Origin of the sequence: Phenylobacterium sp. (genome assembly GCF_004799515.1) — a bacterium.
In the GTDB taxonomy this organism is placed as follows: Bacteria; Pseudomonadota; Alphaproteobacteria; order Caulobacterales; family Caulobacteraceae; genus Phenylobacterium.
The window spans coordinates 449650-500349 of sequence record NZ_SSMX01000026.1 but is presented as its reverse complement, the minus strand read 5'-3'; the positions used below and the strand labels follow the sequence as shown (position 1 = coordinate 500349).

The window sequence follows — 50700 nt, the reverse complement described above, 5'->3', positions numbered from 1 at the left end:
TGGCGCTGCATCACCGCGTCGCCGTTCTGCTGGGTCACCAGCACGATCGCCGGGGCGTCGCCCAGGCGATAGAGTTCGTGGGCCTCCAGGTTCTGGTCGACCAGCATGAAGTTGTCGACCCGCGCCGGTGTCGCCGCCGCCGTCGCCGACACGCCCGAGGCGTGGTTCAGCGCGCTCGTCGCCGTCTGGTCGCTGGTGCAGCCCACCAGGGCCGCGGTGCTGGCCAGAAGCGCCAGAATGCCGAATTTGCCGCCGTTCATCGGATAGCTCCCCAAAAAGACTTCGGCGCAACGCCGAATGGCCGCCTGGCGGGGCCACGCGACTTACGTCGTATATGCCCCAACCACGTTACACGATTGTTGCCGCGCTGGCCTGCGGCGACGTGTCATTGGTTGGTCGCCGCCGCCTCGGGATTCGGATGCGGCGCGGACTCAGGAAAGTTCTTCGGTGATCACCTTGAAGCCAGCCAGGACGTTGGGACCGAAGCTGGTGGTGATCGCGGCGTCCGTGGCGTCGCGGCCGCGGGCCATCAGGATGCGGCCGATCCGCGGCTTGTTGTGGCGCGCGTCCAGGATGTGCCAGCGGTCGCCCAGATAGACCTCGAACCAGGCGCTGAAGTCCATCTCGCCCACCACCGGCACACCGATGTCGCCCAGGTAGCCGGTGCAATAGCGCGCCGGGATGTTCATGCAGCGGCACAGGGTGATCGCCAGGTGGGCGTAGTCGCGGCAGACGCCCAGCCGCTCCTCGTGCGCCTCGAAGGCGGTCTTGGTCGGCCGGGCGTGCTCGTAGCCGAAGGTGATGCGCTCGTGGGCGTATTTGACGATCGCCTGGGCGCGGCCCCAGCCGGGCGGGATGTCGCCGAACAGCCGCCAGGCCAGGTCGCTCAGGTGTTCGGTCTCGCAGTAGCGGCTGGCCAGCAGGAAGACGATCACGTCGTTGGGCAGGTTCTCTACCGGATGCTGCACCGCCTCGGGGCTGACCGGATCCGGCGCGCCGCTGTCGCGCACCACGAAGTCCGCCGACAGCACTGTGCGCCCCGGCGGCAGGACGATGCGGCTGCAGAGGTTGCCGAAGCCGTCATGGTACTGGGTCACCGGCGCGTAGGGCTCGGTGCGCAGGACGTCAGGCGTCTCGAGATCCTGATAGCGCGAGGAGTGCACGTTCAGCAGGGCGAGCATGGGCGTCGGCTGCGGACACTCGTAGGTGATCTCGTAGCCAGCTCGGATGCGCATGGGGGTCCTTCGGGGTCAGCGTCCCTGCGCAACTCGCCGCAACGGCGCCGGTTGCGCCGCCGCTGCGTCTTCCACCGAAACCTCAACCTCGACGTCCATGCCGAGGTAGTCCCGAGGCAGGCCTGACCAGGTTCCGTGCAGCGGCGTGGCCTGGCGCGGATCCCGGGCGATGGCCACGCGCACCAGGTCGGCGTTGCCGACGATGCCGTTGGTGGGGTCGAACTCCACCCAGCCGCAGTCCGGCAGGAAGACCCGCGCCCAGGCGTGGGTGTGGCCGCCGCCGGTGCGCCCGGCCTTCAGAGAGGATGAATAGACGTAGCCGGACACGAACCGCGCCGCGAAGCCCAGGCTGCGCACCGCCTCGATCATCAGCATGGCGAAGTCGCGGCAGCTGCCGGTCCCGAGCTTCAGGGTCTCCAGCGGCGCCTGCGGCGCGCCGGTCAGGCGTGTGCCATAGGCGAACTCCGAATGGATCGCATGGGTCATGTCGCTCAAGAGCATGCGCAGCGGCGTGGAACCGCCGCGCCGCAGGAAGCGCCGCGCCCAGGCCTCCAGCTCACCGCCCGGATCGGCGTACTGCCGCTCCATCGACCGCGCCAGGTCCGGCAGGTCCTCAGGGCTGTAGGCGAAGGGCAGGCTCGCCGCGTAGAGGTCGCCGCCAGCGTCGAAGGCCGGCTGCGGCGTGTGCTCCAACACCATGCGGCTCTCCGCCGCCAGCCGGTCGGTGCGGCCGGCGAAGCGGGCGATCGCCACGCAGTTGCCGAACACGTCGTGCACGTTGCGCAGGCTCGACGGCTCCGGCGTGATCGACAGCTCCGCCGAGACCAGCCGCTGGTCATAGCTTTCCAGCGGCCGCAGCATCATCCGATGCTCGCCCAGCGCCACCGGATTGCGGTAGCGGTAGGCCGTCAGGTGGCGGATGGAGACCAGGGGCATTGCCGAACGGTGCGGGCGATTCCGTTAACGGGTCCACAGCGCTGCTTGCGCCCGATGAGCGCAGCGTCGCCATTGTGCTGAATCCAGGCGCCGTCTCGCCTTTCCTGCTTCTGGGCGACCATGCGGGCCGAGAAATCCCGCGGTCGCTGGCGGGCTTAGGACTTCCGAAACCGGCGCTCGACCGGCACATCGCCTGGGACATCGGGATCGCGGCCTACGGCGCCCTGCTGAGCCGGGCGCTGGACGCGGCGTTCATCCGCCAGCGCTTCTCGCGCCTGGTCATCGACTGCAACCGCGACCCGAGCCGCCCCGACGCCGTCCCCGAGGTCAGCGACGACGTCGAGATCCCGGGCAACCTGGCGCTCAGCGCCGACGCCCGCCACGCCCGCGTGGCCGAGGTGGCCCGCCCCTATCACGCCGCCATCGCCGCCGAGCTCGACCGGCGCGTCGCGCGCGGCCTGCCGACCACGCTGATCTCGCTGCATTCCTTCACGCCGCGCATGAACGGCCTCGATCGACCATGGCGGTTCGGCGTCCTGCACGCCGACGACAGTCCCTATTCGCGCGCCATCCTCGACCGCCTGCGCGCCGAGCTGGGCCAGGACCTGGTGGGCGACAACCAGCCCTACCGCATGGACGAGGTCGACTTCACCGTGCCCGTCCACGCCGGCCGCCGCGGCCTCGACTACCTGGAGCTGGAAGTCCGCCAGGACCTGCTGGCCGACGCCGCCGGCCAGGCCGAAATCGCCGCCCTCGTCGCCCGCCTGCTGCCCGCCGCGCTCGCCGACCTCTAGGGCCGTTTCTCTAGCCGGGGCCCGGCTTCGCGCGCAGGATGCCTGGACAAGAGCCCTGTCCGGAGGAAACCCCATGAGCGAGACCGCGCCCGCCCCATCTGCCGCAACCAAGACCGCGCCGCCCTCGGCGCGCTTCGGCTTCGTCAAGTTCGTGGTCCGCGACCTGGAGGCCATGCGCGGCTTCTACGAGCGCGCCTTCGGCCTCGCGGTCTCCCAGACCATCGACCTGCCCGACCTCACCGAGCTGGTCATGCGCCGCCCGGGCGAGGAGACCGGCTTCAGCCTGATCCTCTACTGGAACAAGGACGGCCGCGAGACGGCGGTCGGCACGGCGCACGGCCCGCTCGGCCTCTTCGTCCGCGACGTCGACGCCGCCTTCGCCCACGCCGTCAACCAGGGCGCCGCGCCGCATCGCGAACCCTGGGACAGCGGCGACATGCGCGTGGCCTTCGTCCTCGATCCGGAAGGCCGCGTGCTGGAGTTGATCTCGATGATCCGCCCCACCAAATGAGCCTCGCCACCGGCGGTTTTACGAGGAACCGGCCCCCCGCGCCGGCCGTTTGAGTGGCCTCAAACGAGGGTCCCCGCCATGTTCATCCTGCCGAAGCTGCCGTACGACTACGCCGATCTCGAGCCGACCGTCTCGGCCGACACCCTGCACTACCACCACGACAAGCATCACAAGGCCTATGTCGACAAGACCAACGAGCTGGCCCCGAAGGCCGGGCTCGAGGGCCGCACGCTTGAAGAAGTGGTGCGGGAAGCGTCGAGCAAGGGCGACAAGAAGCTGTTCAACAACGCGGCCCAGGCCTGGAACCACGCCTTTTTCTGGGAATGCATGGCGCCGGGCGGCAAGGCCTGCACCGGCCAGTTGAAGGCCGCCCTGGAAAAGACCTTCGGCTCGGTCGACGCCTTCAAGGACGCCTTCGCCGACGAGGGCGTGAACCACTTCGGCTCGGGCTGGGTCTGGCTGGTGACCGGTTCGGACGGGCTGAAGGTGATCTCCACCCACGACGCCGACGACACCCTCGTGAAGGACGGCCTCTTCCCCCTCCTGGTCTGCGACCTGTGGGAACACGCCTACTATCTGGACTACCAGAACGACCGGAAGGGCTTCCTGAAGGCCTGGCTGGACAAGGCGGCCAACTACTTCTTCGCCGAACAACAGATGTTCGCCGCCGACGGCAAGGGCGACGGCTTCCGGTACCCGGCCCCCGGCGCCGCGTCCGGCGAGGCGGCCAACGACACCCCGGCCCCGCAGCCGCAGGCCTAGACCCTAACGGCCTCCTCCTCCCCCGCGGGAGGAGGAGCGCCGGACACGGTCGCGCGGCTGTCACACGCCAAGGTCAAGGTTGTTCTCTTCCCTGGCCCTCCCGGACACGCCCGCCACGCCTCCATGCGCACCATCGCCGTCATCGCGCGCAAGGGAGGGTCGGGAAAGAGCACGGTGGCGCTGCACGTGGCCCTGGCGGCCCAGTTGCGCGGCCGCAAGGTGCTGGTGGCCGACACCGACGCCCAGCGCACCGCGACCCACGTCCTGAAAGGCCGCCGCGCCGCCGGTCCCGAGCTGGCGGAGACCTCCGGCGCCAAGCTCTTCGCCCTGCAGGTCCAGGCGGTGAAGGCCGGCGTCGACCTGATGGTGGTCGACACGCCGGCGGTGGTCGAGGAGGAGATCAGCTACGCCATCGTCGCCGCCGACCTCTGCCTCCTGGTCATCCGCCCGACCTTCGTGGACCTGGCCGCCGCGATCCAGACCGCCTCGATCGTGCGGCGGTTGCGCAAGCCCGCCCTGGTGGTGCTGAACCAGGCGCCGCCGGCCCGCACGGGCGTCGAGACCCCCTCGGTGAAGCGCGCCCTGGAGGCGCTCTTGCTCCTGCGCCTGCCGGTGATCCCGACCCTGCTTCGCGCCCGGCTGAGCTACCAGACCGCCTTCGAATCCGGCCGCTCGGCCGAGGAGCTGGACCCGCCGGGCGAGGCCGGCCGCGAGATGGGCGAGCTCTGGACCTTCGTCGAAGGCTTCCTGTTCGGCCGCCAGGCCGCCGAACGCGCCGGCTAAACTGCGACCACCTTGGCCAGATAGTCGTAGCTGATCTTGATCGCCTCCAGCCGGGGCTTCGCGAACGGCGGCTCCTGTTCGACGAAGAAGCCGCGGACGCCCTCGGCGTAAGCTGCGCCCAGCAGCTTCGGCCAGGGGATGATGCCCGAGCCGACCTCGGTGGGGTCCTGCTGGAAGGCGAAGTTGGGCTTGGTGGTCGCCTTGATGTCCTTCACGTGCATCTGGATGAAGCGGCCCTTGTAGGTCTTCAAGAGGGCGAAGGGATCGGCGCCCGCCGCCATCACCCAGCCCACGTCCATCTCGAAGGACACCAGCTTGGGATCGGTGTTCTTCAGCAGGATCTCCAACCCCGTCGTCCCACCTACCGGCGCGAACTCGGCGTTATGGTTGTGGTAGCCCATGGTCAGGCCCGCGGCGGTCAGCGCCTTGCCCTTGGCGTTCAGCAGGTCGGCCACCGCCTTCCAGTCGTCGGCGACCATCTGGGCGTGGATCCGGGCGAAGGTGTCGGCGATGGCCTCGCCCGGCCGCGGCTTGGCGTCGATCCGCTCCGGCATGGGCGCGCTCGGCAGGACGATGTGCTGGATGCCCAGCACCCGGGCGTCGGCGATCAGCCGGTCGAGGTCGCCGAGCGTCGGCTCCGGGCCCGAACCCTTGGCCTGCACGTGGCTGCTGGCGCACTTCAGCCCCGCCTTGTCAAGGGCGGCGCGCAGCTGCTGCGGCGTGCGGCCGAGATAGCCCGCCAGCTCCACGGTGCGGTAGCCGATGCGCCCGACCTCGCCCAGCTGGCCGTCCAGGTCGTCACGCAGCGCCGCGCCCAGGGTGTAGAGCTGCAGGCCGATGGGCAGGTCCATCGCCTGGAAGAACGGCGCCTTGCCCGCCCAGGCAAGCGCCGGGCCGGCCAGGGCGCCGGCGGTGAGGCCGCCCAGCGCCGTGAGCACGCCGCGACGCGATAGTAGGCTAGGCTGGCGATGCGAGACGTCGAGGCGGAGCGAATCTGACATGGTGGGCGTCGTGTCCCTGGGCGAATGCATGGTGGAAGTCAGCCTCGCAGGCTCCGGGCGCGCTGTCATCGGCTTTGCGGGCGACGCCTTCAACACCGCGGTCTACCTCAGCCGCCTGGGGGTCCCGGCCGCCTTCGCCACGGCGCTGGGCGATGGCGACCCGTTCAGCGCGGGCATCCTGGCGCTGATGGCCGACGAGGGCGTCTCGGCGGACCTCGTCACCCGCGTTCCCGGCCGCCTGCCCGGCCTCTACGCCATCGCCCGGGACGCGGCCGGCGAACGCAGCTTCTTCTACTGGCGCGACCAGGCGCCCGTGCGCCAGCTCTTCGAGATCGCCGACCTCGCGGCCCTGGCCGCTGCGGCCCGCGGGGCCGACCTCCTCTACCTGACCGGCGTCACCCTGGCGGTGATCGGCGAGGCGGGCCGCGCGGCGCTCTCGGCGATGCTGGGCGAGCTTCGGACGCCCCTCGCCTTCGACCCCAACTACCGCCCGCAGCTCTGGCCGTCGCCGCAGGCCGCCCGCGCCGCCATGGCGGCGGTCATCCCGCGCTGCAGCCTGGTCTCGGCCGGCGGCCCGGACGTCGAGGCCCTGTGGGACAGCCCGCTGGCCGATACCGCCGCCCGCTGGGCCGCCGGCGGCGCCCAGGTGATCGCCCGCCACGCCGACCACAGCCTGGAGATCCACGCCGGCGGCGAGGTCCTGGCCATCGCGGCCCCGCCGCCGATCGAGGCCGTCGACACCACCGGCGCCGGCGACGCCTTCAACGCCGCCTACCTCGCCGTCTGGCTCAAAGGAGAGTCCCCCGGCGCCTGCGCCGCCGCCGGCCAGGCGCTCGCCGCTCAGGTCGTCCGCTTCCCGGGCGCCATCGTCCCGAAGGACGCCATGCCCTCGCGCAGCAGGTCGAACGCATGATGGGTCGCCCGGACGGCGTCCGGGTAGCCGCCCTCGAAACCCTCCTCCCCGGCTGGTTGGGCTGAGCTTGAGGCCAAAGCGCGTGCTCAGCCGATCGTGCGGCGTGAACCTCCCCCTTCACTCGCGCTAAGATTTCAGGTGACACCTCTGCAACTTTATGATGCATTGACCCCGTCGCCTTTCGGGGGGTTCCGGAAGAGTTCGCGATAGCGTCGGCGACCATCAGTCCAATCGTGTGAAGTATCACCGCACAGCAAGTTTGCTGTCGCAGAGTCGGTGAGTACCCAAATTAAACTTATTAGCTCGCGAGGATTCCCTCGCGAGAGAGCCTCTGCGCGGGAGGATGATCGATTACTTCGATTGATATCATCCATGACTTGGCGCGCCGGCTTGGCGGAGGCGATGAGCGCGTCTGCATCGCCGTGCTGGATGGCCCTATCGACCGCGCGCATCCCTGTTTTTCCGGCGCCAATATCACTCAGCTCGACACCCTCGCCGCGGCGGTGACCGACGAACGCGCCCTCGCGCACGGCACGCATGTGGCCAGCATCATCTTCGGCCAGCCGGGAAGCGGCGTCGCCGGCCTCGCGCCCCGGTGCCGCGGACTGCTCGCGCCGATCTTTGGCGGCGGCGGCGAACGGCTGTCCTGCTCGCAGCTCGACCTGGCGCGGGCGATCCTGCTGGCGGTCGAGAACGGTGCCCACATCATCAACATCAGCGGCGGACAGCTGACGCCGTCCAGCGAGCCGGAGCCGGTGCTCGCCCAGGCGATCGCGGCGTGCGCGCGGCGCAACGTGCTGATCGTGGCGGCGGCGGGCAACGACGGCTGCGATTGCCTGCACGTGCCGGCGTGCGCGCCGACGGTGCTGGCGGTCGGGGCGATGGATGACGCGGGCGCGCCGCTTGGCCTCAGCAATTGGGGCGCGGCCTATCGCAGCCGAGGCCTCCTAGCACCCGGCCTGGACGTACCAGGGGCGGCGCCAGGCGGCGGAGTTGGGCGGCGCACAGGGACCAGCTTCGCCGCGCCGATCGTCTCAGGCCTCGCCGGCCTCTTCGCCAGCTGGCGGATCCGCCAGGGCGAGCCGCTGGACCTGCATCGAATCCGCGACGCGCTGATCGCCAGCGCTTCGCCCTGCGACACCGGGGACGGGAACATCCAAGACCGCTGCCTCAGAGGGCGGCTGAACATCCAGGGAGCCATCGACATGTTCGAACGGGAAGAAGCCATCGTGAGCGAAGCCCAATCACTCGCCGCCATCGATCCAATAGCGACCGCGTTCGCCGAGCCGCCTACGACCGAGGCGCGCGCCGTCCATGCCGACGCGCTGACCACCTCCGACGCCGCCCCGGCGACGCCCTTCGCTCTCGGCTCATCGGTTTCGGGACCCACCCTCGCGCAGATCCACCCGTTCGCCGGGGTCACGACCTCGGACTGCGGATGCGGCGGAGGCGTCGGCGCTAAATGCGGTTGCAACCAATCGGAGCCGGCGAAGCCCGCCCATGCCTACGCCCTCGGCCTGATCGGCTACGACTTCGGCTCCGAGGCCCGGCGTGATTCCTTCGCCCAGGCGATGGCGCCCGACGTCAACCAGCCGCTGATCCCGGCGCAGTTGCTCGCCTACCTGGCGGCCAATCCGCAAGAAGCGGCCTCACTGGTCTGGACATTGAACCTCGACGCCACGCCCGTCTACGCCATCCATCCGATGGGCCCCTTCGCCGCGGACGTCTACGCCCGGCTGCGGGAGTTCCTGGAGGGCCAGTTGCACCAGGGCGTCGAGCTGGTCTCGGTCCCCGGCGTCGTCTCGGGCAGCATGCGTCTGATGTCGGGCCAGGTCGTGCCCGTGCTCATCCCGGTGCTGCGTGGCATGTACAGCTGGGCGACGACGCCCCTGGTCAACGCCGTGCTGGGCGAGCGGCCCACCCGCGGCGCCGAAGGCCAGGAGAACTACGACCAGCAGGCGTCCGGCCTGACCGACTTCCTCAACCGCGTCTACTACGACCTGCGCAATCTCGGCATCACCGCCGAAGACCGGGCGCTGAACTATGCCGCGACCAACGCCTTCCAGATCGCCGAGGTCGTGCGCAGCGCGACGCGCGACGAACTCGATCTCGACCACGTCGCCGTGCACCGCAGTCCCGTCTGCCGCCCGGATTCCGAGTGCTACGACGTCGAGGTCTCGTTCTTCAATCCAAGCAACACCCAGGCGGCCAACCGGGTGTTCCGCTTCACCGTCGACGTCAGCGACGTCGTTCCGGTGAGCATCGGCGCAGTGCGCAACTGGACCCGCCGCGCCTAGCCCTCGGGTTACAACCTCCCTCTTCAAAAGGAGAACGCTCATGAGACTTCCGAACTACGCCCCGCCCGTCGCCCGGCGCGCCAGCGCCCACAAACTCTCCGCCGCCTTGCTCGCGTCGGGCTGCGACGTCTGGAAGAAGGTCGCTTGCGCCGGCGCCGTCGCCGGGTGCGTGGCGGTCTGTGCGGGCTCCGACGGCGTCGCGTGTGGAGCCTGCATCGCCGGCCTGGGCGACTGCCGGGACTGCCTCTGAGCTCACCTCCCGCCACCCGCCGAGCTGTCAGCCGCAGCGGGAGCGGTGTCGGCGAGCGTCTCCTCGGAGACATTTCCACCAGCCGACTGGTCGTCCCGCGCCAGTCATCGAGAGGATGAAGTGATGAAGCTTCCAAGCCAAGCCAGGCCGGTCGCCCGCAACCTGGCGCCCTCCGCCGCCGTGAACCAGCCGGGCGTCGGCCCGTCGGACTGTTGCGGTTCGGGGAAGTGCTGCGTCGGGGCCTGCCTGCCCTTTATCGGCTGCGCGGGCGCCTGCGTCCCGAACATCGGCCAGTGCTAGCCATCGCCGGCTGACGCGGCGCGGGCGGAGGGTCGCTCCTCCGCCCGTTGCCCGCCTCGCGCCCTGGTGCGGGCGGCCGCCTATTTCTTGATCGCGTTCGGTATGGTGGAGAACGTCGTGCTGTTTGGGATTGGGGACTTAAATATCAGGACGTTGTCGTTGAGCTTTGAGGCGGAAGTCGAGGTCGACGATGACCCTGCTGTCGCACCCTCGGCATCATGGATCAGGAAGACAAATTTCTGGAGGCACCCGGCCGCCAAGCCTCGGGCATCCATCCACAAATTCGGGTGGCCGTACTGGGATAGCGAAATGGCGTTGTCGCCGAAATCAGATTTATTGGTCGTCACCTTCAGGCATAAATCATGGAAATTGCCAACATCCATCTCTGCCCGCGTCGTCCATTTCATCTTCTTTTCTTTATAGTACGGATCCGGAATCTTCTTAACGGAGTCTATCTTATACGCGACTATCACATCTTCCAGGCTCGCTTGCGGATTCTCCATCTTAAATAGCTTCACATAGTCACCAAACGATATATTCACCGGACTGTCTATCATTGGGATATCGTTGGATTCTTCATATCCAGATCTAAGTCGCGACGCATAGTTGTACAGTTTTGTTAGTTTACGGAGATCGTCGCCATCGGTTATCACTTGTATAGTCCAATTCTGACTCCACTGATCAGCAAACGGCACGCTGAAATTTCTCGAAAAGACCTTTTGCACCTCGTTCGCAATCCCGACCGTGGTGGCTGCGGCCGTAGAAACCGCTTGTGATGGCGTCAACGCGCCGTTCGCGATCATTGAGGTCGTGGCAACGGTTGGCTGGTTGCTCGACGTGGTCGTTACGGTGGATTGTCCCGTATTTGAAGAACCATACTGCATCTGCGGGGTCACGGTATACTGTGTAGACGCCTGGCCTCCACTGACAATAATCTGGGATGGAATGGCATTCGCGCTCCGCCTTGGGTCTAAAAATACGGAAATATTGTCTAATACTTGCGCGATATCCATTCCCGCCGTGGATTGATTGAGATTTCGCGTATCGGCGTTTAACTGCGTCGAGGCGCAACCGCTCGTCAACGCAGCCAAGCAAACCCCGCCGCAAGCCACGACGCGTCGCGCTATCCGAGACCGAAGTCCCGCCGCGTGGAAACCCATGGTCACCCCCGTGCCATCAGCCGCCCGCTCGGCTGAAATCTCGCTCCGGTTGTAGCTTAGCTTGTTTCTCGGACCGCGCAACCGAGGCAAAACGCGGTTCTCTCGATACGGCGCGAGACGAGCTGGGTCTCCCCCCCACCGCGCCGCAGAGCTAGCCGCGCAGCGATCGACCAAGTGGGCGTCCGGCCCCGTTACGGGCGGCGGTGGGCCCAAACTCATTGAGGGAGATGGTGCAGGCGGCCGGGGTCGAACCGGCACTCCGTGAGGAAGCGGATTTTAAGTCGCACAAGTCTCCATTAATTCCTTGATTATAAACACTATTTATTCCACCTCAAGCCCACTGTGTAAGAAAGTGTGTAACTCCTGGCGGCTTCCGCAGCCTGCTGCAGCAAGTTCCGACGGAGAGAAGGGCACTCGTCGACGAACCGCGCTTCCGATCATGCGCTTGGCGGGTGAAGCCGCGGATCGAGGGCGAAGGGCTCCTGGACGATGTCGGTATAGGAACCTTGATTGGCGGCCGGCGTGAAGATCACGTTCCAGCTGTGGGTTGAAACCACGCTTGGGATGAGCACGAACGGATGGGCTTGCAGCAGCGCATCGCCGAACGCTTGTTGGCCGGCGCTCGGAATCCCCGGGCGCAGCCAGTTTGGGTTTGGCACGTCAGTCGCGTGGACGATGTGGACCGCGCCCGCATCTACGATTGTCGCTGCGGTTAGGACGTGAGGTGTGGTGTCGAGAACGCGGAAGCCCTTGTGGACCGCAACCTCCAGGATCGCGGTGGCAGGATCGAGGGCCGCATAGACGGCTCTGACCCCGGCCGAACTCCAGCGACCGCCGACTTGGAAACTGCCTTCGCCGCTGTCCCACGTGTCCGCATAAACAGCCTGGTCCAGGCGCCAAAGGACTATGGCACCTTGCCCCAGCGGTGGCGGCAAGGGCGTCACGCGTAGACGCCGTACTCGATCCTCGTGAGGTGGGTCTCGATCATGTCGATCCCCGCCGGAGTCGAGAGCAGATCAATTGGACGGCGCTGATCGAGGCCGATCGCTGGCTCCTGAAGCCATTGCTCTGCCGACTCTTGAGATCCGAACAGCTTCGTCGCCCGCCCAAGAATTTCCGCGAACTTCCAAACGCGTCCGCTTTGTTCGCGGCTGAGCGGCTTTTGCCCCGCCTGCTTTTTCCAGCGGAAATAGGTACGCGAACTGATCCCGACCGCGAGTTCGAGGGCTTCAGTTGAATGTCGCAGGATCGGGACGCTGGTGACGAGGTGAGTGAAGGCGTTCACGGGAAGTCCAGCGTGCAGCAGGTCATGGGTGTCGAGGGGGGTGCGAAATTTCCAATGAAGGGTGCGTTGCCCTCCCAGCAACTCTAGCGTCTTCGCGAATTCCGCGCCTTCGATGGTCGGTTCAGCAATCGCCATTAGTCGCTCCGCCATGCGTCAGTTATAAAGTGTCATCTGTCGCTACGGGTTTCAAGCGAGGACCGACCGGGCACCCAGTTTAGCAAATCCGGGATGGTCGGATCCTCGGCTCGTCCGAGGAGATTCAAAAATGCGCGCCGCCCAGTATGTCCGGATGTCTACAGAGCGGCAGGACTTCTCGCCCGACGTTCAGATGGCAACGAACGCGGCCTACGCCCTCGAACGAGGATACAGCCTCGTGCAAACCTATTCTGATGAGGGGGTCAGCGGTCTCGGCATTGAAAAGCGCGCGGGCCTCCAACGATTGATCGCCGATGTTGTTTCAGGCGATCCCGGTTTCGACGTCATCCTGGTGTACGACGTCAGCCGGTGGGGCCGTTTTCAAAATCCCGACCAGGCCGCCCACTACGAGTTCTTGTGTCGTGAGGCAGGTGTGATGGTGGAATACACCGTCGAGCCTTTCGAAAACAACGACACCATGACGGCGTCGCTGATCAAACACATCAAGCGAGCGATGGCCGCCGAATACAGTCGTGACCTCTCCGCGAAGACTCGACGCGCCCAGGCCCATCTTCGAGGCTTGGGCTACTGGATGGGCGGCGAGCCCGGCTACGGATTGCGGCGCCAGAGCGTGACGCGGTCGGGAAAAGCGCTCGGGACGCTGGAAGCGGGACAGGTGACTCAATGGACCCAGCGCGGAAGAGCGCGCACTGTCCTGATCTGGGGGCCATCTGAAGAGGTTGAAGCGGTTAGACGGATATATCGGCTGTTCCTGGCCCGAAGATCCTTTGACGCAATCACCGCGAACTTGGCGACTGAGGGACTGACTGCCGAATGCGGGAGACCGTGGACCCACGCGGCCCTGAGGGGAATTCTGAGGAACGAAAAGTACGCGGGGACGCACGTCCTCGGAAAACAGCGCTGCGTTCTCGGAAAGGTCTCGAAGGAACCCCAGGCGAACTGGCTGCGAGTACCGACCAGCTTCCCCCCGATTGTCAGTCGCCGCACATTTCGAGCCGCTCAGAAGGAATTTTCGAGAAGACGAAGGCCGATAGAGCGGCAGGCGCTGATCGACGACCTACAGCGAGTGCTGCAATCCGAGGGTAGGCTCTCGCAGGCGATCATCGACAAATCGAGCCGCTACAGTTCCCAGGCCTATTTGCGGTTCGGCGGGTTGCTGGAGACCTATCAGCTTGTTGGCTACGTGCCCCCCGAAAGGGCCGTTCAAGGCCAGTCCGCTGCCCGCGTCAGGTTCAGTGGGCTCGGTAGCTGGCCCCACGTCTCGGATGAAGAGGTCATTGCGAGACTACAACGACTTCTCGAAAGGGAAGGTAAGCTCACGATCCGAGCCATAGTCCGCGAGCCAGACATCCCGCCTATCGAGGTCTGCCGCCGGCGGTTCGGCGACCTTGAGCACCTCTATGCGCTCGCCGGCTACACCCCTGCGCCGGGTCAGCTCAACAAGATGCGCACCTGGCAGGCGCGGCGCAGCGCGGGATCAAGAAATCAGGCGGTCCGTCCGACTGAGTGAAAATCAAGTAAGCCCTGTTCTCGGGCGCGCATCACGGCCTGAATGCGGGTTCGAACCCCGAAAACCGCACAGGCCTTCTCAAGGTGCTCCTCAACTGTGCGCCGAGAGATTCCCAGGATCTGGCCGATGTCTCGGGCGCTCTTGCCCTCGCCGGTCCAAGCCAGGCATTCGAGCTGCCGATGCGTCAGCGCGTCTGCCTTTTCGGGCTGCCGTCGGCCGCCCTGTTCCACACCACCAGACAAGTTGATCGACACAGGCCCTCCTGCGCAGCCAAAACTCGCGAACACACAACTAAACCGAGAATTCGCGTCAACGTTCCACCTTGGAGTTTCGCCTAGGCGGCAGCGCTCGGGTCGGCGCTGGGAGAGTCTACCGGGACCGCTCTCGCTCGCGTTCGTTGTCGACGTGACCGCGTTCAGCCGACTGCTGCAGTGACGCCGTTTCCAAGCCCACGTTTCGCCCAAGGGCCTCACTTGGACCCAGGGCATTTTGCGGTGCGCCTGGATAGTCCAGCGTCGAATCCTTTGCGCGTTCGCGCCCGAGCGATGTGCGCAGGGCGCCGCCGTCCGGCAGCTCGTCCTCGCCGTAGTGGAGCGACAAGCTCTCACGATGCCGGCTAAGGGCGACGTAGGCGGCGTGCCTGTCCATGTTTCGGGACGCGACGACATGGGCGTGATCGACCGTCGAGCCTTGAGCTTTGTGGATGGTCGTGGCGTACCCGTGGTCGATTGCCGCGTAGTCCTTCGTGTCGAACGAGACGCGGGTCCCGTTGTCGAGTTGCACCGAAAGCTGACGGCCGGAAATGGCTTCAACGCGCCCCATGGAGCCATTCTTCACACCCATCGAACGTTCGTTGCGGAGGAAAAGCAGGCGGTCGCCCGCAGAGAAGCTTCGGGCGCCCTGCTCCGTCTCGACTTCATGATGCTCACCGAGTTCACCTGCCTCCGACAGCCGGTCCCTCGCCAGCCTGTTGAGCTCCTTCGCATCGGCGCGCGTGTAGGCGAGCATTAACTGTAAGGCTGCTGGATCCTCACGTCGGGAGGCCTCCCATGCATCGACAGTTCCTTGGATCGCAGCATCCCTAGTCGAGTAGGCGCTGACCGCGCCTCGGTCCTGATAGGCTTCGACAGCATCGGCCGTCCTGCCGGTCGCCAGATGTCTGGTCGCCTCTCGTTGCCAGTCCTCAGTCTGGCGGTGGACCTGCGTGATCTCCGCAGCGCCGTGTCTCTCTGTGAGAGACCTGAAGGCCGCGCCGGCCTCTTTCGCTTGGAGTTGTTCAGCGTCTCCGACCAACACAACCTTGGCACCGGCGCCTTCAGCGTGAGCCAGGACCCTCTCCATCTGACGCGACCCGACCAAGCCCGCTTCATCAATTACTAGGACATCATCGCTTCCGAGCTGATCATGTCCTCGAGCCCAGGCATGCTCATAACTGGCAAGCGTGCGAGATGTGATGCCAGAACCTGTTTCGAGGTTCTCCGCCGCGATGCCCGAAAGCGCGGCGCCTTTGACACGGTAGCCGTCCGCCTCCCAGGCGGTGCGTGCCGCGCCAAGCATCGCACTCTTGCCTGACCCAGCGTAGCCGACGACCAGCGCCAAATCCCCGGCGCCGACAACGTGACGCGCTGCGTCCAGCTGCTCTTCGGAAAGCCGGAAGCCGCGATCGTCGCTCTGCTCGACGGCATTATCGAGAGTCGAGCTGGTGAGTGAGTGCGCCGCGCGGTCCGCTAGGCGATCTGCACTATGCGACATTGACTGCTCGATGCTGAGCATTTCGCGGCTTGTGAACCGCGCTTCGCCACGCCCATCTCGGCCGAGTGCGATCAGCTCCGGCGAAGCATTGACGCCAGCCATCGCCCAATCGAACTGGTCCTTTCCATCGGTATGTCGGTGAATAAATCGGGCAAGGTCGTGTGCGGTGAACGTCGCCTGTTGTTGGGTGATGGCGTGGAGCGCCACGCGCGGCTCCGCGATGATCCGTTCGCCATTTCGACGGGAGATATCTCGATGCTCGGCGAGCCGTTCCGCATCCTCACCTCGGTCCTCGCGCCGCGCTGATACGGCTCCGATCTTGTGCTGAGGCTCAAGCTCGATGCCCTGGTCCTTCAGGGTGCGGTGATCGACCCGAGCGTCGATTCCGAGTTCGGAAAGGCGCTCGTTGACCTGCTCTGACCAGGCAGATCGCCAATGCTCCAATAGCTCGGTGCGATTCCAATCGCGGGCCTTAGCGCCGAATCCTTCGGGTCCAATCTCTCGCAAACCAAGCATGACGTGCGCATGAGGCTTGGACATTCCATCAGCGCCAACATCCCAATGGACGTTGAGATCGGCGACCATGCCGCGGTCGACGAACTCGCGACGTACGAAGTCCCGAGCTAGGCCGATACCTTCTTCGTAATTCAGTTCGCGGGGGATCGCGAACTCGATCTCGCGCGCGAGCTGGGCGTCCTTTCTAACCTCTCGCGCCTCGACCTCATTCCACAGCACCTCTCTGTCCTGCCACCGATCAGGCGCATCGGACGGCGAGAGGATTTCCGAATGAACAACGCCGGCTTTGTTTGTGAAGTCGTGGGACCTGCCCAACCGCTTATCATGTAGTCTGGACGCCGAGCGATACGCCGCAGCGGCTACGGCGCTGGAGCCCTTTGCCCGGCTGATGACCTTCGCGCTGAAGTGGAAGACTGCCACTTAGGCACCCTCAACGCCGAACGTCGGAACGACGTATAAGCGCGCACTCAGACCTTCGGCCGTTCGTGACCGCAGCCCAACCCGGAACCTTACGGGGCGCTCCCGCCGGCGCATTGGAGCAACCTAGGGACAGGACACGGTTAGAGGTCAGACATGCGGAAGCCTCGCGATCTGGATGCCGAGTTGGAGGCGCTGAACCAGCGCGCGAAGGCCCTGAAAAGCCGCCGGGTCATCCAGTTCGGAGAGCTGGTTGTCGCGACCGGCGCCGATCACCTTGATCCTGAAACGCTGGTCGGCGCCCTGCTGTCCGCAGTGTCGAGCGCCCCTACCGAACACACTGCCTGGCGCGAACAGGGGGCAGCCTTCTTTCGCCGCGCCCGGGGAGGCCCAGCTTCGGGGCGCGGTGGCAAGTCTTCAGGCGAGCGCGAAAGAGGCGCGTCGAGTGCAGGCGGCGCGCCGCCGTCTTGATGCCCGACGCGCAAGAGCTGATACGCGGAGCTGGGTTGTGGAACGCCGGGATCGCACACGCCGACTGATCGAACTCGGAGGCCTGGTGCAAAAAGCCGGTCTCGTCGACTTGACCGGCGACGACCGCGCCGCCCTGTTGGGTGGCCTGCTGGTCCTCGCTGATCAGCTCGTCGGCCCTGAAAGACAGGAAATAGCCGCGACCTGGCGTCATCGCGGGCGGCGCGCTTTTGAGGCTGACCTTCTCGCGACTGGCAAACAAGACGCGGCCCGTCGTGCCTAGGTTTCTTCAGCTCCCTTTCTTCCTCCTGTTGTTCGTGGTGCTGGGCAATGTGTTGGCTGGCATCCTCGAAATGTTCCTTCGCCCGCCGTCGATCCTACAAGTCCCGATCTCGATTGCTGCCATGGCAGTCAGCGCCTTTGGAGGATGGCTAGTTTGGCGAGGGCGGCCACCGCCTTCTGTCTCTGAGGTTCACGGTACTGCTCACTTCGGCGACCATCAAAAGGCGAGAAAGACACTCGGCGGCGAAGGGCTAATTGTTGGTCGGTCGGATCGCGGCTGGCTCATGCGCTATGCGGGTCCGTCACATCTGCTGACCATCGCTCCGACACGATCGGGCAAAGGTGTGGGCGCCATCATCCCCAACCTTCTAACGGCAGACCGGGCCGTCCTTTGCATTGACCCCAAGGGCGAGAACGCGGCGGCGACCGTCCGCGCTCGCGCGAAATACGGCCCCGTCCATGTGCTCGATCCATTCGAGACCTCGGGCTTCACAAGCGCCTGCTTCAATCCCCTGTCGCGGCTCGACCCGGAGAGCTTGGATGTGGGCGAGGAGGCCGCGCTGATCGCCGAGACGCTGGTGTATGATCCTCCCGACCAAATCAGCGAAGCGCACTGGAATGAGGAAGCGAAGGCGCTCCTCACCGGCTTCATCCTGCATGCGGTCGCGAGCCCGTATGCTGCCCGTCGAAACTTAGCGCATGTCCGGGAACTCATCACCTCCACGCCGGAGAGGCTGGGACTGGAATTCCGTGCGATGCAAGCGTCGGGCGCTGCCCGAGGTCTGGTGGCGCGAGCGGCGAACCGACACCTAGCGAAAGCGGATCGAGAGGCGGCCGGCGTTCTTTCAGCCGCTCAGCGCCACACGCATTTTCTCGACAGCCCAAGAATGACCAGGCTGCTCTCCCAATCGGATTTCAGCTTCGATGAACTCCGCGCCGCTCACGCGACGGTCTTTCTAGTTCTACCGCCCGACCGTCTGGCGACACATGCCCGCTGGCTTCGTCTGATGGTTGCTCATGCATTGGATAGCCTGGCGAAGGCGCGCACGGGCGCCGACGACACCCCGATCCTATTTCTGCTCGATGAGTTCGCGGCGTTGGGGCGCCTTGAGCCTGTCGAGCGGGCGTTCGGATTGATGGCCGGCTACGGCGTGCAACTTTGGCCAATCCTCCAGGACCTGCATCAACTCCGAGCGGCCTACGGCCAGAGCGCCGGCACGTTTCTATCCAATGCCGGCATCCTCCAAATCTTCAATGTCGCCGACATCGATACCGCGACCTGGGTGTCGCGAATGCTCGGGTCAATGACCGAGATGTATCTGTCGTCCGGCTCGACAACGACCTATCCCGCGGGCCAATCGGACCCCACAACGGGAAGCTCGACGAGCTTGAACCTGGCGAAGCGAGACTTACTCACTCCCGATGAGGTCATGCGGATCGATGCCAACTTGATGTTGGTCTTGCGTCCCGGTGAAGCACCGCTCGGGGTGCGCAAGGTGCGTTATTTCGCCGATCCGGAATTTCAGGGGCTCTTCGATTCCGGCCGTCCTGTCGCTGCAATGGCTGTCGCGCCCTAGGACGAAGTGCCGCCACCCGGCCGATATATTCGGAATATAGACTGGACCTTTCGTGGTGCTGAGGCGACGCTCGCAGCGTGAGCGACACCTTCCAGCGCGAGACTGAAGCGCACCATGAAACGTCAAGAGAAGCGTAGCGACGAGGATATTCCCGAGCCTGACGCTCAGGCAGAGGAGCGGCTCGTTGGACTGTACCGAGAGCGCAATTGGCTCGTGCGGTTCATCAGCAAACGGTTTGGGCGCGAATGGGCCGAAGACTGGGCGCAGGAAACTTTCGTTCGAATTGCCGGATCTGGCGTTCAGCAGGTTCGAAACCCACGAGGTTACCTGACAAGGGTCGCGCACCGCGTCGCCATCGACCAACATCGTCGGGCGGCGGTGCGGGGCGGCCACAACCACGCTCGGCTAGAGGAAATTCCTGTCGAGCCTTCCTGCGGGCCGGATCAAGAACAGGCCATTTTGCTCAAGGAAATCGTCCTGTCTCTGCCACCGCATCTGCGCGACACCTTCCTGCTCAGCCGGGTGGCCGGCTTGACCTACGAGCAGATTGCTGAACGGCACGGCCTTGCCGTGAAGACCATTGAGGAGCGGATCACCAAGGCTTTGGCTCACTGCGCTGCCAAACTGCGCGACTAGCACCATGGCAGCGCAGCCGACTGGGAAACAGCGAATAACTCGCCGCGCCCGAAGGGAGGCCGCCGGTTGGCTCACACGTCTGGGGCGACGTTCGATCACGACTGACGACCTGAGATCGTTTCGCGACTGGAGGCGCGATCCGGCGAACAGGGCGTCGTACGCCGAGGTCGACGCCGTGTGGCAGGTGGGCAGCCAGCTTAGGAATGACCCTGAGGTTGCGGACGCAGCGCGGCGAGCGCTGGAGCGTCCGAGCCACCAAAAAGCGCGCGCTCCCGCCCTTACGCCTCTTAGTCTCGCCGTAGCCGCGTGCCTGTTGGTCGTTGTCGGCGCGGGTTCCGGCTGGATGTTTCTCAACCTGCGCACCGTCACCTATGCCACCGGCGTCGGGGAACAGCGGCGCGTCCTGCTGGCCGATGGCTCGCGCCTTAGCCTAGACGCCGACAGCTACTTGAAGGTGCGGATGACCGGTGCCTCGCGTGAGGTGCGCCTCAAGCGCGGACGCGCATTCTTTGATGTCGCCCACGACACCAAGCGGCCGTTCAATGTTGTCTCGGGTCAAACAGAAACGCGCGCAGTCGGGACGCGATTTGGCGTCTCGAATGACAACGGCCTGGTGCGCGTCACGTTGGTGCAGGGCTCCGTCGAGGTACGGACGCGCGCCGACGATGCCGCCCCGGCGACTAAGCTGTCACCAGGGCAACAGCTCATCGCGGACTTGGGGAAACACCAAGAACGCGTGGTGTTGGTGGACGCCGCATCGGCGACAAGCTGGGTCAGCGGGCGCGTAGTCTTTAGGGATACGACTTTGCGAGAGGCGATCTCCGAGGTGAACCGCTACTCGCGGCGCAAGATCGTGCTGGAGCCTTCTGATCTTGGGGCCGCAGCCATCGCGGGAAGCTTCGATGTTGGAGATACCGACTCCTTTGTCACGGGCGTCAGGTCGCTTTTCGATCTCAAGTCCCACACAGGGGACGACGGCAGCATTGTGCTGACCAAGTAGGGAAGCGGTGCGCTGGCGAGCGCGGCGGCCAACCTGCCCTGGCGCCTACTGAAGTGCGGCTGGAGGACGTCGCCGCCAGCCGCACCGGCGCCGACAGCTAGTATTCTGCGGCGAGCATGAGCGTTAGGACCCGCTTGGTCCGCGCTGGATCAGCCGGATCGGGGGACGCGCGGGTTAGGCTCGGATCATAGTAATCAATCTTCCAGAAGAGCCTTTCGCCAATGACCGAGATGACCCCGAAATCGTGCTCGCCGTGGGGATCGTTCGCTGACGAAAAGTCGTCGAAGTTGCGCACCTCGCGAACGGCCAAGGCGATGAAGTCAGAACCCATTGACTGGACGCCGCAGGTGAGCAGCCACTGGCCCCGGGCCGACGAAAACGAACTTCTGAACTGGTCGTTGAGGTCGCGGATGCGGTGGCGGGTTGAGATTGAGGGGGTCATTGCTGACCCGCATCGAGCTGTTCGCGGGCGCTGATTTCCCGCATTACGATGCGGCCCTGGAGCGGCACGGCATCACAGCTGATGTTGAAGCCATGGCCGTCCTTGTTGGGCCAGGCGGCCCCGATGGGCGTCCAGTTGGCGGCGTCACCGTCGCCGAGGACGCGGAAGAGCCGATGGGTGGGCTTGCGGCCGGGAAGCTTGGGTTGCGGCTGGGGCATTGGAGGTCTTCCTCATATCCGCCGCGGGACCATCCCGCGGCTTCATGGGGAGCCCAGCGGCGACGGCCAAGAAGGCGGCGGTCACACGCCGCGCGCAGCGCGCCCGAAGGGTGTGGAGCTGCACGCAGCGCGCAGCGCGAAGGAAGCGAACAGGGTTGACCGTCGCCGGGCCGGCGCCAAAACGCTAACCACATCGAAGCCAGGGATGGGCCGCGGCGTGTGAGGTTTGACGACTTGTTCTAAGGCCGAGGGTTGATGCGACCGCGTGACCCACGGGTGCCCGACTTCACGCTGTCCACCCATGTCCGGAGCACGCATTCGAGGGAGACGAACGGCCCAAACATCCTCCGCCCCGCTAGGATGGGTTGGAAGCTCTGTCCTAGTTCGGTGATGTCCGGAGATGTCCGGACCTACGGTGTCACGGTGGCTGTAGGCGCTCACCCCCGGGGTCGCGCCCCTTCGGAGCGCGGTTACGCTGGAGGGCCTTTCGGATGCAATGTCCGACATTGTCCGGAGCACCGCCACGATTGACTTCCTACCAGCGACACCGGCCAGGACCGTCCGCGTCTCAAAGCACACGGATGCTTTCGTAGGGGGATACGCGTCTAACCGTGATCTTCACCGGGTGGAGCAACGAGCGGCGTGAACGTGAGCGTGCGGTTCATCAGATTGGCGGTCACCAATCCCCCACGGTGGTGCTGTAGTTCCCGAAACACGGCGAACCCCCTGAGGATCGCCTGTTCCCACATCCATAGCGGTCTGCTCTCGACCTCGTAGCCCTTGACCATCTCTCGGATCGTTCGAAGAAGAGCGAAGTCAACACTTTCCACCTCCTGAAAGGCGTCGTGCCGAACCCCTTCGGCAAAGATCCAGTTCGCGATGCCCTCTTCGGTGATGATCGCCCGAGCGCCGTCCTGATGTTCATCCGTAATCGGATGGCTTTTCCGCTTCACCTTGAGAAGCGCGCGCAGGACCGGAGACCATCCTAGGATCGCAGCGTAGGACAGATGGAAGACGTCATGAAACCGATAGTCGTCCGCGTCCTTGCGATTGTCGGTGAGTCTGTCGCCAATCCGGACTCCATGAAGGGTCTGAATGACAAATCGGGTTCCCCCGACTGACTTCTCGCGGAACGTTACGGGTAGGTCTCGGGGGAGCTTCTCATCATCGTCGCAGTCGTCATCGTAGAGCTGGCCCGCGTCCCTAATTACCGGCCACCTATCGACCGCTTTCTCCAGATTTAGGGCCGCGGCCTGCTCAAGGCTCACGCTGGCGTCGTCGGCCGCAGAAATCAGGACCCGGAAAACCTGTGCGAGATCCTGTAGTGTTAGCGCATCCTCCCCTGCGGAATGAGCATTTGAGCGACGCACCAGATCGCCTGTCCTCGCGGCTAGACGGAGCAGGCTGCGCTCCACGTGCTCCCCTGATGCAGGCTCTTCAAACAGACGCGGTTGTTTCTGCAGCTCAACCCAGGAACTGATCGATCGGGCAAGACGACCAGTATCGGCGGGCGCCGCGGCCGCGACGGCGACATCCTCAAGCTTGAAGCCGAGGTGGGTTACGAGATTGCTGAAATACCAGAGCACGTCGCCCGTCTCTTCGATAGCTGAGCGCGCGTAGGCTCGGTACGCACTTCGATCTCGCTGCTTTTTCTTCAGCTCACTGAGCAGGCTTCCGACTTCCCCGAAGAGACCGAGCAGAAGGTAGTTGGTCTTGCGCTCACCCTGCGCCTGAGAATGCGCCGTTAGCCCAGCGAGATCAGCATACTCGCTGATGAGCAGCGGACCGGTCCCAGTTCGCCCAAACAGGCTGCGCAGATGCGAGACGTCGGGCATCAGTCCTGCACCTGACTTTTTTTCCCTGAGGCTGATGCGTCAGCAGGCGCAGCCGGACCAGCACCTGGAGGGTTCGACTTTCCAGAAGCATGTTCAGGGCCGGCAGGTGTCCCCTTTGGGCAGTTGGGAACAGCGACGGGCTGCGAATTCCAGAGCGGGCGTGGCGTCATCTCGAGTATCGAAAAAGCGAAGATGGCAATGATCAGCAATACGAATGACGTCAGCCACAGCATCGCTGTCGCCCTCGCGCCCGAATAAACGACTCTGCCAAACTCCAGACTGTAGCGACCCTCCGCGAGCCGGATCATGGTGACGACCAACCAACTTAGACTTGCGGCCAACAGAACCGGGGCCGCACCGGGAACCTTAAACGCGGCCGGTTTAAAAAGAGCCTCCTGAGCAGTGACGATCGCCAGAATGGTGCCCAGTGTGTAGAGCACCAAGCGAATTGCGCGGCGCTGCCAGACCCACTTCTCCAGATCCACCCGGATTCGTGACTTCGTTGGCGATGTCATTGCGCCTCCGAATTATGCGCCAGACCCGTAGTCACCGCGGCGTGCGGGTCGCTGGCCGTGCAGGACTTCACACCGACAGCTATCAGCGCCGCGATGATGAGCCCCAGGGACCACCGCAGAATGCCGTGTTCGCGCTCGATTCCCTGAATGCGATGTTCAAGGTCGTCGCGCGCTTTCTCAATCTTCGAATCAAGGCCCGGCAGCGAAAGGAATTCGTGCGAAAGCGGCGTGATCAGCTCGGTCGGAATGCCTGAGAAGCCAGGCTTTTCGCGGCCTTCAGACACTTTTCCCGCGAGACTGGCGAAGAAGATCTCAAACCATTCGTCACCACGAGCGACATGGATCGATGCTGGGCCCGCATTGTAGACGGCGAAGACCAAATTGCCCTGGTAGAGGGGCTCGACATAAAAGCCCGACACGTTGACGAGGCCGCGAAATTTGGTGGGCTTCGACCGCAGGCTCAGAAATGCGATCGCGTCATCCGGAATGTTCACCCGTTCTTCGGTGCACAGGAACGCGAACTGACCCGGAGGAATTGCCCGCGTTTCGCGTTCGCTCAGCAGCTGCCGCGATTTCGGATCCTTGTCTGAGGACGGTGAGATGAAAATCTCATCGCCGACCGTGAGCTTGTAAGAAGCCCGCTCAAGGCGCTCAGGCTTGAAGCCCGTGAAAATCGGCTTACCCGCCTTTTCGGCGGCCACCTGCCGAGCCTCAATCATTCGGCCTGTCCAGAAGCCAACGGCAGGTGGCTGCAGTGTTTCTGATGTCGTTTTCTGAACCAAGAGCGCCCCTCGGGTCGATCCCACAACGTGCGCGGGAAAGCTTGGCAATTACAAGAGGCGACCCTGGAACGATGCCGGAGCCAAGTCACCTTTTGGAAGTGCCGGGATCAGGCCCCAGCGAGGAGGAAACTGGGGAATAGGCATCCGCCGCGCTTGCGCCCGAAAACCCTGCTTGATCCGCTTTCGATTCGAGATGCCGGCGACCTCAGGGTGTCGGACGCGCGCATACTTCGAAATCTCGCAGAACAGGTTCTGGCAGTCTATCAGCTGCAGCGGACGGCCAAAAAGGCCTTCGAACTTAAGGTCCAGGCGCCGGAATTCTGTTTCCTGTCGATCAGCGATCTCAGCGATCACCTCCTCAGGCGTTCGCCCCCCCGTGTCTGCAAAACACTTCGCCAGCCCATCCAGCGCACCAGGTCCCGCGACCACGAAGTCATTTTCGCTGAAACCGAGGAGTGAAGAATAGTTGAGGTCGATTGCATATTGGTAGGCCAGAAAGGGTCCCAGACCTGGGTAGGCGAGCAGCATCTCAAAGACGCTTCTAAGTGACTTCGCCTTGCCGATGCTGGCCGGAAGCCCATCTTCCATCATTTGCGAAAGCAGAGCCAGATGATTGGCATGTTTGCGGTCGTGCCCAAATCCGGGGGCCGGCATAATGTAGGCGGCAGAATACAGACGCATTCCGCGCCGGAACGCAGCGTCAAGGACCCTACAAAGAGCGTCAAAATTCGCGGCCTGCCAACTCAGGGGGCCTAGCTGATCCTCAAGCAACTCCCACGTCTCGATCTTGTTGAAGAACTTAAAAAGGAGCGTCCGGAAAAACACCTCCGCCGGCGCCTGGGAGCGACTTTCTCCGTATTGCACGTTGGCGATCAGAAACTGACTGACTCGATCAGCCGCGCGATATGCGTTGGTGAAACGGTATGCGGCGAGGATTGGATCCTTGGTCCACGGCCCGTCTGGCTCCAATAGCCTCCGGACATAGATGCTCTGTCGTTCGGCGGCAAAGCGCCAATAGGTGTCGTAGACCTCGGTCGGCGACATGAACTTCCCCCCAGAGCACAAGTCTCTGTAGTCGATTCCCGCCGTGGCAAAGATTTGACCAACTGCTCGAAGCTAGATCACGACCTGGGCATCCTCCTCGCTGAGGATTTTTTGGCATCTCTCGAACAGCGTTCGGAGGGCAGAAGCGCTGGCACCGGCCGAATCCACCTCTGCGTGGGTCGACAGAATGGTGAGCGGACCGACCCCGGCCGCACCGGCCTCGTCCGCCACGAACTGCATCAATCGGCCAAGGCCGACGAGGTTTCCGAGGAGCTTCTCCGTGTAATAGTGATTTCGGTACACTGCAGAGAGAAGGACACGCCGATCTGCATCCAGCTTGAAGCTGAGGAAGCTCAGGCACTGGCCACCCCGTGGAGAGCCCTCGGCATCCTTGACGGGGTTGTAGATCGGTAATTCGTAGATGTTGCGAAATGGCTTTCCAGTCGCGATGTGTCGCCTCATTTTCGCGACTAGAATCTGCAGAAGATTTATCGGCCCTTCCGGCCCCGGATAGGCCGTGATCCGTTCGAAGTAGCGCCCCCAATCATTCGGTGTTCGCTTGAGGCGTGGAAATATGCGCTCCAGGTAAACACCGAAGAAGTCAGGCGCGCCGTGATCCTCGTATGTCGATTGGGGGAAAATAGTGTTCGCGACAGTCCGTACAGGAAAGCGTTCTGTGCCAGCCAGAAACGCATCCATCTCGCGAAGTATCGCTAGATCAGTGTATGTCTGTCGAACCGGATCATCGACATCGATCACGACATGGTGGGCTTCGTGGTCGGGCATTGCGTAGACGACTTGGGACGCGGCAAGCCACGCTGTGGCGCAGCTAGGCCGCGATATGCGATCTGGGTACATCGGTTGTCTCCGTAAGGCGAGCTGCGTGGATGATGCGCGGCGTGAGGAAATCTTCGGTTAGCCAGGCGTGACCGCTGAGGCCCCAGGACGTGCCCCAGCTGTTCCGAATCAGAACCAGGCGGACTCCGTCCAGCAGACCATGTCCGACAGCTATCACTGCGTGACGCCGCTGCGGGTCCGGCGGATCGCCAGCTCGCGGGCGAACGACTCCTTGAGCGTCGGGAGTGTAGAAGGCGTCCGACAGTTCGAGGATGATCATGGAGGGCACACCTTGATCGAGGTTTTCGATCACGGCGGTCAGTTCATGAGCGTGGGCCTCTCCGTCGCGGCGGAAGACTTCGCAGGTGCTTGGCGGTGCGTAGCCCGTGAGATCCGACGGAAGCGTTTCCAGATAGGGCCACGCGCCCTCGAGCGGCTGGCCGTCTAGCTTCAGCGCGTCAAGCATTGACCGAAGACTTGCGCCAAGGCGAGGCGACCGTCCGGCGCGTCGCTGCGCGTGATAGAATGCGAACTCGCAGGAAAGCTCGGCCCACCCTCCACGGGCCGCGGCGTGCGCATCGCTCGCCGCGAATGCCATGCAGGTCGGTCGCTCGCCCTGGTCGCGAGCGGTGCCGAACCGGGATCGGAGATCCTGGGCGATGTCGAGCGGCATCAGGCCGCCCTCAGGCTCTCGAAGTGGCTCTGCCGTTGACGGGAGTACCAGCCCTGCCGTTCTGCGCCCGCGAGGTTATACGTGATCGCAAAGGTTTGCCGAGGTTGCGCTGGCTGCCATGGGCGGGTTTCCGCAAGGCGGAGTTCGCCAAGCCCACGGCGTCGTGCCTCAGTGGTGATCTGTCGGAGCGTTGGACCGCCAACTTCGTCGGTTGGATCGCCCTGCCGACCATCGGAGACGACGGCGAGGCTCCGCCCATCGATCGATTCGACGCGCCACATGTAGCCAGCGCCGCTCTGCTCTTCGAGCCGCACGACGATCAAGTCTTCAGGACCACCCTCGACCCGGAGATCAGCGTCTCGCTCAGTCAAGAGCCAGACGTCACCGCGATAGCTGGTGGGGGCGTACCCTCTCAGGATCGTCTGTTTGATCTTTTTCGGAGCGACGTCAGCCATAGCGCGCGCGACGCTGAGGTCGAAGACGTCATAGCGAAACAGGGTCCATACGGTCGCGGTGAAACTCATGCCCACCCGCAGCGACAGCTGGTAGACTCTGACCGGATCAAGCAGGTCCTGGTCAGTCCAGCTCTGCCGTTCACAATGCCAGTCGAGCAGCCAGCGAGGCAGGAGGAAGGCAGCAGCAAACGTTTCCGCCTCAACCTCCTGCAAATCCTCGTCGCGTTTTGCGAAGAACGGCTGCCGCCGCAAGGCGCCAGCCTCATCATCTAGGCTCGGCGAATGGCCGAGGTAGTGGTGGCCTAGCTCATGGGCCGCGGTGAATCTCTGGAGGCTCTGCTGCCGCTCGGTCGTGACGAGGATCCCGGCCGCAGGTTTTCGGTAGTAGGCACCGAGAAGGCCATCCAGGTGCGTGAAGAATAGCGGGACACCCAGGCGCGCTATCGTGTCGTAAACGTCGACCCGGCCTTCACCGCGGATCACGCGAGCCTGGATCGCAAGGTCGCGATGAAGGCGCGTTGCTTCCAGCACGGCCCGGCGGATGTTGCTGGCACCTTCCGTCATGTTGGACCGCCAGCAGCCCTAGTCTTGAGAAAATCGGCAAACCGGCCCAGTTCCTCGCGATCCTTGAGGGAGAGCTTTGCGGCTTGGCGCGCCAGGTGCGCGACATCCGCTGGAAGAGCCGAGCCCGCCGAATCCTCTTCGCCCGTAAAATGATCGACCGGCTGCCGATAAAGTTCAGCTAAGCGTTTGAGTTCCAGCGCCTCGACTTTCCGCGCGCCGCTCTCGATGTTCGTTACCGCCGTTCGCGGCAGCTTCAGGAAGGCCGCGACCTCGTCCTGCGAATAACCAACGTATTCCCTGGCGGCCCGTAGCTTTTCACCGAGCTGACGGCGCTCCGCTTCGTCGTCCCGGATGTCGCTCGTCATACTGTTACTCCCGAGTGATGCTTCGCCCATTTGGCGGCGAGACGACCTACCACGTGCTCCACCGCGGCGGAGATGGTGTCGTAGCCGCCAGCCTTGACGACACTCTCCGTGACCTTGAACGGCACAAGATCGTCGAGGTTTGAAAGCAGTTCGACCACGGTCATCGAGTCGAGCTCGACGACCATCACAACGACTTCGTCGTCCGATGTGGGGAGCGGCAGGCCCTTACGCCGGAACCGCGCGCGGACCACTTTGATGAGATGTTCTCGCAGGATTGACGCGAGTTCCGCAGCGGGAAAGTTCGGACTCGATGTTGCCGGCGTCGCTTCGAGGTTTGCCATCGACAGCTCCCTTCTGCCGGTGCATATACCATCGTCATGTCCGAAAATCAAACATCCAGTGTCCGATTTTTGTTTCCGCCTGGAGCGAAGATCATCGGCGTGGGCACGGACGTCGTAGTCGTTGACCGGATGAGGGAGGCCATCGAGCGCACTGGCCAACCTTTCCTGAACCGGCTGTTCTCAGCGACGGAACAGCTCTGGGCGTGCGAGCAGAATGACTCCGCCATTGCGTTCTCATCACTGTTCGCGGCGAAGGAAGCCGTTGCCAAGTCAATCGGCACCGGAATCACCGGGGTGGTCGCCTGGCATGACCTGCTCGTCGACGTGGTTGCCGACAAGGTCGCGCTGTCCGGAGGCGCTTCAAAGCGTGCTCGCAGACTAAGCCAAGGCAAGGAATGCGACTGCAGGCTCCAGACGCAGATCGGGAGTGATTTCGTGAGCGTCACGGCTATCACGGCGGAAGTCGAGGCTTCTCGAACTCGTGCTTAGGGCCCTCGCCCATTCCCCCGCGCTTCAGCTCGCAGGCGGTGACATTCCCAGCCCTTCGTAAATGGCCTTTAGCTTTGCCCAAGCCGCATCGAGCATGGGCTTCGCGGCGTCTCGGCTATAGCTGTAGTCATCATTCGTGGCGTTCGTCCGAACAACGAGACACCACTCACCCTTCGCGATGACGTGAGAGCCATTCCTTCGACACTTACGCTGGCGCTGTGCCTGCTCGATCTTCACGTCGATCAGAATGTCCCTGACTTTAGCCATTGTTCTTCTCCCTTAGGGAGTCACGCACGTTGTCTCCCAGCATATCGAGCGCAGCCAGTGCGTCCTCGTTGTCGCCTGCGTCGGGCGCCTGGCGGCTCCCGGACTTAATCCCGAGATGTTCGTTGATCGCGTTGTTCAGCAGCGATGTAACGGCGGCTCGGTTGTCACGCCCCGCGACGGTCTTGTCTCGCTGGCCGACCTCGCGGCCGGCGGGCGAGAGCTTCAGATCCTTGAGAATACGGGCGACGACGGAGCCTGTGCGTTCGGAGAGCCTCTTGCGCGCGCCAACTCGCCGCGCCTGCGGCTGCACCGGAAGGTCGCCGGAGCTGCTGACCTGAGACAGCTCCCGCTGCTTTCGGCGCAACGTCTCCCTGAGCTTGTCTTTTGCGATGACGTCGCGCAGGCGTAGCCCCGCTCCAATCTCGTGGTCCAGCATCTCTTCCAGGACGCGATCGTCTTCCGGGTCAAGGAACGACCGATTGATGAACGAGCCGACAATCTCGTTATCGACCAACATGCCAATGTCGAAGCGACGGGGCTCTCCTGATCCGTCGCCATCGCCATTCTCGTCGCCGGCTTCTAGCCACTTCTTGACCATCGCCTGGTCATCGAAATCGAGTTCGCGAAAATCGTCCCAATGGGCGTCGGTGTTCAAGCCCACATGCGAGACTACGAAGGCGTGATTGTCCGGGTGGTCCGGCTTCGCCTCATGGACGACGCGCATCACGCGTCCGACGAACTGGATGTAGGGCGACAAGCTTGCGAACGGCCGGAAGATGGCCGCGACGCTCAGGGGCGGATGATCGAAGCCTTCGCCGAGCATCTGCACCTGGACAATGCAATCAAGCTTGCCGCTGCGAAGGTCGGCAAGAATGGCGTCCTGCCGGTCCCGATCCATCTCACCATAGATTTCGGCCGCCTTCAGGCCTCGCTCTTCGTACAGGCCGCGCACCTGACGGGCATGGTCGACGGAACAGGCAACGGCGATGATCTGGTGACGGAAACCGCTGCGCTCTCGTAGCTCCTGAAGATACTTGATGCTGGCATCGACGATGTGACGATTGCACTCCGGCGCCAACGCGACGCCCCGCCGGAACCAGGCGTGTTCGCGCAAGGCTAACACCTCTTCCAGTGTGTGCCTTTTCGTATCGTCACGGTAGCTGAAGGACAGCTCAGACGGCGCGACGTTCCGCGAGTGAATCTGCTTGATGTACCCCTTCACCATCGCCCTGGTGAACGGGTAGCGATAGATAACCTTCCCGACCGGCCGCGATCCGTCTCCGCGGAACGGCGTCGCCGTCAGACTGACGACCTTGGCATTCGGAAAGCGATCGAAGACCTTTGCCCAGCTCGGGGCCACGTTGTGGTGGCCTTCGTCGATCATGATTATGTCGAAATAGTTGGGCGGAAACTGCGGGAGCCAGCGATCGGCAGAGCTAGCCAATTGGTGGATGTTGGTGACGACGAACTGGCTCGCATTGCAGTCGTGGAGATTGGCATCGACGCCATCCAAAACAGCGCGAAATGGTCCTGCCGAAAAATCGTGGAGAGCGCCTGTCCGCCGCCAGAAATTTTTAGGGTTGCTGATGTCGAGCGACTCCGCGACGCCCGACCGGATTGTCAAATTGGGTGTGATGACGAGCGCGCGCCCTTTGGCGACGCCGAAGGGCAATGTCGCAATCACGCCAGTCTTTCCGCATCCGACGGGAATCTGCAGGATCACCGGCTCGTTCGAAGCTTCGAAGTGAGTGCGCACTGCCCGGTGGGCACCCTGCTGCGGCTCGCGGATCTTGGGGTTCGCCTCAATGTCCGCAGTCAGGGTCTGAAACATATGGTCTGGCACGTCGGCGGCCTGTTCGGCGCGCCGATACTCGAGCCGATATGGCTCAAGATCAGGCCGGCGATAGAAGCGATAGCCGCTTCCGGGGCGACGCACCGGCTTGAGCTTGTCGGAGGCATCCCACCTTCGAAGGGTGTCCTTCGAGACGCCGACATACTCGGCGGCCTCGGCAAGAGTTAAGAAGTCTGGGGCATCGCTTGGTGACATACCGCAACATTATGCAACCTTATGCACCCAGTCAACCCGCGCGGCAGAATGAGCCTTTGGCCACCTAGCCGGTTTGAACGTCGCGAATGAGTCGGGAACAGTCTGCTACCAGCTAGGCTCGCGTGCCGCCGTTAAGGAGACCGTCCAAACTTCAGCTTGCGAAGTTGGGATTGGTGCGGGCGGCCGGGGTCGAACCGGCACGAGCCTTTCGGCCCTACGGATTTTCGTACCACTTCGGCTTTCGCCGCCGCCGTCGGCGTTCGTGGTCTGGACTATCCCTTCGCCATAGCCGCTAGGCCTTAGGCGCCGCCCGTCTAGTCTCTACACCTTCCCGAGAGGCCGGAGCCTCGGTGGGCTTGGCTCGGGATCGCCATCTGACAGGGTTCCCCGAATTTGAGCGGTTCTACGTCCAGCGTTTCCGCCGGCGCACTCAGGTCTTCAGTTCAAGTCCGTTGCGTCTACCAATTTCGCCACGCCCGCGTAGCAGTCTGGGATTGCCATAGTCAGCGCGTACGCGCCAGCCGAGGCCGGGTAAGGGCGTTCGCCCGGATGGGCGCCTTGGCGTTCGCCGGCGCCTGTTTCGCGGAACCTGCGTTCCGCGGCTTAGACTTCTTGCGGACGTTGATCGCGGCGGCGTTCAACGTGTTGACGATGTGCGAGGCGTAGAATTTCTGAATCATCTCCACGCTGGTCCGGCAGTTCTTGGCGATCTGGTAGATGTCCGCCCCCTCCATCAGCCGCATTGAGATGTAGGTGTGGCGCAGGCTGTAGGCCGTGCGGGGATTGCCCTCGCGATCCTTCTTCAGGTCGAGTTCGTCCAGCACCGCATTGAGCAACTCCCGCTGGACTGGCCCAAACACCAGGTCAGTGGGCTTCGGGTCGTTGCGCTTGCGTAGTCGGCGCAGCGGCTCGACGGCGCCCGGCATACTCTTGCAGAAGCCGACGCCCCGCTTACCGCGAACTTCGATCTCAAGAATGCGGTCGCCTGTGTCCTCGTCGACCACCACGTTGATGTCGCGATATTCCAACCGCGAGGCTTCGTCCGGCCGCAGGCCGGTGTTGCCCATGAACAGTACATAGTCGTGGAATTGTTTGGATTCGTGCCGCCACCGCTCGTTCTTTGGGTTCTTGGCGCGCGCGCGGGTGGCCTCGTAGAGGCGCTTGTATTCGTCGGGCGAGAACCAGGCGCGATGCGAGATTTTCCCAGACATCTTGTACGGCGCAGACATGTCAGGCAGCGCCGCAAGCCAACCCTTCCTGTTGGCGGTCTTCAGCACCTGGCGGAGGGTGACCATCTCCTGATGGAGCGTGTTGCGCGCCGGCCTTCCCCGGCGCCGACCGCCCAGGACGGGCGGCGCCGACGCCTCGTCGGTAGGAAGCGACATGCGGCGAACGCGGTATTCCTGGATGGAGCCCGCGGTGATCTCCGAAAGCGGCGTGTCGCCGAAGAAGGGGGTCAGGTAGAGCTTGAGGTGACGCGACTTCGCCGCGACGTAGCTCGCGTTCCGCTCGCCGTTTGTGATGACTTCGTACTCTCCGACGAAGGCCTCCGCAGCTTCTCGGAAGGTACGGCCTGCGGGTTTGTGACGGCGACGCCCGTCAGTCGGGACAGCGCCGTCATAGAGCTCGGCAATCTCGGGCAGTGGGATGCCGCGGCGGCATAGCCGATCATCGGCGTAGCGGTCTACGTACCAGTCCCGCGCGAACTCCATGGCAAGGGCCAGATTATCCTGGTGGGTGCTGGCCCGATGGTTGCGGCCCCCGAGAAAGACGGCGCACTGCCAGAACCGGCTGTTCTCACGTCGGTACACATGGACCTTGCCGTCCATGAGGGTGTGGCTGTCGGAAGCCATGTCTCACCTCACCCTTTGAGGGGCAAACTGTGTAAGACATGTGTAACTCGTCCGGCGTTCGGTCGCAGCCCGTAAGTCGTTGATTAGACCACGTAACTTTACGGGTTCATCGACCGGAAAACGCTTTTAAGTCCGCTGCGTCTACCAATTCCGCCACGCCCGCGCAGGGGCCGTCATAGCGCGCCGGGCTCGGAGTTTTAAGCCGCTTGCGTCGGACGGGTTCAGGCCAGGGCCATGGCGCGGCGCCCGTCGCCGCCCCGGCTCAGGGGTCCGGCCCAGGCCGCCGAATAAGGCCGCCCCTAGGCCGCCATCGCCGTGGCCTCGGCGCCCAGGCCTTGTTCGAAGTCCTGCAGGATGTCCAGCAACTCGCCGACATTGGCCTCCAGCGGCTTGCCCTTCGGGAAGCGGAAGCGCCAGAACGAGGCGATATGGCTGACCACCCCGGTGCCCTCGCCCAGCTTCACCAGCATCTCCGGCGAGCGCAGCAGGAAGTCGCGGAAGGCCGTGGCGTTGCCGTCGCGGGTCAGCTCCTCGAACACCTGGTCATAGACCCGCAGGTAGTCGGCCACCGACTTCACCTGCCGCTCGATATTGTCGTGCAGCCGCACCTTCATGGTGCGCACCAGGCCCTCGTGCTCAAAATCGCGCGGGCCCACGGTCTTCACCTGCAAGAGCTCGACCATCACCTCGCGCAGCTTCGGCCACAGGCTGTTCAGCACCCATTTGTAGTAGAGGAAGCCCTTCCAGGCGAAGATGCCCTCGCGGTAGCTGTCGCCCTCCAGGCGCAGGGTCAGGCGCAGGGGCTCCAGGCGGTCGTCGTTGCGGCTGGACAGCAGGGCCTCGACCAGGCGGGTCGTGCTGGCGTCGCTGGAGGAGCGGCCCTTGTAGGCCAGGTCGATCAGCCGGCTGATCTCGCGGCCCACGAACTGCTGCATGGCGTCAAGGTCGTGGCTGGAAATCTCGAAGTGGGTGTCGGCGATCTCGAAGCCGCGCCGGCGCATGTGCTCGCGCAGCAGGAAGGGATCGAGGGACGGCAGCTCGTCCAGGGCCTCCAGCACGCCGGCGTCGCGGCCCAGGTCGTGGCTGACCCCGGCCAGCTCCTGCAGGCTCTCCATCCAGCCGCGGTCGCCGACGAACAGCGAGCGGCCGCCCAGGCTGAGGTCCGAGCGTTCGAAGGGCACGATCAGCTTGGTGGCCGTGCGCCGCACGGTGGCGACGGTGCCGATCTCGTTGGCGCGCAGGCGATGCTTCAGGATCACCGCGGCGTTCAGGGCCGGCGCCATGAAGAGCGGCTTGGCGCTGTGGTCGGGATTGTTGGCGTGCTTCACCGCCAGCGCGGCCAGGTTCAGCACCCGGCTGGTGGACGCCGTCTTCTCCAGCGCCCGCATGCTGCGGTAGGTCTCGGCCACGAAGATCGCCCCCCCGGGCGGGATTTAGGAGGAAGAACACCGGTACGTAGGTCGCCAGAGCATCGGCGCTAAAAGCGAAGGGCCGATTAATCCCGCGCCGCTTCGCCGAACCTGTGATGCGGCACTCCGCGCCGGCGCCGCTCAGATGTCGAGACCCCGGGCCACGCCGGAAGCGGCGATGAGCACCCGCTCCCAAACGCGCCTCAGCGTTCAGGATTGCCCCACAGGCTTATCCACAGGGCGGATGACATTGCGTGACGGTCCGTCACGCCCGCCGTGGGCCGCGGAAGACGATCAGCGGTGCTGCATCTTCTCGAGGTCCTGGCGCTCTTCCTGCTTGCGCTCCGCCGACTGCTCGACGTTGTAGCAGGTCTTCTTCGGCGTCAGGCTGCCGGTCACCGACTCCGTATGGCAGACCACCTTCGGCTTCGCGGCCGGGGCGTCGGCGGCCTTGGCCGGCGGGGCGTCGGTCTTGGCGGCGTCGGCCACGGCGGGGGTGTCGGCCATGAACAGGGCCGACGCGATCATTGCACTCAGAAACAAAGCAGGGCTCTCCTCAAAGAACGCGCAATCTGGGATATAATTTCCCCATAGGGGATGTGGCGCGTTGGCACAATGACGGCGCCGTCAGTTTGCCGGCTCGATCTCGCGGGCGCCCATTATGCCGGCAGCGGCCAGGGCGGCGATCAGTTCGGCCACCGTCGCCGCCAGCTCGGCCGGGTCGCGCCCGCGCAGCACCAGGTTGGAGCCGAACCCGCCCTCGCCGAAGAACGGATAGCTGCCCAGCGACATGGCCGGGTGCGCCTTGGCCACCGCCTCCAGGGGTGCGGCGATCACGCCCTCGCCGGAGCCTTCCACCCGCACCGTCCGCGACACAGTCACCGCCCCGCCCTTCAGCCTGGGGCCGACGTCCTCCAGCATGCCGCGCATGATCGCGGGCACGCCCGCCAGGGTGAAGACGTTGCCGATGGTGAAGCCGGGCGGGCCCTGCACCGGGTTCTTCACCAGCTCGCCGCCCACGGGCACGCGGGCCATCCGCCGGCGTGCGGCGTTGACCTCGCCGCCCCAGCGCGCCTGCAAGAGCGCCACGATTTCCGGATGCTCATAGAGCTCGACGCCGAACGCCGCCGCCACCGCGTCGGCGGTGATGTCGTCGTGCGTCGGACCGATCCCGCCGGTGGTGATCACGTAGTCGTAGCGGGACCGCAGCGCGTTCAGCGCCGCCACGATCTCCTCGTGCACGTCCGGCACGGTGCGCGCCTCGGCCAGGTCCACGCCGTGGACCGCCAGATAGCGGGCGATGTCGCGCAGGTTGGTGTCCTGGGTGCGCCCCGACAGGATCTCGTCGCCGATGATCAGCACCGCGGCGGTGACGCGCCCGTCGGTCGTTGCAGCCGCCATGCCGATGCATCCTCGATTTCGGTGTGTCCGCCGGCATTCTTGAGAATGCTGGAGAGCCTTACAGCCCATGGCCAGATTGGAGCTACGGGCTCCGGCAAGGTCAAGGACGAGCCTGAAGGCTCGCCGCGTGGCGGCCCCGGGCGAAGCCCGGTCCTTGAGCTTGCCGGAGCCCGTAGCAAACTCGCCCCCATGGACTTAAGGACGGGCCCGTAAGTTCTCGTCTGGAGCGTAGCATGCGCCTCGCCTTCGCATCCGCCATCGCCCTTCTCGCCCTGCCCCTCGCCGGCCAGGCCCAGACGCCGCGATCGGAACGGCCGTTCTTCGCTGAACTCGCGCGCCAGTGCCCCGCGCAGAATCTGCAGAAGCTGAGCCCGGCCGACCTCGACGGGTTCATGGAGGGGTTCGCGAACCGGCTGACCTCAGCCCAGGCGCGCGCCCTGCAGGATACGGTCGGCGCGCGCTGCGCCCGCATCGAAGCCGGTCTCTCCTGCGGCAACAACGCCACCCTCGACGCCTATCGGCGCTTCCACCTGCTGAAGGCGTTCACCGGAAAAGTCTGCGCCTCCGGCCTGAGCTGCCGCGGCGTCTCCGACTGCATCAAGACCACGCCCTGATGGACTTCCCCTCGCCGCTGGCCCGCGGAACCCTGGTCGCCCGCTACAAGCGCTTCTTCGCCGACGTGGCCCTGGACGACGGGACCGAGGTCACCGCCCACTGCCCGAACCCGGGCGCCATGCTGGGCCTCAACACGCCGGGCCTGCGCGCCTGGGTCTCCCGCGTCGACAACCCCAAGCGCAAGCTGGCCCACACCCTGGAGCTGGTCGAGGCCGACGGCGGCCTGGTGGGCGTCAACACCATGCACCCCAACCGCCTAGTCGCCGAAGCCCTCGCCGCCGACGCCATCCCAGAGCTGACCGCGTACGCCCGCCACCGCCGCGAGGTGAAGTACGGCGAGGCCTCCCGCGTGGACTTCCTGCTGGAGGCGCCGGATCGCGCGCCCTGCTGGCTGGAGATCAAGAACTGCCACCTGCGCCGCGCCGGGACCCTCGCCGAGTTCCCCGACTGCGTCGCCGCCCGTTCGGCCCGCCACTTGCGCGCGCTGGAGGCCATGGTCGCCCAGGGCGACCGCGCCGTGGTCCTGTTCGTCGTCCAGCGCACCGACTGCGACGCCTTCGCCGCCTGCGCCGAGCTGGACCCGGCCTTCGCCGCCGGCCTCACCCATGCCGCCGCCGCGGGCGTCGAGGTGCTGGTCTACGCCTGCGACATCGATACGGCGGGCGTCCGCATCGCCCGGCGGATCCCCTGGACCGGCGCGGGCGAGCTTACGCTAGCGTAAAGGCGCGGGACCGCGCAGACTGCCGCCACGCTGAAAATGGGGACGTCGACGGATGCAGGCTCTCTTCAACATCGTCATGCGGATCATAAGCTCTCTGCTCGGCCTGCTGATGATCGCCATGGGCAGCGTCTGGGTGCTGCAGGGGCTGAACATCGCCTTCCGCGTGGGCTTCATGGTCGGCGACAAGCGCTGGGTGGCCTGGGGCGCGCTGCTGGCCCTGGTCGGCGTGGCTCAGGTGGTCTGGAGCAACACGCGGCAGGCCTGAACGCCGCCGCCCGGCTAAGCGGCGGTTGAATTTCCGTGCTATCGTTGCGACTTAAGGCCAGCCCCCGAAACGCGACGCACCCGCCATGACCGACCTCCTCGACGCCGACCACCGCACCGGCCAGATCAAGATCCACACCGCCGCCGACTTCGAGGGCATGCGGGTCGCCGGCAAGCTGGCCGCCGAGTGCCTGGACATGCTGACCCCGCACGTGGTCCCGGGCGTGGTCACCGACCGGCTCGACACGCTCGCCCGCGAGTTCATCCTCGACCATGGCGCGATCCCGGCTTGCCTGGGCTACCGCGGCTACACCAAGACCGTCTGCATCAGCGCCAACCACGTGGTCTGCCACGGCATCCCCGGCGAGCGGGTCCTGCGCGAGGGCGACATCGCCAACATCGACGTGACCGTCATCGTCGACGGCTGGCACGGCGACACCAGCCGCATGTACGGCGTGGGCCCGGTGGCCCCGCGCGCCAAGCGCCTGATCGACGTGACCTACGAGGCGATCCAGCGCGGCCTCGACGTCGTGAAACCCGGCGCGCGCACCGGCGACATCGGCCACGCCATCCAGACCTATGTGGAGAGCATGCGCTGCTCGGTGGTCCGCGACTTCTGCGGCCACGGCCTGGGCAAGGTGTTCCACGACGCCCCCAACATCCTGCCCTTCGGCCAGAAGGGGACCGGCGAGCTGCTGCGCCCCGGCATGTTCTTCACCATCGAGCCGATGGTGAACCTCGGCAAATACCAGGTGAAGCTGCTGGCCGACGGCTGGACGGCGGTCACCCGCGACAAGTCGCTGTCGGCCCAGTGCGAGCACTCCATCGGCGTCACCGAGACCGGCTACGAGATCTTCACCGCCTCGCCCACCGGCCTCTTCAAGCCGCCGGTGATCGGCGCCTAGGGGAACGCCGTGCACCTACCCGCGATCACCGTGTCCATGGCGGCGTCGCTGATCGCGGTGCTGGCGGCCACGAGTTCGATTTGGAGCCTTGCGTTGCGACGCAGGCAGGGCCGGAAGGCGATCGAGGCCCGGCTCGCGGGGCTCGGCGAAACGGTGGTCGAGATCAGCAACAAGCCCTTCTACCGCGCCGCGTGGGGAACGGCTGGCCTGACCGCCGGAGCGGTCATCCACCGTATCGTCTCCCGCACAGCCGTCGGCGAAGAGCGCGTCCGCGAATGGGCCTTTGACCCCGCGGCGAGCGGCGGCCTCAAGACCTTCGCCCACGGCATCTGGATCCCGCTCGCCTAGCCACCTCCCGAGCTTGTCGAACCGGACCGAAGCCGCTTAGCTCCGGCCATGGCGCCCGAGATCCCCGAACCGCCCCACCCGCCGCACAAGGCCTCCAGCCTTCCCCGTTGGCTGGAGTGGACCACGGCGATCTCGGCCCTCGTGATCTCGATCTGCTCGATCGGGATCGCGGTCTACAACGCCGGCATCGAGTCACGCCTGCTGAAGGCCAACTCCTATCCGTACCTCGTCTCCGGTTTCAACGACGCCAACCCAGGCGGGCCGGATCGCATCTCCATCGAGCTGCTGAACAATGGGGTCGGGCCTGCCGACGAGCGTAGTCTGAGGATCAAGCTGGGTGGCCACTACATCAGCGACGTGAAGACCCTTGTCCGTGAGGCCGTGGGCCCAGCGGAGGCCGAGGAAGCCGTCGAGGCGCTCAAGGACGTGCACGACAACGAGCCCACACGCTTCGTCGCTTCCAAGGATCATGTGGTGGTCTTCCAGATCGACAAGACGCCGGAGAACGCCCGCTTGTGGGAGCTTTTCGACCAGGCGCTGAACCGCAAGGGCATGTCCGTGGAGGTCTGTTACTGCTCGGTGTTCGAGGAGTGCTGGACGGTGCGAGACTACATCCATACGCCGGTGAAGGCCTGTGTCCGCGATCCGGGGTCCGAATTCAGGCCGTCATCGCGTTACGCCGCGTCGCCCTTGCCGCAGAGCTGAAAACGCCCGACCCTCCCGCGCATCGACGGGAGGGACCGCCATGAACGCCTTCGCAACAGCCGCCGCCTCCGCCCTCGCGCTCACCCTGGCCCTGCCGGGCGTCGTGGGCGCCGACGCGACCCAGCTCGGCGTCGGCTACATCTGCGGGGCGGAGAAGACCGCCGCGGCGCACCTGACGCCCACGCCGGCGGTGATGCTGGCCGGCGTCGGCAACGGGACCTCGCCCGCCGACACGGCCAACGCCCAGGCGCAGGCCTGGTACGTCGAGGGCCTCAACCTCTACCACGCCTTCAACCACAACGAGGCCAACGCCGCCTTCGCCAGGGCCGCCGCCCTCGACCCCAACTGCGCGCTTTGCGAGTGGAGCGTGGCGCTCGGCATGGGGCCGACGCTGAACTACGGCGTCACCGCCGAGCAGACCGCCACGGCCCTCACCCACGCCCAGCGCGCCAAGGCCTTGCTGAAGCCCGGCGCCCCCCGCGCCGCCGGCCTCGTCGACGCCCTGCTGGTCCGCTACGCCAAGGACAACCCCAGCCGCGACCTGGCCTACGGCAAGGCGATGGACGACCTCGCCCGCCGCTATCCCACCGACGACGAGATCGCCAACCTGGCCGCCCAGGCCCTGATGATCCCGGGCCGCGGGTCCGACGCGGCGGGCGTGGCCCGCGCCACCGAGCTGATCAAGGGGGTGCTGGCGCGCCATCCCGACGACACCGCGGCGATCCATTACTACATCCACGCCACCGAGTTCGCCGGCCGCCCCGCCGACGCCCTGCCCTACGCCGAGAAGCTGGCGGGCCTGGCGCCCGGCGCCAGCCACCTGGTGCACATGGCCGCCCACACCCTTATGCACGTCGGCCAGTACGAGCAGGTGGCCATCGTCGACGCCGAGGCCCTGAAGGTCGACGCCGACACCGAGGCGCGGTTCGGCTACGCGGGCCCGCTCTCCAGCCAGATGTACTACCTGCACAACTACACCTTCGGCCTGGCGGGCGCCCTGATGGCGGGCGACGCCCGGCTGGCGCTGAAGTACGCCGACCACGCCGACGTCGCCTTCCCAGTCAGCGGCGACAAGAGCCCGACCATGATCCCGCCGGGCCTGACCCGGGTGGAGCGTCCCGCCGACCGGCGCGCCACTGTCGACGCCCGCAGCCTGGTGGCCTATGGCCGCTATGCTCCCGCCCGCGCGCTCGCACTCACCGACGCCCCCGGCGATCCACGCCTGGTGCGCATCTACCGCCACTACGCCAGGGGGGAGGCCTTGGCCGCCCAGGGCGACGCGGCCGGCGTGCGCCACGAGGGCGATGTCGTCCTCGCCCTCCTGATCGAGGCCCTGAAGGCCGGCGAGACCGGCAATGCCGACACCGCCAGCATCGCCGCCGACGTGCTGCACGGCCGCGCGGAGCTGATGTCCGGACGCCCGGAGAAGGCCGCCGAGCTCTTCGCCCGCGCCGCCCAGCGCCAGGACAAGGTCTATCCCGTCGCCCGCAACTTCGACCCGCCGCCTTGGTGGTATCCGGTCCGCCGGAGCCTGGCGCAGGCCGACCTCGCCGCCGGCAAGCCCGACGACGCCGTCCGCGAAGCCAAGGCCAGCCTGGTCGGCTGGCCCGACGACGCCCTCGCGCTGCGCGTCCTCTCGCAAGCCGAAGCCAAACAGGGCCACGCCGCCGAGGCCGCCAAGGATATGGCCGAGGCCAAGAAGGTCTGGCGCGGGGACCTCAGCAGAATGCCCGCAGCCCTGACCTGACGGACGTCACAAGGTTACAGCTCGCTAACTTGCCACCCTGTGGCGAAACGGGGCAGCGTGCGCGCGCCACTGGGAGCGCGCGCCTTGCTGTCGATCAAGAGCCTCACGCACGTCTACGCCAACGGGACGCGCGCCCTCGATGACGTGAACCTCGAGGTCCCCACCGGGATGTTCGGCCTCTTGGGCCCCAACGGCGCGGGCAAGTCGACGCTGATGCGCTCCATCGCCACCCTGCAGACGCCCACCTCGGGCTCGATCCGCTTCGGCGATATCGACGTGATCGCCGAGCCGGAACAGCTGCGCCGCACCCTGGGCTACCTGCCGCAGGACTTCGGCGTCTACCCGCGAGTCTCGGCCCACGACATGCTGGACCACATGGCCGTGCTGAAGGGCGTCGCCGACGGCAAGGCCCGCCGCGAGACGGTGGAGAGCCTGCTCAACCAGACCAACCTGTGGAGCGTGCGCAAGAAGGCGCTGGCCGGCTTCTCCGGCGGCATGCGTCAGCGCTTCGGCATCGCCCAGGCGCTGATCGGCGACCCCAGCCTGATCATCGTCGACGAGCCCACCGCCGGCCTCGATCCGGAAGAGCGCAACCGCTTCCTGAACCTCCTCGCCGAGATCGGCGAGCATGTGGTGGTGATCCTGTCGACCCACATCGTCGAGGACGTGGCGGACCTCTGCCCGGCCATGGCGATCATCGTCGACGGCCGGATCGTGCGCCAAGGCGCGCCCACCGAGCTGATGGCCGGGCTCGTGGGGCGCATCTGGATGAAGACCATCGACAAGGCCGAGCTGGAGGCCGCCAAGGCCAGATACCAGGTGATCTCCACCCGCCTGTTCGCCGGCCGCACGGTGATCCATGTGGCCGCCGACGCCGACCCCGGCGACGGCTTCACCCCGGTCACCGGCGGGCTGGAGGATGTCTACTTCTCGACGCTGGCCGCCGCCCGCCAAGCCGCCTGACCGGGGGCCGGGGCATGTTCTTCAAGATCGCGAGCTTCGAGTTCCGCTACCAGACGCGCCAGCCGGTCTTCTGGGTGGCGGTGATCATCTTCGCCCTCTTGGCCTTCGGCGCGGTGGCGTCCGACAACATCCAGCTCGGCAACACCGCCAACGTCCACAAGAACGCGCCCTGGGTGATCGCCCAGTCCAGCCTGATCTTCGCGGTCATCTATATGTTCGTGACCACCGCCTTCGTGGCCAATGTGGTCGTGCGCGACGATGACACCGGCTACGGGCCGCTGATCTATTCCACCCGGGTCAGCAAGTTCGACTACCTCTACGGCCGCTTCACCGGCGCCTACCTGGCCGCCGCCCTCAGCTTCCTGGCGGTGCCGGTCGGCTTCTTCCTGGGCTCGTTGATGCCGTGGGTGGACAAGGAGACGATCGGGCCGCTCTTCCCCGGCGCCTACGCCTTCGCCTACTTCTACCTGGCGCTGCCGGTGCTGTTCCTGAGTTCGGCGATCTTCTTCACGCTCGCCACGGTCACCCGCTCGATGATGTGGGCCTATGTCGGCGTCGTCGGCTTTATCATCCTGCGCTCGGTCTTCAGCCTGGTGCTCAGCCGCCAGGGCCTGGAGACCACCGCGGCGCTGTGGGAGCCCAACGGCATCTCCGCCTTCAGCCTGGCCACCCGCTATTGGACCGCCAGCGAACGCAACGCCATGGTCCCGGCCATCGGCGGCTACATCCTGTGGAACAAACTGCTGTGGACAGGGATCGGCTTCGGCGTCCTGGCGCTGGCCTACCGCCTGTTCCGCTTCGAGACCGGCAAGGTCTCCCGCGACCAGAAGAAGGCCGCCCGCCTGGCCGCCGCCGAGGAAACCGCCGCGCCCGCGCCCCACGCCGGGCCGCTTCCCAAGCCGGTCTTCAACGCCGCCACCGCCCGCGCCCAGCTCTGGGCGCGCACCTGGCTGGACCTGGGCCAGGTGTTCAAGAGCCCCGCCTACTTCGTCCTGCTGGCCTTGGCCGCCCTACTGTCGGTGGTCAACCTGTGGCTCTCCACCGACATCAGCCTCTACGGCGGCCGCACCTATCCGGTGACGCGGGTGATGATCCAGGCGCTCGCCGGGATCTTCAGCTTCATGAGCATCATCATCGCCATCTATTACGCGGGCGAACTGGTCTGGCGCGAACGCGAGAAGAAGACCGGCGAGATCATCGACGCCACGGCGGTCCCAGACTGGGCCTTCATCGTCCCCAAGACCCTGGCCATTTCGCTGGTCTTGATCTCCAGCTTTGTGATGAGCATGGCGGTCGCCATGATCGTCCAGGCGATCAAGGGCTACTTCGGCTTCGCGCCCCTCGAATACCTGCTGTGGTGGATCGTCCCGCAGTCGATCGACGCGATCCTGATCGCGGTGCTGGCGATCTTCATCCAGGCCCTGGTCCCCCACAAGTTCGTGGGCTGGGGCGTGATGGTCCTCTACCTGATCTCGACCGTCGTGCTGAACAACCTGGGGCTCGAGGACGTCCTCTACCAGTACGGCCTCTCACCCGACGTCCCGATCTCCGACATGAACGGCCAGGGGCATTTCTGGATCGGGCCCTACGCCCTGCGGCTCTATTGGTCGGCCCTGGCCCTCGTGCTGACCGTGCTGGCCTACGGCCTGTGGCGCCGGGGATCGGAGACCCGCTTCGGCCCGCGCCTGCGCCGCTTGCCGGGCCGCCTGAAGGGCCCCGCCGGCGCCCTCCTGGCCCTGGGTCTGGCGGCCTTCGTCGGCATGGGCGGCTACATCTATCTGAACACCCACGTCTGGAACCCCTACCGGACCCACCTCGACGACGAGCGGTTCCTGGCCGACTACGAGAAGGCGCTCTGGCGGTTCCACGACACGCCACAGCCGACCGTCACGGCGGTGAAGCTGGATGTCGCGCTCTATCCGCACGACCCGAAGGTGGTGACGCGCGGCAGCTATCAGATCCAGAACCGCACCGGGGCTCCGCTCTCCGAGGTGCATGTCCGCTTCGCCGACCGGGACCTGAAGGTCCGCGAGCTGTCGGTCCAGGGCGCGCGCCAGAAGACCGACTTCGGCCGCTTCAACTACCGCGTCTTCGCCTTCGACCAGCCCATGGCGCCCGGCGAGACCCGCACCATCGGCTTCACCACCGAGCGCGCGCAACGCGGCTTCAAGAACAGCCGTAACTGGAAGAACGTCGTCGACAACGGAACCTTCCTCAACAACTACGACGTGGCGCCGGTCCTGGGCATGGACCGCAACCTCCTGCTCACCGACCGGTCGAAGCGGCGCAAGTACGGCCTGCCGCCGGAACTGCGGCCGCCCAAGCTGGGCGATCCCTCCGGCGCCCGGCACAACGCGCTGCGCAGCGACAGCGACTGGGTGTCCAGCGACATCACGCTGTCCACCGTGGCCGACCAGATCCCGATCGCGCCGGGCTACAAGGTCTCCGAGACAGTGTCCGGCGGCCGGCGAACCGCCCACTTCGTCTCCGACTCCCCAATGATGAACTTCTTCTCGTTGCAGTCGGCCAAGTACGCGGTGAAGACCGAGACCTACCGGGGCGTGGCGATCAGCGTCTATTACGACCCGCAGCACCCTTGGAACGTCGAGCGGATGATCCGCACCGCCAAGGCGGGGCTGGACTACTTCGACGTGAACTTCAGCCCCTACCAGTTCCGCCAGCTGCGGTTCCTGGAGTTTCCCGATTTCGCCGGCAGCTTCGCCCAGTCCTTCGCCAACACCGTGCCCTGGTCCGAAGGCCTGGTGTTCATCGCCGACAACGACAGCGACCCCTCGCGCATCGACATGGTGACCTACGTCGGCGCCCACGAACTCGGCCACCAGTGGTGGGGCCACCAGGCGGTCAGCGCCGACGAGCAGGGCGACACCATGCTGATCGAGACCTTCGCCCAGTACTCCGCCCTGATGGTGATGAAGCACATGTATGGGCCGGACATGATCCGGAAGTTCCTGAAGTATGAGCTCGACAGCTACCTGAAGGCCCGCGGCGGCGAGGCCCTGGAGGAGCTGCCGCTCGAGAAGGTCGAGAACCAGGGCTACATCCACTATCGCAAGGGCTCGCTGGTCATGTACCGGCTGCAGGACGAGATCGGCGAGGACGCGGTCAACGCGGCCTTGCGCAAATACCTGCACGACTACGCCTTCAAGCCCGCGCCCTACCCCAACGCCGCCGAACTGGTCGCCGACTTCCGCGCCGTCGCTCCGCCCAACAAGCAGCAGCTGATCACCGACCTCTTCGAGAAGATCACCCTCTACGACTTCAAGGCGAAGACCGCGGTCGCCCGGAAGCGCCCCGACGGCCAGTGGGACGTGATCCTGACGATCGACGCCAAGAAGCTCTACGCCAACGGCCAGGGCCAGGAGACCGAGGCCCCCCTCACCGACGAGGTGGTCGACATCGGCGTCTTCACCGCCGAGCCCGGCAAGAAGGACTTCTCGGCGAAGGACGTGCTCTTCATGAAGCCGCTCTCGGTAAAGACCGGGACCCAGACCTACACCGTCACCGTGCCCAAGAAGCCGCTCTTCGCCGGCGTCGATCCCTACAACAAACGCATCGACCGCAACTCCGACGACAACACGGTCAAGGTGACGGGCGGCTAGCTCGGCCTTGCCAAAAGAGAACGCATGGGGAACACTAGCGCCCCATGGACGCCAAGTTCGCCGTGGAAGACGCCTCGCCGCAGCCCGACCTGTGGGCGGCGCCGGCGCGTGCGGCGAAGGCCAAGACGGCCTCTGACAAGCCACACTATCTCGGCCATCGTGAGCGGCTGCGAGACCGGGCGGCGGACGCGGGCCTTTCCGCCCTGCCCGACTACGAACTGCTGGAGCTCTATCTCTTCCGCGCCATCCCGCGCGGCGACGTCAAGCCGTTGGCCAAGCAGCTTCTGGCCCGCTTCGGCTCGCTGGGCGGCGTGATGGGCGCGACCGTCGAGGAGCTGAAGTCGGTCAGGGGCGTGGGGGAGACCGCGGCGCTCGACCTCAAGCTGGCGCACGAGGCGGCGGTGCGCCTGGGCCGCGAGGCGGTCGGCAAACGGCCGGTGATCTCGTCCTGGTCGGCGCTGCTGGCCTATGTGAAGACCGCCCTGGCGCACGAGGCGCGCGAGCAGTTCCGCGTCATCTTCCTCGACAAGAAGAACGCCCTCATCGCCGACGAGGTGATGGGCAAGGGCACCGTCGACCACGCGCCGGTCTATCCGCGCGAGGTCATGCGCCGGGCGCTCGAGCTGTCGGCCAGCGCCGTGATCCTGGTGCACAACCATCCTGGGGGTGATCCAGCACCATCCGTCGCGGACATCGACATGACCCGCCAGGTCGTTGAAGCCGGTCGTGCGCTCCGCATCACCGTCCACGACCATCTCATCGCCGCCCGACATGGCGTAGCCAGCTTCAAGGCGCTCGGCCTGCTTTAGCCCCAGGGCGACGCAAAGCTCGACTTGCTCAACCTATCGGCTGGTCCGACCCTTGCCCAGACCTCGACGGCGCCAGTCGAAGAAACGGCGGCCGCAGCGAAGAAAATCGTATTCTCCCTGGCGAGAAACCGCGAAAACCTCGGTGGCCCGTCCATCGCTCAGGCAATCTCGCACCTTGCGCCGGGCGGACCGATAACCTCCATGTCCGACCGGGACGGTCGAGACCTCGTCGGACTCCAAGGTCGACTTGTCGTGCGGTCCGCGACGGCGAGAGCATCTTGATTGTGGCGCCGGTTGCATGTCGATTGTCGGCGGCTGCGACGATGCGGCGAACAGTTGGATTCGAATACTCTCGCAACGCGGTCGCTACGCCCTTAAGGCGCTCCTTCATCTCGGCCGAAGCGGCGGCGAGCCGCGCGGCGTGACCGTGATCGCGGCCAGCGAACAGATCCCGCGCAAATTCCTCGAGTCGATCATGTCGGCGCTGCGCCGAGCCGAGCTGGTCGAGAGCACCCGGGGCTGGACGGGCGGTTACCGGCTGGCCAAGCCGGCCGACCTGATCACCTTCGGCGAGGTGGTGCGCCTGACCGATGGCCCGCTGGCCTTGCTGCCGTGTGCGAGCCGCAACTTCTACAAGCGCTGCGACGATTGCGCCGACGAGGCGGCGTGCGCCTTGCGTCGCGTCATGGCCAGCGTGCGCAATCAGGTCGCTGAGATCCTCGACCGCACCACGCTGGCCGACGCGATCGCGGGTTCGCCGGCCAGCCGCTCGCTGCTTGACGGAGAGACGGTCGAGAGCGCGGCGGGCGACTGAGGGCTGGCCCTCGGGCGCGCTAGGTCGTCGGCTTGCGGGCCGCTTCGGCCGCCGCGAGGACGCGCAGGAAATTCCCGCTCCAGATCTTCGCCAGCTGCGCCTCGGTATAGCCGCGGGCGAGCAGCTCCTTCGTCACGTTCGGGGCGTCCGCCTCGCTGGCGAAGCCGGTGACGCCGGCGCCGTGGTTGAAGTCGCTGCCGATGCCGACGTGGTCCACGCCGACGCGCTTGGCGATGTAGTCGATGTGGTCGACGTACTGCTTGACTGTGGCGCGGGGATAGAGCGCCCGGAAGCCCGTCAGGAAGGCCGCCTGTTTGTCGGCTGCGAGCGTGTCGAGCCCGGCCTCGCCCGCGCCCGGCGGCAACCCGTACTGCGCCCGTAGCGCCGCCAGCTTGGCGTCATAGTCCGCCGGCTTCTTCACCAGATAGGCGTTGAAGGGCGTCACCTGGATCACGCCGCCTTTCGCGGCGATGGCGTCGATCTCGGCGTCCGACAGATTGCGCGTCGCGTCGATCAAGGCGCGGACGTCGGAGTGGGTCGCCACCACCGGCGCGCGGCTGAGCTCCAGCGTCTGGAACACACCCTTCGGTGTGAGCTGCGAGACGTCGACCAGGACGCCCAGGTCGTTCAGGCGCCGGACAGCCGCCTTCCCGGCGTCGGACAGGCCGCCGTTCGGCTCGCCGGCCCCAGCCTGGGCCGTGAGGAGTCGGCGAAGGCGTTGTTGCCCGCATGCGCGAGGCCCGCCACGCGGACACCGTCGGCGTAGAGCCTGTCGAAGCCGGAGACATCGCCGTTCAGCCAATAGGCGTTGAGGAAGCCGATCAGCACCGCGACCTTGCCGGCGCCGGCGATGCGGCGGACGTCCGCGGCGGTATGGGCGATCTCCACGTCCTGAGGATTGTCCCGCGCCAGCGCCTTGATGGCCGCCAATTTGCCCAAGGCCTCCGTCCGGGCGGCGGCATAGCCTTCCGGGGTGGCTGGCCCCGTGGGCGCGAACACGGCGAACACGACCGCATCCACACCGCCCAGCCGCAGCTTGGTCAGGTCAGCGTCAGAGGTCGTGGACGCGCCGGGCTTCGGAAGCACCACATCGACATGGCTATCCAGCGTCAGCAGCCGCCGATGGATCTGCAGGGCGGGCGTGCTGGATTGCGCGATCACCGCGCCCGAGGCGCCGAGCGCCAAGGCCACGCCTGCGGCGGCCAGGGCGAATCTGGCGGTGTCTGATTTCGTGTTCATGGTGGGGCTCCCGCAGGCGCGCCGAAATCTTGGCGCCATCCGATCACCTATCCAGACAGTAGGAATTGCAATCCAGATTCTCTCGGTAGGCTTTCAGACGACTTCGGTAGGTCGGCGGGGAGCGGCCAGCGCTCTGGGCCCGGGACCGCGCCGCACAGTTGGCCCAAATGCGCTTGACCGGCGGGCGGCCGATCGACGAGGTGATGTGGTCCCTTCCAGACGACCTCTAGAGGGCCCATCGATGACGGACGTCTTGCCGGTGATCGACATGGAGCCGTTGTTCGACGGCTCCGACGAACGGATCTATGTCGCCGCCGAGATCGCCGCCGCCTGCGAGGCGCACGGGTTCTTCTACCTGGTCGGCCATCGGATTCCTCCGGACATCCTGCGCGACCTGGGGGTCGAGAGCCGCCGCTTCTTCGCCCTGCCCGAGGCCGAGAAGATGGCGATCGCCATGTCGCGCGGGGGCCGCGCCTGGCGTGGCTACTTCCCGGTCGGCGGCGAGCTGACGTCCGGCCGCCCCGACCTAAAGGAAGGCCTCTACCTGGGTACGGAACTGGCGGCGGACCATCCGCGGGTCCGGGCCGGCATGCCGCTGCATGGCGCGAACCTGTGGTCGGCGCGGCCGGCGGGCCTGCAACGGGCGGCGACCGGCTACATACGCGCGGCGACCGCGGCCGCGGCGGCGCTGATGGAGGGTGTCTCGCTGAGCCTGGGCCTCACGCCGGACTACTTCGCGCGGACCTACAGCGGCGATCCCACCGTGCTGTTCCGCATTTTCCATTACCCGGCGAGGAGTCCGGCGAAGGTCGACTGGCGCGAGAGCTGGGGCGTGGCCGAGCACACCGACTACGGCCTGCTGACCCTGCTCGCCCAGGACCGCCACGGCGGCCTGCAGGTCAAGACGCCGGGCGGCTGGATCGAGGCGCCGCCGATCGAGGGTGCGCTGGTCTGCAACATCGGCGACATGCTGGAACGATTGAGCGGCGGCCGCTTCAGGTCGACACCGCACCGGGTGCGCAATGTCAGCGGCCAGGACCGGCTATCGTTTCCGCTGTTCTTCGACCCGGATTTCCAGGCGCCGATGCGTCCACTGCCGATCGCAGCCGTCGACACCGCGCGCATCGATGTCGACCGCGCCGAGCGCTGGGACCGCGCCAGCGTCCACAGCTTCGAGGGGACCTACGGCGACTATCTGCTGGGCAAGGTCGCGAAAGTCTTCCCGCACCTCATCGAAACGGCGCTCGGCGCCGAAGGGACCTGATCGGCCCGGCTCACGCCAGGACGGGATATCCCCGCGCGATCGCGGCGTGTTCCAACTGCAGCACCTCACCGTAGTTGCGGGCCGGCAGCACGCAGAACCCATCGATCAACAGCTCCCGACGCACCGCCGCCAGGGCCGGATTGGTGACGGTGGCCTGCAAGGCCCGGCGCAAGGCGCGTAGCGTGGTTGGAGGCGTCCCGGCGCTCGTCACCAGCGGCAACCCGGGTGTCGAAGCGGTCCATTGCAGATTCCGAACCCCCGCCGCGAGGTCCGGAGAGAGGCGGCAGATCTGGGCGTAGGTCACATTGTCGATCGCGGCGAGGTCGGCGCGGCCCTCGGCGACGGCGGTCAGGCTGGCCAGGTGCGAGCCGGTGACACTGACGTCGCTGAAGAACGGCTGCCCGCCGGCGACTTCTGACACCGCGGCGCGCAACAGGTTCATGCCGGTGTTGGACGTCCAGCTGTTCAGGGCCGCTCGCGAGCCGCGCAACTCAACCAGACGTTCGGCGTCGCGGGTCGCCGCAACGATGATCGCGCTGCGATGGAAAGGGCCTTCGGACCCCGGCGCGCGATATCGCGGCGTCGCCACCAGCTGCACAGCGCCGCGC

Annotated in this window: 54 protein-coding genes and 2 pseudogenes (1 of these 56 only partly in view); 28 read left to right on the top strand and 28 right to left on the bottom strand. The window is 65.5% G+C overall.

All coding sequences use genetic code 11. The features are described from left to right. From E8A49_RS11855 to E8A49_RS11845, 3 genes and pseudogenes are all read right to left on the bottom strand, one after another. A pseudogene (locus E8A49_RS11855) lies at positions 1-260 on the bottom strand (hypothetical protein); the annotation flags it as partial. Positions 261-431: 171 nt separating this feature from the next. Then, positions 432-1235 (bottom strand): transglutaminase family protein, encoded by an 804-nt coding sequence (locus E8A49_RS11850; RefSeq protein ID WP_293381016.1) that lies wholly within the window; start codon positions 1233-1235, stop codon positions 432-434. A gap of 15 nt (positions 1236-1250) precedes the next feature. After that, positions 1251-2171, bottom strand: a complete 921-nt coding sequence (locus E8A49_RS11845) for a transglutaminase family protein (protein ID WP_293381013.1) — start codon at positions 2169-2171, stop codon at positions 1251-1253. 74 nt (positions 2172-2245) lie between these two features. Here E8A49_RS11845 and E8A49_RS11840 point away from each other — a divergent pair, with 74 nt between their 5' ends. From E8A49_RS11840 to E8A49_RS11825, 4 genes are all read left to right on the top strand, one after another. Next, entirely contained in the window at positions 2246-2965 is a 720-nt protein-coding gene (locus E8A49_RS11840) for an N-formylglutamate amidohydrolase (RefSeq protein WP_293381010.1), read from the top strand. A 73-nt stretch (positions 2966-3038) separates the two neighbouring features. Then, complete coding sequence (locus tag E8A49_RS11835) at positions 3039-3476, top strand: VOC family protein (protein WP_293381008.1); 438 nt, start codon at positions 3039-3041, stop codon at positions 3474-3476. 78 nt (positions 3477-3554) lie between these two features. Next, positions 3555-4238, top strand: coding sequence for a superoxide dismutase (locus E8A49_RS11830; protein WP_293381005.1), 684 nt, complete (start codon positions 3555-3557; stop codon positions 4236-4238). 174 nt (positions 4239-4412) lie between these two features. After that, positions 4413-5021: a ParA family protein gene (locus E8A49_RS11825; protein WP_293381002.1), complete on the top strand. Its 609-nt coding sequence runs from the start codon at positions 4413-4415 to the stop codon at positions 5019-5021. Here the strand turns inward: E8A49_RS11825 and E8A49_RS11820 are convergent. Further along, positions 5018-6022 (bottom strand): sugar phosphate isomerase/epimerase, encoded by a 1005-nt coding sequence (locus E8A49_RS11820; RefSeq protein WP_293380999.1) that lies wholly within the window; start codon positions 6020-6022, stop codon positions 5018-5020. The two genes, E8A49_RS11825 and E8A49_RS11820, sit on opposite strands and share 4 nt — an antisense overlap. On the opposite strand from E8A49_RS11820, the gene E8A49_RS11815 reads away from it, so the two are divergent. From E8A49_RS11815 to E8A49_RS11800, 4 genes are all read left to right on the top strand, one after another. Then, positions 6021-6935: a sugar kinase gene (locus tag E8A49_RS11815; protein ID WP_293380996.1), complete on the top strand. Its 915-nt coding sequence runs from the start codon at positions 6021-6023 to the stop codon at positions 6933-6935. The genes E8A49_RS11820 and E8A49_RS11815 overlap by 2 nt on opposite strands. A 377-nt stretch (positions 6936-7312) precedes the next feature. After that, on the top strand, positions 7313-9232 hold the full coding sequence (locus E8A49_RS11810; protein WP_293380993.1) for a PatA/PatG family cyanobactin maturation protease: 1920 nt from the start codon (positions 7313-7315) through the stop codon (positions 9230-9232). A gap of 40 nt (positions 9233-9272) precedes the next feature. Next, positions 9273-9482, top strand: a complete 210-nt coding sequence (locus E8A49_RS11805) for a hypothetical protein (protein WP_293380990.1) — start codon at positions 9273-9275, stop codon at positions 9480-9482. Between the two features lie 123 nt (positions 9483-9605). Then, complete coding sequence (locus E8A49_RS11800; protein WP_293380988.1) at positions 9606-9782, top strand: hypothetical protein; 177 nt, start codon at positions 9606-9608, stop codon at positions 9780-9782. Between the two features lie 80 nt (positions 9783-9862). On the opposite strand, the gene E8A49_RS11795 is transcribed toward E8A49_RS11800, so the two are convergent. The 3 genes from E8A49_RS11795 to E8A49_RS11785 all read right to left on the bottom strand — a co-directional run bounded on the left by E8A49_RS11795 (position 9863) and on the right by E8A49_RS11785 (position 12362). After that, positions 9863-10942: a hypothetical protein gene (locus E8A49_RS11795; RefSeq protein ID WP_293380985.1), complete on the bottom strand. Its 1080-nt coding sequence runs from the start codon at positions 10940-10942 to the stop codon at positions 9863-9865. Positions 10943-11379: 437 nt separating this feature from the next. Then, positions 11380-11886 carry an RES domain-containing protein gene (locus E8A49_RS11790; RefSeq protein WP_293380982.1) on the bottom strand — a complete coding sequence of 169 codons (507 nt, stop codon included), beginning with the start codon at positions 11884-11886 and terminating at the stop codon, positions 11380-11382. Next, complete coding sequence (locus E8A49_RS11785; protein ID WP_293380979.1) at positions 11883-12362, bottom strand: antitoxin Xre/MbcA/ParS toxin-binding domain-containing protein; 480 nt, start codon at positions 12360-12362, stop codon at positions 11883-11885. Before E8A49_RS11785 ends, E8A49_RS11790 begins: the two co-directional genes overlap by 4 nt. A 130-nt stretch (positions 12363-12492) precedes the next feature. Here E8A49_RS11785 and E8A49_RS11780 point away from each other — a divergent pair, with 130 nt between their 5' ends. Further along, positions 12493-13893, top strand: coding sequence for a recombinase family protein (locus E8A49_RS11780; protein ID WP_293380976.1), 1401 nt, complete (start codon positions 12493-12495; stop codon positions 13891-13893). On the opposite strand, the gene E8A49_RS11775 is transcribed toward E8A49_RS11780, so the two are convergent. Then, positions 13869-14147, bottom strand: coding sequence for a helix-turn-helix transcriptional regulator (locus tag E8A49_RS11775; protein ID WP_293380973.1), 279 nt, complete (start codon positions 14145-14147; stop codon positions 13869-13871). The genes E8A49_RS11780 and E8A49_RS11775 overlap by 25 nt on opposite strands. Before the next feature lie 115 nt (positions 14148-14262). Further along, on the bottom strand, positions 14263-16581 hold the full coding sequence (gene traA / locus E8A49_RS11770; RefSeq protein WP_293380970.1) for a Ti-type conjugative transfer relaxase TraA: 2319 nt from the start codon (positions 16579-16581) through the stop codon (positions 14263-14265). A gap of 153 nt (positions 16582-16734) precedes the next feature. On the opposite strand from traA, the gene E8A49_RS11765 reads away from it, so the two are divergent. The 6 genes and pseudogenes from E8A49_RS11765 (at position 16735) to E8A49_RS11745 (ending at position 20541) form a co-directional block, all read left to right on the top strand. Further along, the gene (locus E8A49_RS11765; RefSeq protein ID WP_293380967.1) at positions 16735-17049 is read left to right on the top strand and encodes a conjugal transfer protein TraD; all 315 of its coding nucleotides are present in this window, start codon (positions 16735-16737) and stop codon (positions 17047-17049) included. Beyond that, complete coding sequence (locus tag E8A49_RS23195) at positions 16985-17329, top strand: conjugal transfer protein TraD (RefSeq protein WP_366928812.1); 345 nt, start codon at positions 16985-16987, stop codon at positions 17327-17329. Before E8A49_RS11765 ends, E8A49_RS23195 begins: the two co-directional genes overlap by 65 nt. Next, complete coding sequence (locus E8A49_RS11755; RefSeq protein ID WP_293380964.1) at positions 17277-18905, top strand: type IV secretory system conjugative DNA transfer family protein; 1629 nt, start codon at positions 17277-17279, stop codon at positions 18903-18905. Before E8A49_RS23195 ends, E8A49_RS11755 begins: the two co-directional genes overlap by 53 nt. A 114-nt stretch (positions 18906-19019) precedes the next feature. Next, positions 19020-19541: an RNA polymerase sigma factor gene (locus E8A49_RS11750; protein ID WP_293380961.1), complete on the top strand. Its 522-nt coding sequence runs from the start codon at positions 19020-19022 to the stop codon at positions 19539-19541. A gap of 4 nt (positions 19542-19545) precedes the next feature. Beyond that, a pseudogene (locus E8A49_RS23190) lies at positions 19546-19704 on the top strand (DUF4880 domain-containing protein); the annotation flags it as partial. A gap of 150 nt (positions 19705-19854) precedes the next feature. Next, positions 19855-20541 carry a FecR family protein gene (locus E8A49_RS11745; RefSeq protein WP_293380958.1) on the top strand — a complete coding sequence of 229 codons (687 nt, stop codon included), beginning with the start codon at positions 19855-19857 and terminating at the stop codon, positions 20539-20541. Positions 20542-20638: 97 nt separating this feature from the next. On the opposite strand, the gene E8A49_RS11740 is transcribed toward E8A49_RS11745, so the two are convergent. The 11 genes from E8A49_RS11740 to E8A49_RS11690 form a co-directional block, all read right to left on the bottom strand. After that, positions 20639-20983 carry a DUF3768 domain-containing protein gene (locus E8A49_RS11740; protein ID WP_293380955.1) on the bottom strand — a complete coding sequence of 115 codons (345 nt, stop codon included), beginning with the start codon at positions 20981-20983 and terminating at the stop codon, positions 20639-20641. Further along, entirely contained in the window at positions 20980-21201 is a 222-nt protein-coding gene (locus tag E8A49_RS11735; protein WP_293380953.1) for a hypothetical protein, read from the bottom strand. Before E8A49_RS11735 ends, E8A49_RS11740 begins: the two co-directional genes overlap by 4 nt. A gap of 605 nt (positions 21202-21806) precedes the next feature. Then, positions 21807-23036 carry a nucleoside triphosphate pyrophosphohydrolase family protein gene (locus E8A49_RS11730; RefSeq protein WP_293380950.1) on the bottom strand — a complete coding sequence of 410 codons (1230 nt, stop codon included), beginning with the start codon at positions 23034-23036 and terminating at the stop codon, positions 21807-21809. Then, the gene (locus E8A49_RS11725; RefSeq protein WP_293380947.1) at positions 23036-23521 is read right to left on the bottom strand and encodes a hypothetical protein; all 486 of its coding nucleotides are present in this window, start codon (positions 23519-23521) and stop codon (positions 23036-23038) included. Before E8A49_RS11725 ends, E8A49_RS11730 begins: the two co-directional genes overlap by 1 nt. A 26-nt stretch (positions 23522-23547) precedes the next feature. After that, positions 23548-24270, bottom strand: coding sequence for a hypothetical protein (locus E8A49_RS11720; RefSeq protein ID WP_293380943.1), 723 nt, complete (start codon positions 24268-24270; stop codon positions 23548-23550). A gap of 111 nt (positions 24271-24381) precedes the next feature. Next, a complete protein-coding gene (locus tag E8A49_RS11715; RefSeq protein WP_293380939.1) occupies positions 24382-25377 on the bottom strand; it encodes a nucleotide kinase domain-containing protein in 996 nt (331 codons plus the stop codon). Between the two features lie 72 nt (positions 25378-25449). Further along, positions 25450-26136, bottom strand: coding sequence for a hypothetical protein (locus E8A49_RS11710; protein ID WP_293380936.1), 687 nt, complete (start codon positions 26134-26136; stop codon positions 25450-25452). A 70-nt stretch (positions 26137-26206) separates the two neighbouring features. Continuing rightward, a complete protein-coding gene (locus E8A49_RS11705) occupies positions 26207-26887 on the bottom strand; it encodes a C1 family peptidase (RefSeq protein ID WP_293380933.1) in 681 nt (226 codons plus the stop codon). After that, the gene (locus tag E8A49_RS11700; RefSeq protein ID WP_293380930.1) at positions 26887-27906 is read right to left on the bottom strand and encodes a protease inhibitor I42 family protein; all 1020 of its coding nucleotides are present in this window, start codon (positions 27904-27906) and stop codon (positions 26887-26889) included. Before E8A49_RS11700 ends, E8A49_RS11705 begins: the two co-directional genes overlap by 1 nt. After that, entirely contained in the window at positions 27903-28271 is a 369-nt protein-coding gene (locus tag E8A49_RS11695) for a helix-turn-helix transcriptional regulator (RefSeq protein WP_293380927.1), read from the bottom strand. Before E8A49_RS11695 ends, E8A49_RS11700 begins: the two co-directional genes overlap by 4 nt. Continuing rightward, positions 28268-28612 (bottom strand): hypothetical protein, encoded by a 345-nt coding sequence (locus E8A49_RS11690; protein WP_293380924.1) that lies wholly within the window; start codon positions 28610-28612, stop codon positions 28268-28270. Before E8A49_RS11690 ends, E8A49_RS11695 begins: the two co-directional genes overlap by 4 nt. A 36-nt stretch (positions 28613-28648) precedes the next feature. Here E8A49_RS11690 and E8A49_RS11685 point away from each other — a divergent pair, with 36 nt between their 5' ends. Continuing rightward, positions 28649-29101, top strand: a complete 453-nt coding sequence (locus tag E8A49_RS11685) for a holo-ACP synthase (RefSeq protein WP_293380921.1) — start codon at positions 28649-28651, stop codon at positions 29099-29101. A gap of 259 nt (positions 29102-29360) precedes the next feature. Here the strand turns inward: E8A49_RS11685 and E8A49_RS11680 are convergent, their stop codons facing one another. From E8A49_RS11680 to E8A49_RS11660, 5 genes are all read right to left on the bottom strand, one after another. Further along, a complete protein-coding gene (locus E8A49_RS11680) occupies positions 29361-31415 on the bottom strand; it encodes a DEAD/DEAH box helicase family protein (RefSeq protein ID WP_293380918.1) in 2055 nt (684 codons plus the stop codon). 503 nt (positions 31416-31918) lie between these two features. Continuing rightward, positions 31919-33268, bottom strand: a complete 1350-nt coding sequence (locus tag E8A49_RS11675; RefSeq protein WP_293380915.1) for a site-specific integrase — start codon at positions 33266-33268, stop codon at positions 31919-31921. A gap of 299 nt (positions 33269-33567) precedes the next feature. Continuing rightward, entirely contained in the window at positions 33568-34677 is a 1110-nt protein-coding gene (locus E8A49_RS11670; protein WP_293380912.1) for a hypothetical protein, read from the bottom strand. 294 nt (positions 34678-34971) lie between these two features. Then, positions 34972-35205, bottom strand: a complete 234-nt coding sequence (locus E8A49_RS11665) for a hypothetical protein (RefSeq protein WP_293380909.1) — start codon at positions 35203-35205, stop codon at positions 34972-34974. 99 nt (positions 35206-35304) lie between these two features. Continuing rightward, positions 35305-36078: a competence/damage-inducible protein A gene (locus E8A49_RS11660; RefSeq protein WP_293380906.1), complete on the bottom strand. Its 774-nt coding sequence runs from the start codon at positions 36076-36078 to the stop codon at positions 35305-35307. Positions 36079-36311: 233 nt separating this feature from the next. On the opposite strand from E8A49_RS11660, the gene E8A49_RS11655 reads away from it, so the two are divergent. The 11 genes from E8A49_RS11655 (at position 36312) to E8A49_RS11605 (ending at position 47589) form a co-directional block, all read left to right on the top strand. After that, the gene (locus E8A49_RS11655) at positions 36312-36692 is read left to right on the top strand and encodes a hypothetical protein (RefSeq protein ID WP_293380903.1); all 381 of its coding nucleotides are present in this window, start codon (positions 36312-36314) and stop codon (positions 36690-36692) included. Then, positions 36692-37414: a DNA/RNA nuclease SfsA gene (gene sfsA, locus E8A49_RS11650; RefSeq protein WP_293380900.1), complete on the top strand. Its 723-nt coding sequence runs from the start codon at positions 36692-36694 to the stop codon at positions 37412-37414. The genes E8A49_RS11655 and sfsA overlap by 1 nt, the downstream gene beginning before the upstream one ends. Before the next feature lie 52 nt (positions 37415-37466). Further along, positions 37467-37679 carry a hypothetical protein gene (locus E8A49_RS11645; protein ID WP_293380897.1) on the top strand — a complete coding sequence of 71 codons (213 nt, stop codon included), beginning with the start codon at positions 37467-37469 and terminating at the stop codon, positions 37677-37679. An 85-nt stretch (positions 37680-37764) separates the two neighbouring features. Continuing rightward, positions 37765-38583, top strand: a complete 819-nt coding sequence (gene map / locus E8A49_RS11640; protein ID WP_293380894.1) for a type I methionyl aminopeptidase — start codon at positions 37765-37767, stop codon at positions 38581-38583. A 9-nt stretch (positions 38584-38592) separates the two neighbouring features. Continuing rightward, positions 38593-38931 carry a hypothetical protein gene (locus E8A49_RS11635; protein ID WP_293380891.1) on the top strand — a complete coding sequence of 113 codons (339 nt, stop codon included), beginning with the start codon at positions 38593-38595 and terminating at the stop codon, positions 38929-38931. A gap of 48 nt (positions 38932-38979) precedes the next feature. After that, positions 38980-39636, top strand: coding sequence for a hypothetical protein (locus tag E8A49_RS11630; RefSeq protein WP_293380888.1), 657 nt, complete (start codon positions 38980-38982; stop codon positions 39634-39636). A gap of 40 nt (positions 39637-39676) precedes the next feature. Then, positions 39677-41383, top strand: a complete 1707-nt coding sequence (locus tag E8A49_RS11625) for a hypothetical protein (RefSeq protein ID WP_293380886.1) — start codon at positions 39677-39679, stop codon at positions 41381-41383. Positions 41384-41467: 84 nt separating this feature from the next. After that, positions 41468-42346 carry an ATP-binding cassette domain-containing protein gene (locus E8A49_RS11620; protein WP_293380883.1) on the top strand — a complete coding sequence of 293 codons (879 nt, stop codon included), beginning with the start codon at positions 41468-41470 and terminating at the stop codon, positions 42344-42346. Positions 42347-42360: 14 nt separating this feature from the next. Further along, the gene (locus tag E8A49_RS11615; protein ID WP_293380880.1) at positions 42361-45966 is read left to right on the top strand and encodes a M1 family aminopeptidase; all 3606 of its coding nucleotides are present in this window, start codon (positions 42361-42363) and stop codon (positions 45964-45966) included. A 44-nt stretch (positions 45967-46010) separates the two neighbouring features. Next, positions 46011-46775 carry a DNA repair protein RadC gene (gene radC, locus E8A49_RS11610; RefSeq protein WP_293380875.1) on the top strand — a complete coding sequence of 255 codons (765 nt, stop codon included), beginning with the start codon at positions 46011-46013 and terminating at the stop codon, positions 46773-46775. A gap of 298 nt (positions 46776-47073) precedes the next feature. Then, on the top strand, positions 47074-47589 hold the full coding sequence (locus E8A49_RS11605; RefSeq protein ID WP_293380872.1) for an Rrf2 family transcriptional regulator: 516 nt from the start codon (positions 47074-47076) through the stop codon (positions 47587-47589). Between the two features lie 19 nt (positions 47590-47608). Here the strand turns inward: E8A49_RS11605 and E8A49_RS11600 are convergent, their stop codons facing one another. Then, on the bottom strand, positions 47609-48211 hold the full coding sequence (locus E8A49_RS11600) for a membrane dipeptidase (RefSeq protein WP_293381043.1): 603 nt from the start codon (positions 48209-48211) through the stop codon (positions 47609-47611). Positions 48212-48216: 5 nt separating this feature from the next. After that, on the bottom strand, positions 48217-48828 hold the full coding sequence (locus tag E8A49_RS11595; protein ID WP_293380869.1) for a membrane dipeptidase: 612 nt from the start codon (positions 48826-48828) through the stop codon (positions 48217-48219). 241 nt (positions 48829-49069) lie between these two features. Here E8A49_RS11595 and E8A49_RS11590 point away from each other — a divergent pair, with 241 nt between their 5' ends. Continuing rightward, on the top strand, positions 49070-50092 hold the full coding sequence (locus E8A49_RS11590) for a 2-oxoglutarate and iron-dependent oxygenase domain-containing protein (RefSeq protein ID WP_293380865.1): 1023 nt from the start codon (positions 49070-49072) through the stop codon (positions 50090-50092). Positions 50093-50102: 10 nt separating this feature from the next. Here E8A49_RS11590 and E8A49_RS11585 read toward each other — a convergent pair whose 3' ends face one another. After that, positions 50103-50700, bottom strand: partial view of a PhnD/SsuA/transferrin family substrate-binding protein gene (locus E8A49_RS11585; RefSeq protein ID WP_293380862.1) — the 3' portion only. The gene runs 248 nt beyond the window's last position; only the last 598 of its 846 coding nucleotides appear in the window; its start codon lies beyond the right edge, outside the window; it ends in the stop codon at positions 50103-50105.

Excerpts from the sequence above, each read along its gene's own strand:
- E8A49_RS11730 (WP_293380950.1), bottom strand. The coding sequence starts at position 23,036 with ATGCCCGACGTCTCGCATCTGCGCAGCCTGTTTGGGCGAACTGGGACC.
- E8A49_RS11660 (WP_293380906.1), bottom strand. The coding sequence starts at position 36,078 with ATGGCGGCTGCAACGACCGACGGGCGCGTCACCGCCGCGGTGCTGATC.
- E8A49_RS11820 (WP_293380999.1), bottom strand. The coding sequence starts at position 6,022 with ATGTCAGATTCGCTCCGCCTCGACGTCTCGCATCGCCAGCCTAGCCTA.
- E8A49_RS11615 (WP_293380880.1), top strand. The coding sequence starts at position 42,361 with ATGTTCTTCAAGATCGCGAGCTTCGAGTTCCGCTACCAGACGCGCCAG.
- E8A49_RS11625 (WP_293380886.1), top strand. The coding sequence starts at position 39,677 with ATGAACGCCTTCGCAACAGCCGCCGCCTCCGCCCTCGCGCTCACCCTG.
- E8A49_RS11630 (WP_293380888.1), top strand. The coding sequence starts at position 38,980 with ATGGCGCCCGAGATCCCCGAACCGCCCCACCCGCCGCACAAGGCCTCC.
- E8A49_RS11655 (WP_293380903.1), top strand. The coding sequence starts at position 36,312 with ATGCGCCTCGCCTTCGCATCCGCCATCGCCCTTCTCGCCCTGCCCCTC.
- E8A49_RS11805 (WP_293380990.1), top strand. The coding sequence starts at position 9,273 with ATGAGACTTCCGAACTACGCCCCGCCCGTCGCCCGGCGCGCCAGCGCC.
- radC (WP_293380875.1), top strand. The coding sequence starts at position 46,011 with ATGGACGCCAAGTTCGCCGTGGAAGACGCCTCGCCGCAGCCCGACCTG.
- E8A49_RS11785 (WP_293380979.1), bottom strand. The coding sequence starts at position 12,362 with ATGGCGATTGCTGAACCGACCATCGAAGGCGCGGAATTCGCGAAGACG.
- E8A49_RS11680 (WP_293380918.1), bottom strand. The coding sequence starts at position 31,415 with ATGTCACCAAGCGATGCCCCAGACTTCTTAACTCTTGCCGAGGCCGCC.
- E8A49_RS11815 (WP_293380996.1), top strand. The coding sequence starts at position 6,021 with ATGGTGGGCGTCGTGTCCCTGGGCGAATGCATGGTGGAAGTCAGCCTC.
- E8A49_RS11605 (WP_293380872.1), top strand. The coding sequence starts at position 47,074 with ATGTCGATTGTCGGCGGCTGCGACGATGCGGCGAACAGTTGGATTCGA.
- E8A49_RS11795 (WP_293380985.1), bottom strand. The coding sequence starts at position 10,942 with ATGGGTTTCCACGCGGCGGGACTTCGGTCTCGGATAGCGCGACGCGTC.
- E8A49_RS11645 (WP_293380897.1), top strand. The coding sequence starts at position 37,467 with ATGCAGGCTCTCTTCAACATCGTCATGCGGATCATAAGCTCTCTGCTC.
- E8A49_RS11590 (WP_293380865.1), top strand. The coding sequence starts at position 49,070 with ATGACGGACGTCTTGCCGGTGATCGACATGGAGCCGTTGTTCGACGGC.
- E8A49_RS11690 (WP_293380924.1), bottom strand. The coding sequence starts at position 28,612 with ATGGCAAACCTCGAAGCGACGCCGGCAACATCGAGTCCGAACTTTCCC.
- E8A49_RS11685 (WP_293380921.1), top strand. The coding sequence starts at position 28,649 with ATGTCCGAAAATCAAACATCCAGTGTCCGATTTTTGTTTCCGCCTGGA.
- E8A49_RS11835 (WP_293381008.1), top strand. The coding sequence starts at position 3,039 with ATGAGCGAGACCGCGCCCGCCCCATCTGCCGCAACCAAGACCGCGCCG.
- E8A49_RS11850 (WP_293381016.1), bottom strand. The coding sequence starts at position 1,235 with ATGCGCATCCGAGCTGGCTACGAGATCACCTACGAGTGTCCGCAGCCG.
- sfsA (WP_293380900.1), top strand. The coding sequence starts at position 36,692 with ATGGACTTCCCCTCGCCGCTGGCCCGCGGAACCCTGGTCGCCCGCTAC.
- E8A49_RS11800 (WP_293380988.1), top strand. The coding sequence starts at position 9,606 with ATGAAGCTTCCAAGCCAAGCCAGGCCGGTCGCCCGCAACCTGGCGCCC.
- E8A49_RS11720 (WP_293380943.1), bottom strand. The coding sequence starts at position 24,270 with ATGATTGAGGCTCGGCAGGTGGCCGCCGAAAAGGCGGGTAAGCCGATT.
- E8A49_RS11740 (WP_293380955.1), bottom strand. The coding sequence starts at position 20,983 with ATGACCCCCTCAATCTCAACCCGCCACCGCATCCGCGACCTCAACGAC.
- E8A49_RS11595 (WP_293380869.1), bottom strand. The coding sequence starts at position 48,828 with ATGAACACGAAATCAGACACCGCCAGATTCGCCCTGGCCGCCGCAGGC.
- E8A49_RS11665 (WP_293380909.1), bottom strand. The coding sequence starts at position 35,205 with ATGATCGCGTCGGCCCTGTTCATGGCCGACACCCCCGCCGTGGCCGAC.
- map (WP_293380894.1), top strand. The coding sequence starts at position 37,765 with ATGACCGACCTCCTCGACGCCGACCACCGCACCGGCCAGATCAAGATC.
- E8A49_RS11695 (WP_293380927.1), bottom strand. The coding sequence starts at position 28,271 with ATGACGAGCGACATCCGGGACGACGAAGCGGAGCGCCGTCAGCTCGGT.
- E8A49_RS11780 (WP_293380976.1), top strand. The coding sequence starts at position 12,493 with ATGCGCGCCGCCCAGTATGTCCGGATGTCTACAGAGCGGCAGGACTTC.
- E8A49_RS11750 (WP_293380961.1), top strand. The coding sequence starts at position 19,020 with ATGAAACGTCAAGAGAAGCGTAGCGACGAGGATATTCCCGAGCCTGAC.
- E8A49_RS11715 (WP_293380939.1), bottom strand. The coding sequence starts at position 25,377 with ATGTCGCCGACCGAGGTCTACGACACCTATTGGCGCTTTGCCGCCGAA.
- E8A49_RS11735 (WP_293380953.1), bottom strand. The coding sequence starts at position 21,201 with ATGCCCCAGCCGCAACCCAAGCTTCCCGGCCGCAAGCCCACCCATCGG.
- E8A49_RS11765 (WP_293380967.1), top strand. The coding sequence starts at position 16,735 with ATGCGGAAGCCTCGCGATCTGGATGCCGAGTTGGAGGCGCTGAACCAG.
- E8A49_RS11830 (WP_293381005.1), top strand. The coding sequence starts at position 3,555 with ATGTTCATCCTGCCGAAGCTGCCGTACGACTACGCCGATCTCGAGCCG.
- E8A49_RS11845 (WP_293381013.1), bottom strand. The coding sequence starts at position 2,171 with ATGCCCCTGGTCTCCATCCGCCACCTGACGGCCTACCGCTACCGCAAT.
- E8A49_RS11705 (WP_293380933.1), bottom strand. The coding sequence starts at position 26,887 with ATGCCGCTCGACATCGCCCAGGATCTCCGATCCCGGTTCGGCACCGCT.
- E8A49_RS11700 (WP_293380930.1), bottom strand. The coding sequence starts at position 27,906 with ATGACGGAAGGTGCCAGCAACATCCGCCGGGCCGTGCTGGAAGCAACG.
- E8A49_RS11675 (WP_293380915.1), bottom strand. The coding sequence starts at position 33,268 with ATGGCTTCCGACAGCCACACCCTCATGGACGGCAAGGTCCATGTGTAC.